General features: G+C 67.3%; 43 protein-coding genes and 2 pseudogenes (1 of these 45 running past the window's edge). 22 read left to right on the top strand and 23 right to left on the bottom strand.

What is annotated here, in order from left to right; all coding sequences use genetic code 11:
* Window positions 1–239 precede the first annotated feature (239 nt).
* The 8 genes from ACFC96_RS13220 to ACFC96_RS13185 all read right to left on the bottom strand — a co-directional run bounded on the left by ACFC96_RS13220 (window position 240) and on the right by ACFC96_RS13185 (window position 9,061).
* A complete protein-coding gene (locus ACFC96_RS13220) occupies window positions 240–1,229 on the bottom strand; it encodes a D-ribose ABC transporter substrate-binding protein (protein ID WP_376612144.1) in 990 nt (329 codons plus the stop codon).
* 87 nt (window positions 1,230–1,316) lie between these two features.
* A complete protein-coding gene (locus ACFC96_RS13215) occupies window positions 1,317–2,465 on the bottom strand; it encodes an ABC transporter permease (RefSeq protein WP_376612142.1) in 1,149 nt (382 codons plus the stop codon).
* Window positions 2,458–4,032, bottom strand: a complete 1,575-nt coding sequence (locus tag ACFC96_RS13210; RefSeq protein WP_376612140.1) for a sugar ABC transporter ATP-binding protein — start codon at window positions 4,030–4,032, stop codon at window positions 2,458–2,460. Before ACFC96_RS13210 ends, ACFC96_RS13215 begins: the two co-directional genes overlap by 8 nt.
* A complete protein-coding gene (locus ACFC96_RS13205) occupies window positions 4,029–4,703 on the bottom strand; it encodes a DUF2291 family protein (protein WP_376612138.1) in 675 nt (224 codons plus the stop codon). Before ACFC96_RS13205 ends, ACFC96_RS13210 begins: the two co-directional genes overlap by 4 nt.
* A complete protein-coding gene (locus tag ACFC96_RS13200) occupies window positions 4,700–6,169 on the bottom strand; it encodes an FGGY family carbohydrate kinase (RefSeq protein WP_376612137.1) in 1,470 nt (489 codons plus the stop codon). Before ACFC96_RS13200 ends, ACFC96_RS13205 begins: the two co-directional genes overlap by 4 nt.
* Window positions 6,169–7,122: a transketolase family protein gene (locus ACFC96_RS13195; RefSeq protein ID WP_376612135.1), complete on the bottom strand. Its 954-nt coding sequence runs from the start codon at window positions 7,120–7,122 to the stop codon at window positions 6,169–6,171. Before ACFC96_RS13195 ends, ACFC96_RS13200 begins: the two co-directional genes overlap by 1 nt.
* Window positions 7,119–8,027 (bottom strand): transketolase, encoded by a 909-nt coding sequence (locus ACFC96_RS13190; RefSeq protein WP_376612133.1) that lies wholly within the window; start codon window positions 8,025–8,027, stop codon window positions 7,119–7,121. The genes ACFC96_RS13195 and ACFC96_RS13190 overlap by 4 nt, the downstream gene beginning before the upstream one ends.
* The gene (locus ACFC96_RS13185; RefSeq protein ID WP_376612131.1) at window positions 8,024–9,061 is read right to left on the bottom strand and encodes a TIM barrel protein; all 1,038 of its coding nucleotides are present in this window, start codon (window positions 9,059–9,061) and stop codon (window positions 8,024–8,026) included. Before ACFC96_RS13185 ends, ACFC96_RS13190 begins: the two co-directional genes overlap by 4 nt.
* Window positions 9,062–9,813: 752 nt before the next feature.
* On the opposite strand from ACFC96_RS13185, the gene ACFC96_RS13180 reads away from it, so the two are divergent.
* The gene (locus ACFC96_RS13180) at window positions 9,814–10,008 is read left to right on the top strand and encodes a hypothetical protein (protein ID WP_376612129.1); all 195 of its coding nucleotides are present in this window, start codon (window positions 9,814–9,816) and stop codon (window positions 10,006–10,008) included.
* Window positions 10,009–10,637: 629 nt separating this feature from the next.
* Window positions 10,638–12,080: a nucleoside hydrolase-like domain-containing protein gene (locus tag ACFC96_RS13175; RefSeq protein WP_376612127.1), complete on the top strand. Its 1,443-nt coding sequence runs from the start codon at window positions 10,638–10,640 to the stop codon at window positions 12,078–12,080.
* A 555-nt stretch (window positions 12,081–12,635) separates the two neighbouring features.
* Here the strand turns inward: ACFC96_RS13175 and ACFC96_RS13170 are convergent.
* Window positions 12,636–13,165, bottom strand: a pseudogene (locus ACFC96_RS13170) (transposase).
* A complete protein-coding gene (locus ACFC96_RS13165) occupies window positions 13,162–13,701 on the bottom strand; it encodes a transposase (protein WP_376612125.1) in 540 nt (179 codons plus the stop codon). Before ACFC96_RS13165 ends, ACFC96_RS13170 begins: the two are co-directional and overlap by 4 nt.
* Window positions 13,702–13,958: 257 nt before the next feature.
* Between ACFC96_RS13165 and ACFC96_RS13160 the strand changes: the two genes are divergently transcribed.
* A complete protein-coding gene (locus ACFC96_RS13160; RefSeq protein WP_376612123.1) occupies window positions 13,959–14,945 on the top strand; it encodes a LacI family DNA-binding transcriptional regulator in 987 nt (328 codons plus the stop codon).
* Between the two features lie 43 nt (window positions 14,946–14,988).
* On the opposite strand, the gene ACFC96_RS13155 is transcribed toward ACFC96_RS13160, so the two are convergent.
* Window positions 14,989–16,251 carry an MFS transporter gene (locus ACFC96_RS13155; RefSeq protein ID WP_376612122.1) on the bottom strand — a complete coding sequence of 421 codons (1,263 nt, stop codon included), beginning with the start codon at window positions 16,249–16,251 and terminating at the stop codon, window positions 14,989–14,991.
* Between the two features lie 140 nt (window positions 16,252–16,391).
* Here ACFC96_RS13155 and ACFC96_RS13150 point away from each other — a divergent pair, with 140 nt between their 5' ends.
* The 8 genes from ACFC96_RS13150 to ACFC96_RS13115 all read left to right on the top strand — a co-directional run bounded on the left by ACFC96_RS13150 (window position 16,392) and on the right by ACFC96_RS13115 (window position 25,414).
* Window positions 16,392–17,426 (top strand): Gfo/Idh/MocA family protein, encoded by a 1,035-nt coding sequence (locus ACFC96_RS13150; protein WP_376612120.1) that lies wholly within the window; start codon window positions 16,392–16,394, stop codon window positions 17,424–17,426.
* A gap of 26 nt (window positions 17,427–17,452) precedes the next feature.
* On the top strand, window positions 17,453–17,923 hold the full coding sequence (locus tag ACFC96_RS13145; protein WP_376612118.1) for a heme-degrading domain-containing protein: 471 nt from the start codon (window positions 17,453–17,455) through the stop codon (window positions 17,921–17,923).
* Window positions 17,920–18,837: a TolB family protein gene (locus ACFC96_RS13140; protein ID WP_376612116.1), complete on the top strand. Its 918-nt coding sequence runs from the start codon at window positions 17,920–17,922 to the stop codon at window positions 18,835–18,837. The genes ACFC96_RS13145 and ACFC96_RS13140 overlap by 4 nt, the downstream gene beginning before the upstream one ends.
* Window positions 18,838–18,854: 17 nt before the next feature.
* On the top strand, window positions 18,855–19,757 hold the full coding sequence (locus ACFC96_RS13135; protein WP_376612114.1) for a sugar phosphate isomerase/epimerase family protein: 903 nt from the start codon (window positions 18,855–18,857) through the stop codon (window positions 19,755–19,757).
* Window positions 19,754–20,920 (top strand): Gfo/Idh/MocA family protein, encoded by a 1,167-nt coding sequence (locus tag ACFC96_RS13130; protein ID WP_376612112.1) that lies wholly within the window; start codon window positions 19,754–19,756, stop codon window positions 20,918–20,920. The genes ACFC96_RS13135 and ACFC96_RS13130 overlap by 4 nt, the downstream gene beginning before the upstream one ends.
* 50 nt (window positions 20,921–20,970) lie before the next feature.
* Window positions 20,971–21,933 carry a sugar phosphate isomerase/epimerase family protein gene (locus tag ACFC96_RS13125; RefSeq protein ID WP_376612301.1) on the top strand — a complete coding sequence of 321 codons (963 nt, stop codon included), beginning with the start codon at window positions 20,971–20,973 and terminating at the stop codon, window positions 21,931–21,933.
* Between the two features lie 1,373 nt (window positions 21,934–23,306).
* Window positions 23,307–24,218, top strand: a complete 912-nt coding sequence (locus tag ACFC96_RS13120) for a dihydrodipicolinate synthase family protein (RefSeq protein ID WP_376612110.1) — start codon at window positions 23,307–23,309, stop codon at window positions 24,216–24,218.
* The gene (locus ACFC96_RS13115) at window positions 24,215–25,414 is read left to right on the top strand and encodes an enolase C-terminal domain-like protein (protein ID WP_376612108.1); all 1,200 of its coding nucleotides are present in this window, start codon (window positions 24,215–24,217) and stop codon (window positions 25,412–25,414) included. The genes ACFC96_RS13120 and ACFC96_RS13115 overlap by 4 nt, the downstream gene beginning before the upstream one ends.
* Before the next feature lie 8 nt (window positions 25,415–25,422).
* Here ACFC96_RS13115 and ACFC96_RS13110 read toward each other — a convergent pair whose 3' ends face one another.
* On the bottom strand, window positions 25,423–26,322 hold the full coding sequence (locus ACFC96_RS13110) for an IclR family transcriptional regulator (RefSeq protein WP_376612106.1): 900 nt from the start codon (window positions 26,320–26,322) through the stop codon (window positions 25,423–25,425).
* Between the two features lie 38 nt (window positions 26,323–26,360).
* Between ACFC96_RS13110 and ACFC96_RS13105 the strand changes: the two genes are divergently transcribed.
* On the top strand, window positions 26,361–27,749 hold the full coding sequence (locus ACFC96_RS13105; RefSeq protein WP_376612104.1) for an MFS transporter: 1,389 nt from the start codon (window positions 26,361–26,363) through the stop codon (window positions 27,747–27,749).
* 690 nt (window positions 27,750–28,439) lie between these two features.
* Window positions 28,440–29,277: pseudogene (locus tag ACFC96_RS13100) on the top strand (IS481 family transposase); the annotation flags it as partial.
* Between the two features lie 347 nt (window positions 29,278–29,624).
* On the opposite strand, the gene ACFC96_RS13095 reads toward ACFC96_RS13100, so the two are convergent.
* From ACFC96_RS13095 to ACFC96_RS13080, 4 genes are read right to left on the bottom strand one after another with little or no spacing between them, the layout of a single operon-like run.
* Window positions 29,625–30,095: a MaoC family dehydratase gene (locus ACFC96_RS13095; protein WP_376612102.1), complete on the bottom strand. Its 471-nt coding sequence runs from the start codon at window positions 30,093–30,095 to the stop codon at window positions 29,625–29,627.
* Entirely contained in the window at window positions 30,092–31,003 is a 912-nt protein-coding gene (locus ACFC96_RS13090) for an amidohydrolase family protein (RefSeq protein WP_376612100.1), read from the bottom strand. Before ACFC96_RS13090 ends, ACFC96_RS13095 begins: the two co-directional genes overlap by 4 nt.
* Window positions 31,000–31,926, bottom strand: a complete 927-nt coding sequence (locus ACFC96_RS13085; protein WP_376612099.1) for an SDR family NAD(P)-dependent oxidoreductase — start codon at window positions 31,924–31,926, stop codon at window positions 31,000–31,002. Before ACFC96_RS13085 ends, ACFC96_RS13090 begins: the two co-directional genes overlap by 4 nt.
* A gap of 38 nt (window positions 31,927–31,964) precedes the next feature.
* Window positions 31,965–33,515 carry an AMP-binding protein gene (locus ACFC96_RS13080; protein ID WP_376612097.1) on the bottom strand — a complete coding sequence of 517 codons (1,551 nt, stop codon included), beginning with the start codon at window positions 33,513–33,515 and terminating at the stop codon, window positions 31,965–31,967.
* Between the two features lie 138 nt (window positions 33,516–33,653).
* On the opposite strand from ACFC96_RS13080, the gene ACFC96_RS13075 reads away from it, so the two are divergent.
* On the top strand, window positions 33,654–34,487 hold the full coding sequence (locus ACFC96_RS13075; protein ID WP_376612095.1) for a PaaX family transcriptional regulator C-terminal domain-containing protein: 834 nt from the start codon (window positions 33,654–33,656) through the stop codon (window positions 34,485–34,487).
* On the opposite strand, the gene ACFC96_RS13070 is transcribed toward ACFC96_RS13075, so the two are convergent.
* From ACFC96_RS13070 to ACFC96_RS13055, 4 genes are all read right to left on the bottom strand, one after another.
* The gene (locus ACFC96_RS13070) at window positions 34,484–35,695 is read right to left on the bottom strand and encodes a cytochrome P450 (protein WP_376612093.1); all 1,212 of its coding nucleotides are present in this window, start codon (window positions 35,693–35,695) and stop codon (window positions 34,484–34,486) included. The two genes, ACFC96_RS13075 and ACFC96_RS13070, sit on opposite strands and share 4 nt — an antisense overlap.
* Before the next feature lie 18 nt (window positions 35,696–35,713).
* On the bottom strand, window positions 35,714–36,676 hold the full coding sequence (locus ACFC96_RS13065) for a PDR/VanB family oxidoreductase (RefSeq protein ID WP_376612091.1): 963 nt from the start codon (window positions 36,674–36,676) through the stop codon (window positions 35,714–35,716).
* 261 nt (window positions 36,677–36,937) lie between these two features.
* Complete coding sequence (locus tag ACFC96_RS13060) at window positions 36,938–38,020, bottom strand: Rieske 2Fe-2S domain-containing protein (RefSeq protein ID WP_376612089.1); 1,083 nt, start codon at window positions 38,018–38,020, stop codon at window positions 36,938–36,940.
* Between the two features lie 224 nt (window positions 38,021–38,244).
* Window positions 38,245–38,865: a TetR/AcrR family transcriptional regulator gene (locus tag ACFC96_RS13055; protein ID WP_376612088.1), complete on the bottom strand. Its 621-nt coding sequence runs from the start codon at window positions 38,863–38,865 to the stop codon at window positions 38,245–38,247.
* A gap of 199 nt (window positions 38,866–39,064) precedes the next feature.
* Between ACFC96_RS13055 and ACFC96_RS13050 the strand changes: the two genes are divergently transcribed.
* The 8 genes from ACFC96_RS13050 (at window position 39,065) to ACFC96_RS13015 (ending at window position 46,609) form a co-directional block, all read left to right on the top strand.
* A complete protein-coding gene (locus tag ACFC96_RS13050; RefSeq protein WP_376612086.1) occupies window positions 39,065–39,874 on the top strand; it encodes an SDR family NAD(P)-dependent oxidoreductase in 810 nt (269 codons plus the stop codon).
* Complete coding sequence (locus tag ACFC96_RS13045; protein WP_376612084.1) at window positions 39,819–41,093, top strand: serine hydrolase domain-containing protein; 1,275 nt, start codon at window positions 39,819–39,821, stop codon at window positions 41,091–41,093. Before ACFC96_RS13050 ends, ACFC96_RS13045 begins: the two co-directional genes overlap by 56 nt.
* 121 nt (window positions 41,094–41,214) lie before the next feature.
* Complete coding sequence (locus ACFC96_RS13040) at window positions 41,215–42,504, top strand: cytochrome P450 (RefSeq protein WP_376612082.1); 1,290 nt, start codon at window positions 41,215–41,217, stop codon at window positions 42,502–42,504.
* Between the two features lie 2 nt (window positions 42,505–42,506).
* Complete coding sequence (locus tag ACFC96_RS13035) at window positions 42,507–43,571, top strand: Rieske 2Fe-2S domain-containing protein (RefSeq protein ID WP_376612081.1); 1,065 nt, start codon at window positions 42,507–42,509, stop codon at window positions 43,569–43,571.
* Window positions 43,568–43,795: a hypothetical protein gene (locus ACFC96_RS13030; protein WP_376612079.1), complete on the top strand. Its 228-nt coding sequence runs from the start codon at window positions 43,568–43,570 to the stop codon at window positions 43,793–43,795. The genes ACFC96_RS13035 and ACFC96_RS13030 overlap by 4 nt, the downstream gene beginning before the upstream one ends.
* 29 nt (window positions 43,796–43,824) lie before the next feature.
* Window positions 43,825–44,796 carry a PDR/VanB family oxidoreductase gene (locus ACFC96_RS13025; protein ID WP_376612077.1) on the top strand — a complete coding sequence of 324 codons (972 nt, stop codon included), beginning with the start codon at window positions 43,825–43,827 and terminating at the stop codon, window positions 44,794–44,796.
* A gap of 104 nt (window positions 44,797–44,900) precedes the next feature.
* Window positions 44,901–45,986, top strand: a complete 1,086-nt coding sequence (locus tag ACFC96_RS13020; protein ID WP_376612075.1) for an S-(hydroxymethyl)mycothiol dehydrogenase — start codon at window positions 44,901–44,903, stop codon at window positions 45,984–45,986.
* Window positions 45,986–46,609, top strand: a complete 624-nt coding sequence (locus ACFC96_RS13015) for an MBL fold metallo-hydrolase (RefSeq protein ID WP_376612073.1) — start codon at window positions 45,986–45,988, stop codon at window positions 46,607–46,609. Before ACFC96_RS13020 ends, ACFC96_RS13015 begins: the two co-directional genes overlap by 1 nt.
* 1,218 nt (window positions 46,610–47,827) lie before the next feature.
* Here the strand turns inward: ACFC96_RS13015 and ACFC96_RS13010 are convergent.
* The 3 genes in view from ACFC96_RS13010 to ACFC96_RS13000 are tightly spaced (each overlapping or abutting the next) and all read right to left on the bottom strand, a layout consistent with a single transcriptional unit that may run on beyond the window.
* Window positions 47,828–48,550, bottom strand: coding sequence for an SDR family NAD(P)-dependent oxidoreductase (locus ACFC96_RS13010; protein WP_376612071.1), 723 nt, complete (start codon window positions 48,548–48,550; stop codon window positions 47,828–47,830).
* On the bottom strand, window positions 48,547–49,587 hold the full coding sequence (locus ACFC96_RS13005) for an isocitrate/isopropylmalate dehydrogenase family protein (protein WP_376612069.1): 1,041 nt from the start codon (window positions 49,585–49,587) through the stop codon (window positions 48,547–48,549). Before ACFC96_RS13005 ends, ACFC96_RS13010 begins: the two co-directional genes overlap by 4 nt.
* Window positions 49,580–49,637, bottom strand: the end of a protein-coding gene (locus ACFC96_RS13000) for a hypothetical protein (protein ID WP_376612067.1). 1,067 nt of this gene lie beyond the right edge of the window; 58 of the gene's 1,125 nt are visible here — the last part of the coding sequence; its start codon lies beyond the right edge, outside the window; it ends in the stop codon at window positions 49,580–49,582. Before ACFC96_RS13000 ends, ACFC96_RS13005 begins: the two co-directional genes overlap by 8 nt.

Here is a 49,637-nt window from a genome sequence, read left to right as displayed (position 1 = left end):
TTTGGGGGTACTGGGGGGCCACTTGCCCCACGCGCCGCAGTGGGTCGGGGGGGGGGGGGGTGGTGGCCGGCCCCCCCCCCCCCCCCGCGGGGCGGGGGGGGGGGGGGCGGGGGGCGCCCCCCACGTCACCGTCGAATGACACGCTATCGCTGCACATGCACCGGCGCTGATCGCGCGTGGTTTCCCAAAAGCGCCCGGTCTCGCACGGGCTTTCCGCCCAGAGGCATCGGCGATGTTGATCAGAGCTTGGCGAAAACGCCGAATTCGTCAGAATTCGCTTTGTTGATCAGTTCGCAGTCGATCGCCTGCTTCTCGGGTTGTCCGGTCTTGCCGGTCTTGATGAACTTGTCCGCCTGCTCGATCGCCAGCTCGGCGCCGAGGGCGGCCGGCTGAAGTGCGGTCGCCCGCATGGTCCCGGCCTTGATCTGAGCGATGGCGTCCGGGCTTCCGTCGAAGCCGACCACCTCGACACCGGTCCGCTTGGCCGACTTCAGAGCGGCGACCGCGCCGAGTGCCATGGTGTCGTTGCCGGCGATGACACCCTTGAGCTTGGGATAGCGCTGCAGGATGGTCTCCATCTTGCTGAAAGCCTCCTGCTGATCCCAGTTCGCCGTCTGCTGGGTCACTCTCTTCATGTCGGGGTACTGGGAGATGACATCTGCGTATCCCTTGGAGCGAACGCCGGCGTTGGTGTCGGACTCCTTGCCGGTGAGTTCGACGTAGTCACCCTTCTCTCCCATCGCCTTGACGAACTCCTGCGCGGCGAGCTGGGCTCCTTGGGAGTTGTTCGACACGATCTGGGCCTTGGCGATACCGGTCTGGTTGATCTCCCGGTCGATCAGGAAGACGGGGATTCCCGCCTTGGTGGCCTTGCGGACGGGGCCGATCGACGCGTCGGCGCCGGCGTTGTCGAGGATGATGGCCGCGGCCTTGCGGGAGATGGCGGCATCGATCAGTTCGCTCTGCTTGTTGGGGTCGTCGTCGTGCGAGGCGACCGAGGTCTGGTAGCCGAGGGTCTTGGCCTTCTTGTCCGCCGCGTCGGCTTCGGCCTTGAAGAACGGGTTGTCGGGGGAGGGCGTGATGACGGCGATCAGGTTGCTCTTCGGCGAGCCCTTCGACGATGCGGAGTCGGACGAATCGTCGGACGACCCGCACGCGGTCAGCACCAGGAGTCCTGCGGTCAGGGCGGCTGCGCTCGTGACCACGCGAGTGGTGTTGCGGTGAGACATGCGGCTCTCCAATGGAGGGGTGATGAGGGGGCTGCGGATCAGCGTGGGTAGGAGTGGACAGGGGCGACAGGGCGGTTCGGCGGGTGTTCAGGCGTCGGATGCGGCCCGCGGCGCAGCATCCGCATTCGCCGGTTCGTTGCCGGGTTCCACCGCGACGGCGGATGCGGCGGCCCTGCGACGTTGGAAGCGCTGCTGGCTCTGGTCGAGGATGACGGCCACGATGATGACCGCGCCCTTGATGAGCATCTGCCAGAACGTCGAGATGCCGAGGATCACCAGGCCATCGGCGAGGAAGCCGATGACGAAGGCGCCGACGAGTGTCCCGCGTACGGTGCCTCGTCCGCCGGAAAGGGCGGCGCCGCCGATGACGACCGCGGCGATGGCGTTGAGCTCGAAGGACTCTCCGGCCTGCGGTGCGGCGGAGGTGAGCTCGGAGGCGATGATGAGTCCGGCCATGGCAGCGCACGCGCCCGAGATCATGTAGACGGTCATCTTGACGCGGTGGACGGGAACGCCGCTAAGTTCCGTGGCGCGCTCGTTGCCCCCGGTGGCGTAGAGCCAGCGGCCGAAGGGAGTCGAACGGAGAAGAACCGTGACGAGGCCGGCCAGCACGATCATGATCCAGACTGCCACCGGGAGGCCCAGGGGACGCCCCTGGCCGAGCCAGCCGAAGCCGGTGTTGTGCATGGCGGGGTCGCCGGCCAGGTCGGGGTAGGTGGTGCCGTCGGAGATGAGGAGGGCAGCGGCCCGTGCCACGTAGAGCATGCCGAGTGTGGCGATGAACGGTGCCACGTTGAGGCGGGTGATGAGAACACCGTTGACGGTGCCGACCAGGGCTCCCACCGCGACGCAGATGACCACCACGGCCCAGACCTGCGGGAAGACGACGGCATCGGCGAAGCTCAGGTTCAGCCCCTGGAGCAGTTCACCGGCGACCACCCCCGACAGTCCGACTGTGGATCCGACCGAGAGGTCAATACCGCCTTTGAGGATGACCAGCAGCATGCCCAGCGCGAGGACAGCGTTGATGGCCACGTGCTTGGTCATGGTGATGACGTTGTCGACCGTGAGGAAGGAGTCGGACAGCAGGCTGAAGACGACGATCAGGACCCCGAGCGCGATGAAGGCGCGCAGTTCGAAGACGGAGTCGAGCGTCTTGAGGCGCCGGGCCCGTGCCGCTGCCGCACGGCGCTGTTGCACCACTACCTCGTGGTCCTTGGTCAGGGTGTCACTCATTGGGGGCTTCCTCGGTGGTGTCGGCGCCGTCGGCCAGGCTCATCAGACGGTCACGGGTGATCTCGCCCGCCCGCAGGTCGGCGACCAGCTTGCCCCGGACCAGGATCAGGAGGCGGTCCGGAATGTGCAGCGCTTCCTCGGCCTCGGAAGTGGTGAAGAGCACGGCCAGACCGCGCTCCGCCTGCTGCGCCATCATCTGGAAGACATCGGCCTTGGCGCCGACGTCCACGCCGCGCGACGGCTCGTCCAGCAACAGGACACGGGGGCCGGTCATCAGGGCCTTGCCGATGACGACCTTCTGCTGGTTGCCGCCACTGAGTGAGCCGATGAGCTGGTCGGGACCGGAGGCCTTGACCGTGACATCGGCGATCATCGAAGTGACGGCCTTGTTCTCCGCCCGACGGTCGACGAACAGTCGGCGTACGAACGTGGTCACCGCTGCCAGCGACATATTTTGTCCCACGCTCATGGACTGCACCAGACCGTCGCGTTGGCGGTCCTCGGGGACGAGCACAAGCCCGGTGCGGATACGCCGACGGATGCTGCCGACGAGCGGATCACCGTGCAGGAGGGATTCCCCCGAGGCGACGGGCAGCCGGCCGGCCAGGCACTCCAGTAGTTCGGTGCGGCCGCTTCCCATCAGCCCGTAGATGCCGACGGTCTCACCGGCTCGTACGATCATGGAGAGATTGTCGACGGCGAGTCGGCCCGGGTTGGCGGGGTCGGCGACGGAGAGTGCCCTGATCTCCAGTGCGGTGGGCCCCAGTCGGGGCTCGCGGGCCGGGAAGAGATCGTCCTGGTCGCGGCCGACCATCATGCGAACGATCCATGCCAGATCGACGTTGTCGGCGCGCGCGGTGGCGACCATGCTGCCGTCGCGCAGGACGGCCACGTAGTCGGCGATGGAGAGCGCTTCTTCCAGGTGGTGCGAGATGTAGACGATCGCGACGCCCTCGGCCCTGAGCTCGCGGATCACGTGGAAGAGGACGTCCACCTCTGGCGCACTGAGTGCCGACGTCGGCTCGTCCATGATGAGCACACGGGCGTCCTGCAGCAGGGCGCGGGCGATCTCGACCAGTTGCTGCTGTCCCAGGCGTAGTTCGCTGACCGGCTGTGCGGGATCGAGTGTCTCGTCGAGCCGGCTCAGTACCTTCCGGGCCAGCGTTCGTTGGGCGGTGCGGTCGAGCAGGGTCCCGCCCTGCCGTGTGTGCTCGCGGCCGAGGAACAGATTGTCCTGGATGCTCAGGTTGGTGCAGAGACTGAGTTCCTGGTGGATGATAGAGATGCCGTGGTCGGCCGCGTCCCGCGCACTGGCGAACCGCACGGCGCGGCCGTCGAGTTCGATGTGTCCGGTGCTGGGGGACTCGACGGCGCTGAGGATTTTCATCAGGGTCGACTTGCCTGCCCCGTTCTCGCCGAACAGTACCGTGGTGTGCCCTGCCGCGATGTCCAGGGAAACACCTTTGAGGGCTTGCGTCCCGCCGTACACCTTGGTGACCTCCGCAGCGCGCAGGACGGGCGGAACCGGGGTTTCAGCCGTGACGGGCTCGTGCGTCACCGCGGTCACGACGCTGCCTCGATCGAGATCGGCGTGATGGTCAGCAGGTCGGCGGTCAGTGGTGTCATGGCTCCTGTCACGGTGACCTCCTTGCCCTTGACCGCTACGGGGTCGAAGGTTTTGAGCAGCTTGGTCTTCATCTCGGTGTTCAGGGCGGTCGCCGCGTCGGCGTAGTCGACCTGGTTGGTGAACTGGCCGAAGGTGATGAATCCCGGGGCGTCACGCAGCGCGGTGCCGTTGACCGCGGGGCCGATCTGCACGGAGACGCGGATCTTGTCCAGACCGGGCACACTCACCTGCATGAGGCCTCCGCGGGCCGCACCGGCGGTTCCGGTCAGGGTGACGGCGTAGCTGTAGGGGCCGGTGCCCGCCCGGTGTCCGTATGTGCGGCCGGCCGCCTCGGAGTCGGCTGCCATCGCCTTGTGAAGTGTGGTGATCTGCACGGCGTTCTTCTTGATCGCCGGAACGACCTTCGCCCCGTAGGTGTCGGCCCCATATTCCGCGGCGACGAACTTGGGCTTCGCACCACTGGCGGCTTCGCTGTCCGAGCGGTAGGTCGTCGTCACCGCCATGGCGACGACGAGGAGCGCGAGGGCGAGGAGGCTGCAGCGGCCAAGCGTCAGCCGGTTGCGGCGACCGATCGCCCCCCTCCTCGTGTGCGCAGGTTCCACTGTTGTCATGTCGTCCTCTGCATTTCTCGTGCCCCGAGGTCGCGGGCGGCCGTGAGACGCCGGTGCCATCGCTCGACGGCGGTGTGGCGCGCTTCTTTGTGCCAGCTGGGTGTGAAGGCCTGCAGCTGGGTGTCGGCACGCCTTTCCAGCTCGGCGGTTGTCCACAGGCCGAGGCCCAGGCCGGCCAACTGCGCGGCCCCGGCAGCGGACAGGTCATGGTGGGCGGTACGGGCCACCGTGATGTCGTTGACGTCGGCCTGCAGTTGCATGAGAGCGTCGCTGCGGCTCAGGCCGCCGTCGGCGACGACCTGGTGCAGGCCGGGCAGTGCCGCAAGGACGTCTCCCACCTGGTAGGCGACCGATTCCAGTGCGGCACGGGCCAGTTGGTCACGCCCGGTGCCCAGGTCGAAGCCGGCCAGAACGGGTACGGCCTGACTGTCCCACCATGGTGCTCCGATGCCGCCGAAGGCCGGGACGAGTGTCACGCCGCCGGCGTCCGAGCCGGCGGCGAGGGCTACGAGTTCGTCCGGCGAGGTCCGCAGCAGCTCGGCCAGCCAGGTGATGGTCCGGCCGGTGGAACGGATATTGGCCTCATGGGCAAAGGTGGTCCGGTCGGTGGACCAGGCGATCGTGCTGCAGACATGGTCAGCCGGTGTGGGAGAGTCCGCCACCGTCATGACGGACGATCCGCTGCCGTAGGTGGCCTTGACGATTCCCGCCCGCCAACCCGCGTGCGAGAACAGCGCGGCGTGCGAGTCGCCCATCACCGCCAGCACCGGGGTGCCGTCGGCCAGGGGGGCAAGTGCCCGCAGGCCGCCGAAGGGTCCGTTCGACGCGACGATCTCGCTCAACGCCGCGCGCGGGATGCCGAAAAGGTTGAGCAGGTCGTCGTCCCAGTCACCCGTCGCCAGATTCAGCAGCTGGGTCCTGGAGGCGTTGCCGATCTCGGTGACCAGGTTCCCGGTGAGCGCGTGGAGGAGAAAGGCGTCCACCGTGCCGAGGCGCAGTGCGCCGGTGCCGCTCCGGGTGCGTGAGGGATCGTGCCGGTCGAGGAGCGCGGCCATCTTCAGCGCGGAGAACATCGGGTCCAGCGGGAGGCCGGTGCGTCGCCGGATCTCCCCGCTCATGCCCGCTCGGCGCAGCCGTTCGGCGTGCTCGGTGCCGCGCTGGTCCTGCCAGCTGACGAGCGGGGCGACGGGTGTGCCGGTCTGTGCGTCCCACAGGACGACGGACTCGCGTTGGGTGCTGAGCGCGACTCCGGCCACGACGCGAGGGTCGATGCCCTTCAGACAGTCGGTGACCGCCTCGCGGACACTTGCGAGGATCGCGAGGGCGTCCTGTTCCACCAGTCCTGGGCCCGGGTGGGTCTGTGACAGGGACACGCTGGCCCGGGCCACGACGTTGCCGAAGGCGTCCAGCAGCAGGGACTTGGTGGAGCTGGTGCCCTGATCGACGGCGAGGACGTACGGCTCCATCAGGGCCGTCCCAGGGCTTCGAGCGCGACACGGGCGATGCCTTCGGCGCTGAGGCCGAAGTGGTCGAGCAGGAAGGACGCGCTGCCGGTCGGAGCGAAAGAGGGCACCCCCACCATGCGCACGGGGACGGGGTGGTGTTCGGCGACGACCCTGGCGACGGCGGCGCCCAGACCGCCGGAGAGGAGTCCCTCCTCCGCGGTGACGACAGCTCCAGTCTCCCGGGCCGCGGCCAGAACGGCCGCTACGTCCAGAGGCTCGACGAACGTCATGTTGAGGACCCGGGCCGAAACGCCCTGCCGGCCGAGGACTTCGCTCGCTTCCACGGCGCGCGAGACCATCGTTCCCACCGCGATCAGAGTGACGTCGGTTCCGTCCACGAGACGAGTGGCCCTGCCGGCTTCGAAGGGGGAGCCCTCGGGTGTGACGGCGGGGACCTTGAACCGCGGGATACGGAGGTAGGTCGGCTTCCCCGACTCCACCGCCCAGCGCACGGCACTGCGGGTCTCCGCCGGATCCGCGGGAACGATGATCTCCAGTCCGGGGACCGCCCGCATCCACGACAGGTCCTCGATGGAGTGGTGGGTAGGGCCCAGTTCCCCGTAGGCCACGCCGGGGCTCTGCCCACAGAGGACGACATGCCGGTAGCTGTAGGCGACGTCGGCCTTGATCTGCTCCAGGGCACGGCCGGTCAGAAAGGGGGCCGCGGCGGACACGAAGGGAATGAACCCGGCGTTGGCAAGGCCGGCGGCGACGCCGACCATGTCCTGTTCGGCGATGCCGACGTTGACCAGACGAGTGGGGAACTCCTCGCGAAACTTGACGAGGTTGCTGGAGCCGACCGAGTCGTTGCACACCGCGACGATCCGTTCATCGGTGCGGGCCAGCCGGGACAGTTCGTCGGCGAAGTCCGCCCGGCAGTCGAACGTGGGGACCTCCGAGGCCACGACGGTCATCGGTTCAGCTCCTCGAGCGCGAGAATGACCTGTTCGTCAGTGGGCACCTTGTGATGCCACTCGACACGGTCCTCTATGAACGAAACACCCTTACCCTTGACGGTGTTGGCGACCACCGCGACGGGGCGGCCCGTTGTCGACGGGGCGTACGCCTCCATGATCGCCCGGTGGTCGTGGCCGTCGATGACGCGCACCTCCCACCCGAAGCTCGCCCACTTCTTGTCCAGGGGGTCCAGGGATGTAGTGTCCTCCGTGCGGGCACCTTGCTGCAGCCGGTTGCGGTCCACCACAGCCGTCAGGTTGGCCAGCCCGTAGTGCGCGGCAGTCATGGCCGCCTCCCAGTTGCTGCCCTCCTGCATTTCCCCGTCGCCGAGCACAACGATGGTCCGCCAGTTCTCATCTCGCAGCCGCGCTCCGAGCGCGATGCCGGTGGCGACAGGGAAGCCGTGGCCGAGGGGACCGGTGTTGGTCTCCACGCCCGGAACCTTGAGCCGGGCGGGATGGCCGTTGAGCGGCGACAGCGGTGCCATGAACTCGCTCAGCCGTGCCCGCGGAAAGAAACCGCACGAAGCGAGCGCCGAGTACAGGGCCGCGGCGCAGTGCCCCTTGCTGAGCACAAAGCGGTCCCGCTGAGCGTGGCCGGGCGCGGTCGGTTCCATCCTCAGAGTGCCCCACAGGGCAGTGACCAACAGATCGGTCACCGACAGGTCGCCACCGACGTGCCCCATGCCGGCCGCCTGGATCGTGGTCAGGATGTCACGCCGGACGGCGGTGGAGATCGCGGCAAGTTCCGCTGCGGCCTCGGCCGGTGGCGCCTCGCGCAGCAGTGCGCTGCGCCGGTGGTATGCGTCGGCGGCGGCATCGTCGGCCCGCAACGGAGCTGTGGTCTCCACAGTGGCGGTCACACGGACTCACTTTCCGCGAGCGCACGGAACAGCGCCCGCTTCGCGATGCGCTGGGCGCCGAGGGCGTCCTGTGCCGACTGGGCGGCGGCGAGTTCCTCGCGGTCGAGGTAACCCAGTGCGTGGTGGAAGGCACGCATCGTGCGGATCCCGTTGCGCGCGGCCTCGACCGGGTCCTCGCGGAAGGGGAACTGGTCCAGCTGCCAGACCCCCTGCCAGCCCGCGTCGCGCAGCGCGAAGAAGAACTCAAAGGTCTCTATCAGGTGCACGGAGCCGACGACCATGTCGTCGTCCCAGCCGCGGAAGTTGTCGTTGACGTCGATCGCGAAGAGTCTGTCGCGGGCGATCGCCAGCCGTGCCGCCTCGGCGGGTGTCTCGCCCCCGTAGAGGGAGTGGCCGAAGTCGAGAAGGACACCGACGTTGTCCACACCCATGTCCTGGATCGCGAGGAGCGTGCGGGCGACGGACGAGAAGACCATCCGGTTGCGCGGCTCACGCGGCTTGTACTCGATGGCGAACTTCAGGTCGGGGAAAGCCTCGGCGAGCTCGCGCACCGCCCCCACCGACTTGCCCCACAGGTCGGTGTAGTCGGCCTGGAACGGGTAGTCGTAGCCGTCCTGCCCCGGCCAGAGTTTGACGTAGTCCACGCCGAGCTCGCGGCCGACCTCGGCCGCTCCGGCGACCAGGTCGATGGCCTGGCGGCGAATGGCGGGGTCGGGGTTAGTGAAGCCGCCCTTGGCGAACTTCCCCGTGTAGAACTCGGGTGTCACGGCGATGGCGCGGAGGTTCTGCTCGGCCAGCGCCTGCTGGACCTCGGCTGTGCTGATGTCCCCGGGCGGGAAGGGCCAGTTCAGGTCGACGACGGAGAGGTCCTCGACAGCCCCCGCGAGCTTGATGGCATCAAGAATGGTGCGCGGATCACCGTATCCGTCCGTGGCGTAGCGATCGACGTAGGTGGCGAAGTGCCAGATACCGGCCCCGTACACGGGTTCATCGGCGACACGGTCATGAATGTCTATGCGTTGCTGACTCGACATGCAGACCAAGTTAAGAACGAGTGTCCGGTGTGTCAATGCCTTCGACATGGCGAGGTGGCGACTCACGGGACGCCGGCGCCGCCGACGAGGATGGCGCCCAGTGGACGCTTTCCCTCCACCTGGTTGACGGGATCACCGCCTCACCCGCACACTCCATGCATTCCTACTCGGAAATGAATAGACATACGCCTTTGCTGCGGCGAGCGGGTGCCCCACCGCTCGAAGATCCGAGGTCGGTCACCGAGATCGGACCCCTGGCCCAAGGTCGGGACTCGCGTTGGTGATGTTGACGGGATGGGCGCGTCGGGGCAGAAGGTTCGTCCCGAACCGTTGACGACCATATGTCGGCGGAGTAAATCTTGCGGCAGTCGTCGATGCACATCTAGGCGCCAGTGAATTTTTATTCGGAGAGGTGTCGCTTGGACTGCCAGTCTCAAAGCAAAGCCCTGACCTCGTCCGCAGGACTGCGCCCGCAACGTACGCGGTTGAGTGCCCACAGGCTCCTGACCGCCACAGACGTCTTCGCCGCAACGACCGCGCTCGCCGTCGCCGGAACCGGACCTGCCTCGGCCGGCCGGTCACCTGCACCGACGGCATACAGAAGGCCAGGTACGACTGAAGCCTGTGGTCAGTCACCCAGCAGCTCGACTTCGCCAACCGTCTGCGGTGTGGGGTCACCCCGAGCATGAACCGTTCGTCCGGGGCACCGGCCTGGCCACCATCCACCAGCCCCGAGCGCCATCAAGACCAAGGTGACCGTGCCGGCTGACACGCGCCCCGCCAAGACCATTCACATCATCTTTCAGGTGACGCAGAACGGACCGCACGCCCTGTCCCCGAACCAAAGAGTCGTCATCACCGTCAAGCGACAGAGGTGGTCGCACAGCCCTTACTGCTCGTCGGCTGTGAGGGGTGAGGACATCCCCATCAAAAGCGACGCGGTGTGACTGGTGTCCCCGCAGGCGTGTAGCGGGGGAAGTATTCGGCGGGAGCACCCACCTCCTCAGCCGGCTCCACTCCATCCTGTGCGACCTCCTGCCCGGCGGCGTATCCACCGGCCCGTCCACCAACGAGGCCGCTGCCACCGTGAAGAGCATCCGCTCCACGACGGCCACCGGTGCCTGCCGGCAGGGACATGGTCCGTGACCCGCCGGCCGGCCTGCACCCCCTGGACCGGCAGATCAAGGGCGACGAAGTCGAGAGGCGCGGGGTCGTCACCGCAACTCGCAACCCGCTGACCGTCCTGCCGAGCTCGGCATGCCCCGACTTCACGCCATGGGACCGCGCACCGCCACGCAGTCCCGTCCCGCGCCATCCGTGTGAGGCACCGAAGGGGTGCCACATCGCAACCCGCAGTGCCGCAGAGGTAGCGGCACACCAGAAAGGAATGATCATGAGTAGAAAGTCTCGCCTCCGGCGCCCGACCGGTCACGCCCGATGGGTCCCGGCCAGTGTCGCGGCAAGTATGGGGCTGGCGCTGCTGGCTCCGTGGTCGGGTAGCCAGCCGGCTTCCGCTGCACCGATGTCCCTCGCGCCGACGAAGACGCCGCAGTCCTCGGCAACTCCGTACCGAATCATGATCACGAGTGACGCCGAGATCGACGACATCGCGTCGTTCCACCGGCTCCTGCTTGACTCGAACGAGCTTGCTGGCAGCCTCGAAGCGGTCATCTACTCGAGTTCGACGTTCCACTGGGCAGGCGACCCCACCGCGAACCCGCCCGTCCCCGCGTCCAACTGGGCCGGCAACGACGTCTTCCAGAACATCATCAACGGCACGGGTCCGCAGGGTGCCGGGGGCGGTTACGCTGCCGTCGTCGACAACCTGCGCAAGAACGACCGGCGCTACCCGTCCGTCAAGCATCTCGACAGCCTCATCAAGGTCGGCAATATTGCCTACCGCGGGGAGATGCAGAAGGACACAGAAGGCTCGAACCTCATCAAGGCGGCCTTGCTCGACAACGACCCCCGGCCGCTCTACCTTCCGGTGTGGGGCGGAACGAACACCATCGCGGCTGCTCTGCGCTCGATCGAGAACGAGTACAAGGGTACGAAGCAGTGGAAGGCGGTGCAGAATCGCGTCATCGCCAAGGCCCGTCTGAACATCATCCTGGACCAGGATGAGACGTACAAGGACTACATCGCTCCTCATTGGCCCAAGCTCAACGTCGTCGTGAACCGCGACCAGTTCTGGACCATCGCCTACCGGAACTACCGGTACACCGGAGGCCGGGGCGACGCCCGGGTGCCGCAGCCGATCGAGGACGCCTACTTCGGCCCCGCGTTCGTGGACCGTCTGCGTGTCGGTCCGCTGATGAAGACCTATCCTGTGTCCTCGGACGCCGCCGCGCTCGGAGCTGCAGGCTACCCGGACACCTCCGAGTTCCTCTCGGAAGGAGACTCGCCGAGCTACCTGGGCCTTGTGCCCAACGGCCTCCGGAGTTGGGAGGACCCAACGTGGGGCGGGTGGGGCGGACGCTTCACGAAGCACTCTGCGAACACGTGGACGGACTTCCCGTCATACCTCCGCAACACCTCGCAGAAGTACGACGCGCGCAACTACAACCAGGAGCCGGACCGGGTGCGCGACACCAGCCCGTACTCCGACAGCTACGACGTGGCCTACCCGCAAGCCCGGTGGATCCCTGCGTTGCAGGAGGAGCTCGCGGCGAAGTCGGAGTGGCAGAGCAAGTCCTACGCCGACGCTAACCACCCTCCGACGGTTGACGCGGCCGGTGGGCGTACAGACATCACGGTCCGGCCAGGCCAGCAGGTCAAGCTGCAGGGTCACGTCTCCGACCCCGACGGCGACAAGGTGACGACCACCTGGTGGCAGTACCGCGAGGCGGGCACGTACCCCGGCGTCATCGACATCGCTCGCCCCAGCAGTGCCAAGACCACCTTCACCGTCCCGCGCAACGCCAAGCGCGGCCAGACCATCCATATGATCCTGGAGGTCAAGGACCGCGCCGACAAGCCCTTCACGAGGTACCTGAGGATCGTCGCCACCGTGCGCTGACGCCTCGGTTCGTCCTTCCTCAGGGCAAGCCGCAGCAGCCCTCGGCTGCTGCGGCTTGCCCTTTGTCGGCGCAGGGCGCGGGAGGACCATCTACCCGATTGAGTTGTATGCATCTTGAATGTGCAGGTCAAGGGGGTGGCATGAGTGGGTGAGGTCGTGCTGGGCCTTGACCCCGGATCTTGAACACGCCTATGCGGCTCGGGCTAGGGTAGTTGATCTCGATTGGAAGGTATTCTCGAAGGCGATCAGAGATGGGTGTAGTCGCCGCCCGGAGCACACGAGGTGCCGAGCCCGTCATCCTGGAGGCCCATCTGGTTACGGCGGTTGGAAGTCGAGGCCGGTCTTGGCGATGGGGCCGTCGATGAGGCTGGGCCGGTACTGCATCCGTTTGAGGCGGGTCTTCACCAGCGCGGTGAGCTGGTCGAGGCTGTGTTTGGTGAGGTTGGCCAGCGATCGCTTCAGGTGTGACCAGGTGCCATCGACCGGATTGAAGTCGGGTGCGTATGCCGGAAGTTGGTAGATACTGAAGTTGAACTCGTGATGTCGTTGGGTTGTTCAGGTGGGTCTGATGGTCAGGCCGGTCTCGGCGAGGCAGCCGTCTATGAGGTCGCTGTGGTACTGGATCTGCCGTAGGCCGCGTCGGATGCGCTGGACGAGGTGTTCGGGGGTGCTGAAGGCGACGTTGGATAGCCATCCGCGTCGCAGCAGTGACCAGATCCCTTCGACGGGATTGAGGTCGGGTGCGTAGGGCGGCAGATAGTAGATGGTGAGCCAGTGCCGGCAGGCGGCGAACTCCCGTAGGTCGGCAGCCTTGTGGACGTTGAGGTTGTCCCAGATGAGCACGATCGGCCCGCCGAGCTGCTGGTGGGCTGCGATCAGCAGGTCCGGCAGCCGCGCCAGGAGAAGCTCTTGCGGCCATCTCGTCGACCGTCGTCTCGGCGCGGCCGGTAGATCAGCCTCGACCGGTGGCCGGGCTTGTAGCAGGTCAGCGCGGCGATGGATATCCGTCTGCGGGAACGGCCACGGACCCGAACCACCGGGGTCCGGCCGCGCTGCGACCAGGTCTTCGCCTGCGGCGGCGTCATGGAGAATCCGGCTTCGTCCTCAAAGACGAGCCAGGCTCCACGGGCCGCCGCGAGCCTTCCGCGCAGGGCCACACCTCCTTGACCCACCCGGCCACTGCCTCGTCGTCCCGCTCGATGGCACGTCGAGCCGGGACCTGGCAGGACCAGCCGTTTCGCACCAGGAGCTTGCGCACGCCCTGGATGGTGTAGGTCAGGTGGAAGCGCCGGCCGATCACCGTCTTCACGCGGCTCAGGACCCAGCGCTGATCCTCCCAGCCGTGTGCGGCCGGGCCCTTGGCCAGCTCTGCCTCCAGCTGGGCGAACTGCTTCTCGCTCAGCCTCGGCAGTGACGCCGGCCCCTGTGATCGCAGAGCCCGCGGACCGCCCTCGTCCCACATCTGCCGCCACCGCTGCACCGAGCGGACGCTGACCCGCAGGTCCTTGGCAATCACCGAGCTCGCCTCGCCCCGGGCGAACCCCTCGGCCGCCTTGAGCCGAAACTCCTCGCGGAACTGCTGCCGTTCGGCGGTCAGCCCGCCCCCTTGTGGATACCGCATGTCCCGGTGATACCGCACAGGCGACGAGTCGTCAGCCCCTACGACTCCACGAGTTCAACATCAGTAGCCGCATCACAGCGATCGTCCAGGCCGTTCTCGTCTCCTCATTGCGCGGCGGCGTGAGGTTGGAAATGGCTCAATGGATCAGGACCGCTCTTTCTGTGGCCGACGTGGCCCGTGTAAGACTGTTGCGCATGATGACCGGCGAGGGGGGTTCTCGGACGAGGGGAAGCAGGGGCTCTGGCCGGCTGCCTACGATGCGGGACATCGCCGACCATGTCGGTGTGTCCCGTCAGCTTGTCTCGCTGGTGTTGAGAGGCGTACCGGGGCCCAGTGCGGAGTCGAGGGATCGCATCCTTGCCGCCGCGAGCGAGCTGGGGTATCGGCCGAACGCGTCCGCGCGTCTGCTGCGGCAGAACCGCACCCGTCTGATCGGGGTGGTGTTCGAGATGCGCCACCCCTTCCAGGTGCGCTTTGTGGAGAGACTGTTCGTCCGGGCGGCCGAGAAGGGATTCGGTTTGGCGCTCGGTCCCAGGACGGTCGAGAGGCCCACTGATGTCGTTGTCGCCGAGCTGATGGAGGAGCGTGTGGAAGCACTTGTCGCGTTCAACCCGGACCCGGCGTCGGCCGCGCTCGCCGAGGCGCGCGATCTCGTTCCCGTCGTCTGGTTGGGCGAATGGGTGCGGAGGCCCGGAGTCGACAACGTGCATGTGGATGAGGTCGAGGGGCTTCGTCTCGCGATCGAGCACCTCGTTGGGCTGGGGCACCGCGACATCGTCTACGTCGGCGGGTTGGGCGGGAACGTGGGACGGGATCGTGCCGACGCGTATCGCGCTGCGATGACGACGTTCGGGCTGTCCGACGGGATCGAGGTGTTGCCCGGCGGGTTCTCGGAAGAGGACGGCGCCGCGGCGGCGAGGGAGATCGCCGCGCGCGTTCAGCGCCCGACCGCCGTGGTGTGCTGCGGGGATCAGTGCGCGGCGGGAGTGCTGGCGGTCTTCGCGCGGTCGGGTGTTCAGGTGCCCGAGGACGTCTCCGTCGTCGGGTTCGACGACAGCTATCTCTCGTCGTTGTCGTATCACCGGCTGACGTCGGTGCGGCAGGACGTCGAGGCCACGGTCGAGGCGACGTTGGACTCCGTGCTTGATCGGATCGAAGGTGACGACGGTCCTCGCCGCGTCGTGCCCACGGTGACCACGCTTGTGGTTCGCGAGTCGACAGGTCCAGCGCGGACCGGGTCGTGACGAGCGCCTGCTGCCACGTCCCGGTCGGGTCGGCTGCCGGGGCTCAGCGCACCCCACGGATGGGGATAATGACGGCGGCGCCGATGGCGGCGGCGATACCCGCCCCCCAGAGCAGCGCCGGGTAGTTGTCTCCGCCGCCGATGCCGAGAAGGAGAGCGCCGAGCGCCGGCGCGAAGGACTGCGGCAGCGAGTTGGCGATGTTCAGGACGCCCAGATCCTTGCCCGGCTTTTCCGGGTCGGGCAGCACATCGACCACGAGTGCGTTGTCGACCGCGGTGTACACGCCGTAGGCGAAGCCCATGATGATCTCGGCGACGTAGAAGAGGGGCACGCTGTTGGCGTAGGCGAGGGCGACGAGCCCGATGCCCACGAACAGCGTTGAGCCGCCGACGAAGATCTTGCGGCGGGCGAGCCTGTCGGACAGCCAGCCGGAGGCGGCGGCGCTCGCCATCAGGGCGATCGTGTAGAGGAGCACGCCGGTCGCGACAGCTGAGACGGCCCGCTTCTCGCTGAGGCCGAGGTGGTCCTCCATGTAGAAGAGCCGGAAGGCCGTGAACAGGAACGTCGCGAGGATGATCATGAATCGTGATGCCCAGGCCAGCCCGAAGTCGGGATGCTTCACGGGGTTGGTCCAGAACGTGCGGACGATGGTCATCAAGGAGAAGCGCTCGACAGGGGTGTCAGGGATGCGGTCGGGCGTGACGATCACGTAGACGATCACGCAGGCGACACCGACGGCACCGGGCAGGATGAACAGCAGCGGCAGGTTCGAAACGAGGAGCGCGGCCGCGTATATGCCTGCCATGATCGCGATGTTCTGCGCGAGGCCGAGGACGCTGGAGGCCCGGCCGCGCTGCAGTTCGGGCACGTTGTCGGCGAAGCTGGCCACGAGTGCGGCGAACGCAGCGTTGGACGCGAGCTGACAGAGCAGCCATGACAGCGTCAGCATCAGTACGTTCGTTGACAGGGCCACGGCGGTGAGGCCGAGTAGTAGGCACACGATGCCGCCGAGCAGCCAGGGCCGCCGCCGTCCCCACCGCGTCCGGGTCCGGTCGCTGAGCGCCCCGAACACCGGATTGCCAAGGATCGCGCCGATCGAGCCGATCGGCAGTACCACGGCCACCACGGCTGCCGGATTGCTGGGGTTCAGCTCCTGAGCCTTCAGCTGCATGCTCACGAACACGGGTGAAAGGATCGCGACAAAGATTCCGAACTGGGCGATTCCGATCGCGGCGATGTACCAGTTGCTGAGGGGCCGCGTGGGGATCTGGGTCGTGACCGGATGTGCGGGAGATTTCGTCGCCATCGACGCCTCCAAGAGTGATGTCCGAAGCGCCCGGCAGAGCAGGTCATCGATGACCGCAATTTGGCACGTGCTAACCTGGCGCCTGGCCGACTTTAGCTCGTGCCAACTGGTTTGCCTATAGCGACGTCGAGGAGCGTGACATGCTGCCGTCCCGCCTGCCGGAACCCGACCTGTATCTGCCTGGCACCGGAGAGCCATCGCTTCGATGGGGCGTCGTCGGCCCCGGCTGGATCGCGGGCGAGTTCGTGAAATCCGTCCGCGCGCACACCGCTCAACAGGTCGTGGCGGTTGCCTCCCGTTCCCTCGACCGCGCCTCGGCGTTCGCGGCCACCCACGGCATCGACCTCGCGCTGGGCTCCACGGAGCAACTCCTCACCCACCCGGACGTCGACGTGGTCTACGTCGCGACCCCGCAGAGCGAGCACCTCTCCATCGGGCTGGCGGCGATCGCCGCCGGAAAGCATGTGCTCATCGAGAAGCCGATCACTGTGAGCGCGGAGGAGGCGCAGACCCTGGCCGATGCGGCTCGCGCCGCCGGAGTGCTGGTGATGGAGGCGATGTGGAGCCGCTACCTGCCGCAGACCTCGGTCATCCGCAGCCTCCTCGCCGACGGCGTGCTCGGCGAGATCCGTACCGTCCTCGCCGATCACGGACAGGCGATTACGGCGGATCCTCAGCACCGCCTCTACCGTCCCGAACTCGGTGGCGGAGCCCTGCTGGACCTCGGCATCTATCCCGTGCAGTTCGCATCCATGGTGCTCGGTGCCCCCACCCGGCTGACCGCCGTCGGAGGCCTGACCAAGACAGGCGTCGACGCCTATTCGACCCTCGTGCTCACCCACGAACGCGAAGCGCAGGCGACGCTCTACACCTCGATCCTGGCCCGCACGCCGATGACCGCCGTGATTGCCGGCTCCGAGGCGACGCTCAGCATCGACGGCAGCTTCTACACACCGACCTCGTTCACGCTCTCCTCGGCCGACCGCGGCGGCCCGGTCCTCACCTGGAGCGATCCGACCAACTTGAAGCTCTTCGACGGGCTCTCGTGGGAGGCCACCGCCCTGGCGCGCTTTGTCGGCGAAGGCCGCACCGAATCTCCCGTACACACGCTCGACGAGAGCATCGCGATCCTCTCCACCATCGACGAGGCACGCGCCCAGATTGCCGCGTCCTGACCCGCGCGACTCGAAGGAGAGACCCCATGTCGGATCTCGTCACCACCCTAGAACACCAGGAAAAGGAGCTGGTCTTCGACTCATTCGACCACGCGGACGCCTGGCGGCTGGGCTCGTGCATCACCGCGCTCGCCCAGCAAGCCGGCCACGCGGTCGGCATCGACATACGACGCCCCGGGCTGATCCTTTTCCGTGCCGCCCTGCCAGGCATCACTCCCGATCAGGACACGTGGATCGCCCGCAAGGCCGCCGTCGTGCTGCGCATGGAAGCCAGCAGCGCGCTCGTGGACGCGCGGCTGTCCGCGATGGGGGTCGACCCCGCCGCGGTCGGATGGCTGGGCTCCGACTACGCGGTCACGGGCGGCTCGTTCCCCGTCCGGGTCCGGGATGTCGGCGTCGTCGCGGCCGTGACCGCCTCCGGCCTGTCCTCGCAGGAGGACCACGACCTCATCGTCGAAGGCATCCGCGCCCACCTGGCGCACGGAGGCATCCGATGAGCGAGAAGACTCCCCTGCGGCAGCTGCAGGCCGGTCAGCGCACCCGCATCCGCGTCTGGGACCGTGCCGCCAGAACCATTCGCACCGTGTACGAGTCGCGCGAACGACTCTACGAGGCCCCCAACTGGGCACCCGACGGACGCCTGCTCGTCAACGGCGACGGACTTCTCTGGACCCTCCCCACCGACGCATCGGCAACGCCCCAGGCAGTGCCGGTCGCGGGGCTGCCCGACGTCAACAATGACCACGTCTTGTCTCCCGACGGAACCACGGTGTACGCGTCGGCCAACGACTGGCACATCTGGGAGGTCTCCCTCGCCGGAGGCACCGCCCGCAGGGTCACGGCCGACGACGGCACGCTGCACTTCCTGCACGGCGTCAGCCCCGACGGACGCCGCCTCGGATACGTGCGGCTGAAACCCGAGGGCGATAACTGGTGGGCCTCGGCCACCATCCACACCATCGATGTCGACGGACGCGACGACGTCGCCGTCACCACCGACCCCGGCCCGGCGGACGGATGCGAGTGGACACCCGACGGAGCCTGGATCCTCTTCAACACCGAGCAGTTCTCCGACAAGCCCGGCCACGCCCAGCTCGCCCGAGTCAGGCCTGACGGCAGCGAGTTGGAGCAACTCACCTTCGACGAGCGCGTCAACTGGTTCCCGCACATCGCCCCGACCGGCGACGTCGCCGTCTACCTCAGCTACCCGCCCGGCACGACCGGCCACCCGGCCGACCTGCCCGTCGAGCTGCGCCTCGTGTCGGTCGATGCCTGGCAGAAGCCCATGACGCTCGTCGCTCTCGACGGCGGACAGGGAACGATCAACGTCCCCAGTTGGTCCCCGGACGGCTCGGGGTTCGCGTTCGTCGACTATCCCGTCGACCAGCACACCGACACCGACGGCCAGTGACCAGGAAAGGGACACCCATGACCCTCACACGCCGCACGGCGATCAACCCGCTGCCCTGGATCCTGGGCGACGGCGGATACCGGCTCGACCGGGCCGTCCTGGACGACGCCATGTCATCCCTGTCCACCATCGGCTACACACACTGCACCATCGAGCTGCCCCCGGGGACCGGCCCGACGGAGTACGGCTCGCTCCTGGCCGGGCATGCGCTCGCGGCGGCGCCTGGATACTTCTCCGCCCCGTTCCACGAGCGCGACCGTCACCACGAGGCCGTCGAGGCGATCAAACGTCACGCAAACGCCCACCTTCAACTCGGTGTCGACAGCGCCTTCATCGCCGCCGACCTGCTGCCCGAACGCATGGCACGACCAGCCGTCGGCGCGGGACACGACGCGGACCGGACGTGGGTGGTAGCCGAAGGACTCGCCGCCGCGGCCGAAGCGGCGGCCGCAGAGGGCGTGCGGTACGGACTGCACCCCCACGTCGGCTCCGCAGTCGAAATCGAGCAAGAGGTCCGTACGGTGCTGGATTCCACCGCGGGCAGTGCGCTCTGGTTCGGTCCGGACACGGGCCATCTGCGCTGGGCCGGTGCCGTATCCGAGAAGCTCGTCGCGGACTACGCCGACCGCGTACTGAACGTCCACCTCAAGGACGTCGACGCCCAGGCGGCGGACGGCGCACGGCAGCGCCGCGAGGACTACCGGACGGCGACCGGCGACTCGAAGGTGTGGACGGAACCCGGACGCGGCGCGATCGACTTCGATGCCGTCCTCGCCGCGCTCCCCGCTGCCTTCGACGGCTGGTTCGTCATTGAGGTGGACGTGCCGAACATCGGCACCCCCGCGGAGAGCAGCGCCGCATCGCTGGCGTTCCTGCGACAGCACCCCTACTTCACGACCACGGCAGGAGGGGCCGAGTGAGCGCGCGACCGGGGTCGCTCCGAGTGGCGATCATCGGGACCGGCATGATCGCGGCGGCGCATCTCCGCGCGGCCCGAGATGCCGGTGCTGCGGTCGTTGGGGTGCTGGGCTCCCGCCCCGAACGGTCCCTCGAGGCCGCCGAGCAGTGGGGCGTCACGACCGGTTACCCGAGTCTGCGCGAACTGCTGGAGGCACGACCGGAGGTCGTGCACATCTGCACTCCCAACGACACCCACATCGACTTCGCGCACGCCGTGGTCGAGGCCGGGCTCCACATGGTCGTCGAGAAACCGATCGCGACAGGCCTGACCGAAGCGCGCGAGCTGGCGGCCGCAGTCCATGCCGCCGGCACGGTGGCTACCGTGCCGTACGTATACCGCTACCATCCGCTGGTGCGGGAGATCCGCAGCCGTCGACAGTCGGGCGACCTGGGCGAACCGCTGCTCGTGCACGGTTCCTACCTGCAGGACTGGCTCGTATCCCCCGACGCCTCGACCTGGAGGATCGACCCCAGAACCGGCGGCGCGTCGCGCGCCTTCGCGGACATCGGATCGCACTGGGCGGATCTGGCCGAATTCGTCTCCGGCGAGCGGTTCACCGCCGTGACCGCCAGTACCTCCATCGTCCATCCCACGAGACCCGTCGCCTCCGGTCCCTCCTTCAGCGGCGACGTGTACGGCGAGCGCGTGCTCGTCGAGACCGAGGACATCGCGGTCGCAACGTTCCGCACCGAACGGGGCGTGCTTGCGAACACCGTCATCTCACAGGTCTCTGCCGGCCGCAAGAACCGGCTGTGGCTAGAGCTCGACGGCTCACTCGGGTCGGCCGTGTTCGACCAGGAGCAACCCGAATCCGTCTGGTTCGGAAGCGAGCAGGGTGCCACGGTCGTCCGCCGCGGCGAAGGTGGGGTAGCGGACGACCAGAAACGACTGAACCGTGTACCCCCCGGCCACCCACAGGGATGGCCCGACGCCTTCGCAGCGTTCTGCGCCGACACCTACGCCGCCGTCCGGGGCGAACAGCGCACCGGGCTTCCCACGGTCGACGACGGTCTGCGATCCGTCGAGATAATCGACGCACTCCTGCACAGCGCCGCCACCGGCGACTGGACCGGGATCGGAGCCACTGACGCAGCGCTCACCACGGAAACGGAGAAGTCGTGACAGAGCAGGCTCGCCATCCGGTGACACTCTTCACCGGCCAGTGGGCCGACATGCCCTTCGAGGAGCTGGCGCGCCGCGCCGCCGAGTGGGGCTACGACGGCCTGGAGATCGCCGCCAACGGCGATCACCTCGATCTCGCCCGCGCCGACGTGGACGACGCGTACGTGCGCTCCCGGCTCGACATCCTCGACCGCTACGGGCTGAAGGTGTGGGCGATCTCGAATCACTTGGCCGGCCAGGCCGTGTGCGACGATCCGATCGACTTCCGCCACCAGGCGATCCTGCGTGACTACGTGTGGGGCGACGGTGACGCCGAGGGCGTGCGGCAGCGCGCCGCCGTGGACATGAAGCGGGCCGCTCGCGTGGCCCGCAAGCTCGGTGTAGACGTGGTCGTCGGCTTCACGGGATCGTCGATCTGGCCGTACGTCGCCATGTTCCCGCCCGTGCCCGGCGAGGTCATCGACCGCGGTTACGAGGACTTTGCGAACCGGTGGAACCCCATCCTCGACGTCTTCGATGCCGAGGGCGTGCGCTTTGCTCACGAAGTGCACCCCAGCGAGATCGCGTACGACTACTGGACGAGCGTGCGCACCCTTGAAGCGATCGACCGCCGCGAGGCCTTCGGGTTCAACTGGGACCCCTCGCACATGGCGTGGCAGGGCATCGACGTGGTGTCGTTCATCACCGACTTCTCAGACCGCATCTATCACGTGGACTGCAAGGACACCCGCATCCGCAGGGCCAACGGCCGCCAAGGCATCCTCAGCTCGCATCTGCCGTGGGGCGACCCACGTCGCGGTTGGGACTTCGTCTCGACCGGGCACGGCGACATCCCATGGGAGGACGCCTTCCGGGCGCTCGCGTCCATCGACTACGACGGCCCCATCTCGATCGAGTGGGAAGACGCCGGCATGGATCGCCTGCACGGCGCGGCCGAGGCTGTGCGGTACATCCGATCCTTGCTGTGGAAACTACCCGAGGCATCCTTCGACGCCGCCTTCAACAACCAGTAGAAGGCGGGGCCACCCGCTACGAGTTGTTGCGGATTGCGGATCTCTGAGCCTTGGAGGAGGAGCGCGACAGCCGATGTGGTCGCACCAGCTGGCGAGGTCTGGAACCCGGAAGACAACGGCAGGCCGAGGGTGTCGCGGCGCACGTGGCGTCTGCGGCCGACGATCGTCCACCAACACGACCCAGCCTGACGACCACGCCTAGCGTCAAGGCGCTGGCAGACAAATCTGTTCAGCTGGATGCTCCGGTCCGGGGGCGTCGGGCCGCGGGAGGTGGGTCTTCGGCGTTCGTGTCGTTCATCCTGGGGGAGGCGTACCGCTCATGGTTCTTTGGGTCGTGGTCGATGTCTACCGTTCCACGCCCGGTGGGCTCAGCGGCCTTGTCGCACAATGCGCATCGCACTTGCCAGCCTTCTGATCGGGTCATTTGCTCCCAACTCCATGGTCTAGGAAGCTGTTCGTGCCTCTATGCGTAAGGCACATCCTGCCTTTCGGCTCGGGATGAAGTTACCCCCTGACATGAGCACCGAGACCGGACGAAGAAGGACCGTGGTGACGGTGACGCCATAGTTGCGGCCCAGCTCCGAGGCCGAACAGCAAGCAGTGTGCCTGGCCGTCGTCGATGACCGGCACTGATGTGTGGACTGGTCGGTCATCTGACACGTCAGAATCGCCACCAGCCGGCGGGACTGCCGCTCTTGGCGCGATCGCCGACCTCGGATTCCCCGGCCAGCCTCGACGGCGCAAAGATTCGCACGCGTTCACCAAACTCCGCCTCACCGCCTGCCACGCCGCCCCCGACTGTAAGCCCTCCTCGTTTCTCACCCGCTCCGTCGTCTCTCGGTGACGGACAATCACCTCGAAGCGATCGAGGCCGTGACCGGTGACCAACCCTCAACTGCCGTCCACGCAAGCCGTCCTGAACGGCGATGTTCAGGCTGGCACGGCCTCCATTCGTGGACGCGTCACCAAGTCGAGGGCTCTCATCACGAAGCTGTACCGGACAGGGCTGGCGCCGAGTTCCGACGTCGTCTGATCGAGCGCGGGAGCCGCGCTCGGCCGCACGACGTGTCCTGCACCTATTGGACGAAGCCGACGTTGTCTGGGGCGCCGCGAACGGGAGGCGAGCGGATCCCGGCCACTGACGGTTCAGGCCTATCCAGCGAGCACCGACCGTAGGTCGCGGCTCAACTGTCCTGTGCCGACGTCTTCCTGATGAGCCGACAACCCGGCTTGCTTGTGCCTGCGTGCCGCCGGCAGTGGCGCGTGCCAGGTTTCCATATCGCTGTCGTTCCACGTCTTGGCACGAGCCGCCATCGACCTACGCTTCACGACATCACAATGAAGAAGTGACTTCATATACATGAAGGAGCTCTATGAAGATCTCTGGACTCTGGCCCGCCTTACTGACTCCGCTCACCCAGGACGGCGCCGTTGATCACCTCGCATTGACGACCTTGGTCGAGGATCTGGTCCTGCGTGGGATCGACGGTCTCGTTCCGCTGGGATCGACCGGCGAGTTCACCGAGTTCAACGTTCAGGAACGCCGAGCCATCCTGGAAACCGTGGTGACTGCCGCAGACCACCGCGTGCCGATCCTGGCCGGGGTGAGCGGCTTGTCCACGGCCGAGACGTGCGACCACGGCAGGATCGCCGCGGAGGCAGGTGTTGACGCCGTGCTCGTCCTTCCGCCGGTGTACTGGAAGGTTTCCGACGACCGGATTTTCGATCATTTCGTGTCCGTGGCAGACGCCGCCGACCTACCCGTCGTCGTCTACGACTTTCCCGGACTGACCGCACAGCCTCTTACGACGGCACTGCTGGCGAGGCTTGCCGCCGAGGAGCCCCGAGTCATCGGCGCCAAACTCACCGTGCGCGACGTCATGACCGTAACCGCCGCACTCGATGCGACCCGGCCACACCGGTCTGACTTCTCGATCGTCACGGGTTTCGAGGATCTCATCCCGGCGGCGATGTGGGCCGGCGCGGACGGCGCCATCAGCGGCATGGCCAACGTGATCCCCGACGAACTCGTCATGCTGGTCGCCTCGGTCAAGGAGCGCCGGCCCGACTCGACCGAGCTCCATCGCTCGGTGATGGCCGATTTCGACATGTACGGCCTCAGCACTCCGGCGATTCCTGGACTCAAGGCGGCGGCCGCGGCGCTCGGCCGGATCCCGCGCGCGAACTGGCGGCTCGACGCCGGCCCAGAAGAGTCCGTGCTCGACGCGGCGGCCGCATGGGCCGCACTCCGGCAACCATCAACTGAGCGAAAGGACGTCGCATGATCGACGCCCGGATCTCATCGGTTCGCGTGCTTGAACTGATAACCACACTGCCCGAAGACCCCTTTCCGCGCGGCTTCCCACGGCAATCGCGCCCCGCAAGCGTCTACGAGTCCTGCCACCTCGGACCGGAAGGCAGGCCCACACCAGGTGGGTCCCGCAGGAAGACATCGCTGTACCTGGAGATCGGGACGACAGCGGGCGTGACCGGTCGCTACGGGCCGATAGACCGAGAGGCCGTCGCGCCACTGGCCGATGGAATGGCGGCGTCCCTGCTGGGGCTGGACACCTTGGCCCACAGCTACATCTGGGACCTGCTGCAGCGCGGGAACCGTCACTCCCGGCATGGTCAGCACAAGATCGCCATCAGCGCGGTGGACAACGCGCTGTGGGACGTCCGCGGCCGGATGTTCGGCGCGCCGGTCTGGCAACTGCTTGGCGGCTCGGGGCGCGCGCGCATTCCGGCATACGCAAGCACCCTCGGCACCTTCCACGACGACGGCGAAGTCGAACGCACCGCTGCGGAACTGATGGACGAGGGCTACACGGCGCAGAAGTGGTTCTTCGCGGACGGGCCTGGGCAGGGGGCCGATGGCATGGATCGCAATGTCGCGTTGGCGGAACAAGCGCGGTCAGCAGTCGGTGACCACTGTGCACTCATGTTTGACGCATTCATGAGCTGGGATCTCGCGTATGCCCGCCAATGGTGTCGCCGCGTGGAGCGACTGCGGCCGGACTGGCTCGAAGAGCCCTTCCCGCCCGGCGCTGTGCCCGCGTACGCGCAGCTTCGCAGCTCCACCGCCATCCCTCTCGCCACGGGGGAGCATCTCTACGACCGTCACGACGTCCTGCCGTATCTCCAGCAAGGGCTGATCAGCGTGCTGCAAGCTGATCCTGAATGGTGCGGCGGGGTAACGGACTTGCTCCGCATGTGCGCCATGGCGGAACCCTTCGGCGTGGCGGTGATCCCCCACGGCCACGGCATTCACGCCGCCCTGCACGTGGTCGCCAGCCAGTCGCCCGAGGTGTGTCCCCGCGTGGAGTATCTGGTCCACCACATGCCCGAACGCCACCACTTCGAGGCTGACCCGCCAGCCCCGAAGGGGGGCACGATCGCCCTGCCAACCAGCCCAGGCTTCGGCATCGAATTCGCCGAGGAGCGCATCGAAGCCAGGGTTGACCTGGTGACGGCAGGATGACCGCCGGCCTATGGCCCCTCCAAGCGGTTGAGGTTGCCGAGGAACTCCGCAGACCGGCCGGGTGGTGCCGGCGCACGTCCGCCGATCAGCATCGCGCGAGCCTCAAGCAACAAGTTCGCGAGCTCAGCCAGACGATCGCCCTCGAGTCGACCGACCGGTACCGCCAGCGAGATCGCGTCGCGGACGGACCCCGGACCGGGAATGCTCACCGCGACACAGCTGAGGCCGATATCGGATTCCTGGCATTCGGAGGCGTAGCCGCGGTCGCGGACCGCCGCCAGGTCCTGCAGCAGTGCCTCGCTGTCGGTGATCGTATTAGGGGCCAATGCGACAAGTGGCCAACGCAGGCGGTCGACCACCCAGTCGTCGTTCTCCATGGCGAGAATCGCTTTACCGAGCGATGCTGCGTGCGCAGGGATCCGCTGGCCGACGGACGAATGGACCCGCACGAGGAAGCGTGACTCCCGCTTCGCGAGATAGATGATTTCGGAACCGAGCAGCCGACCATAATGGACCGTCTCGCCGGTCTCCTCACTGAGCCAGTCGAGGACCGGACGGGTGGCGAGCACGGCCTCGTCCGCCCGCGCATAGCTTGAGCCGATCATCAGGGCGCGGACCCCGATGCGATAGAGCGACCCCGTGGCATCGGTCTCGACCCAACCCCGCTGCTCCATGGTGCGCAACAGCCCGTGCAAACTGCTCAGGGGAATCCCCAGTTCGGCGCTGAGCTGAGTCAATGTGGGCCGTTCCTGGCGACTTCCCAGAGCCTCCATGACAGCCATGACCCGGTCAGCAGACTTCACCGGGGAGAACTCTTTCGCCGCCCGTTTCTGCTGCGCGGCCCCCCGGGCCTCCGTCACTCCCGCCGACTGATCGTCCTGTGGGACACCCACCCGCCCAATCTTCATGCAAACGAAGCTACATCACATATGAGAAGAGGCGCATCGTGGCGTTCACTTCGCACATGTCATCCCCGCCGTCCGATGGACCGGCCGACGAGCTGATACGTAAGACCATCCGGCGCAAGGTCGCATGGCGCGTGATTCCGGTCCTTGCGTTCGCCTACCTGATGGCCAACCTGGAACGGACCAACCTGGGTATCGCGTCCCTGAGCATGAACTCATCGCTGAGTCTCACCACGGCGACCTACGGCCTTGCTGCCGGCCTCTACTTCGTCGGCTACTTCATATGCGAAGTGCCCAGCAACCTCGCGATGGCACGCTTCGGTGCCCGCAAGTGGCTGGCACGTATCGCGATCACCTGGGGGATCGTCGCCACGGCGACCGCGGCAGTGCAAGGGCCTACGAGCCTGTACGTAATGCGGATCCTGCTCGGTGTTGCCGAAGCGGGGCTGTTCCCCGGAGTCGTCTTCTACTTCACTCTCTGGTTCGTTCCCCGTGATCGCGCGAAGATGCTCGCGCTGTTCGGCATGGGCGCAACGGTGTCGGGTCTGGCCGGCCCGCCGCTGGCCGGCACAATCCTCGCTCTGTGGCCGCATGGCTTGTTCGGACTCGAGGGCTGGCGGGCCCTGTTCGTACTCGAAGGCATTCCGTCGATCGTCGTAGGCCTGCTCATCTGGATGGTGCTCGTTGACAGCCCCGACAAGGCACGATGGCTCACCCGCACGGAGAAGGCCTGGCTGACGAAGCACATCCGCCCTGAAGCGGAGTCTGCCGGTGGTCGCAACCCGCTGCGTGCCCTGGCGGACCTCCGAGTCCTGCTCCTCTCGCTGTCATATTTCGCTAAGAACGCCGGTGGATATGTCCTCGTCTTCTTCATGCCGCAGATCATCCAGACCCTCACCGTGCAACGCGGGGCGCACTACTCGACGTTGACGATCTCGTTGCTGTCGGCCATCCCTGCGGTATTCGCTGGGATCACCGCCGTCACCTGGGCTGCGAGCTCAGACCGCCATCAAGAGCGCCGCTGGCACTCCGCGATCCCCCTGTGCGTCGCGGCAGTCGGCATCGTCTGGGCGACTGCCGTCACCAACCCGATTGTCCTCCTCGTCGCCCTCATGCTCGCGACCGCAGGCATCGGCTCCATGTCCGGTGCCTTCTTCCAGATCCCCCCAACCTTCCTGGCTGGCCCCGCAGTCGCCGTGGGTATTGCCACAATCAACGCGACCGGTAACCTCGGTGGATTCGCTGGCCCGTACTTGTTCGGGATACTCAAGGACACGACCGGCTCCTACTTCTCCGGCAACCTCAGCCTGGCTGTTCTCCTACTTCTCGGTGCAGCGATCATCTTTCTCCCGATGTTCAGGCCGAAGCACGGGAATGCCGAACTCACCACGTCGTCCCAGGTCGATCCGTCCGCAACACAGGCCACCTGACATCGAACTAGCCAGTCCAGCCGCGGCATGTGGGCGTCTTCGGGAATGGATTCCGGGGATGCCTGCGGCTCTGTTCAACCCCTCACCAAACGCGGCCTCGACCAGCGCATCGCTGGTGAAGAGGCGGCTGAAACGGATGCGGTAGCAACCCCGTCACGTCGAGAACCTCAAGGCTGAAGCTCCCCTTTGACCTGGATAGCCTGATCCTGGGACGGAAGGTTCCTGAGAAAGCAGTCACAGGTAGTGAGCAAGAGCAATACAAGCCAGCGGTCCACGGCGGGTACTCCACTCCGGGTCGCGCGCAGCCCTACGGGGTCTCGCGGATCCACGCTGCCCTGTGGTGAGCCGGGCGGGTCATGAACCTGAAGAAGGTCGAGTGGCTGATGCGCAAGCACTGGATCGCCCGGATCACCCCGCCGATGTCGGGGGCTGACTCGGCAGGCGGAGCGGGCGGTCTTCGCCGCCGACCTGATGGTTCGGGTCTTAACCGCACCCCGCTCCGGGATGCGACTCGTCGACGACGTGACCGAACTCGTTACGCTGGAAGGGTTGTATCTGGCGACACCTGCATCGATCTCGCGACGCGGTGTCGGTGTGAGGTCTCAGGACATACTTGACCATTCGTGCTCGGGACATGGTTGACACGTTCGGCTGAACGTCCGTCATTTTGTAGCCACCGGCGAGGCAGGGGTGGTTCCGTCGGTGGTTGTGGATGTGAAGCAGTTGGCCGAGTACCGCTACCGGGCCGTCCGTGAGGTGCTTGGCGGGTCTCCGATTGGTGAGGTCGCGGCCCGGTGCGGCACCTCGCGTCAGACTCTCCACAGATGGCGGCGGCGGTTCGAGCAGGAGGGCATGCCCGGCCTGTTGGACCGCTCTCGGCGGCCGAGGAACAGCCCCACGCGTCTGTCCGCCGAGGTGGAAGCTGAGATCTGCCAGCTGCGACGCCAGCTTCCTCGGTGGGGCGCCGCCGAATTTCCCACGAACTCGTCGGCCGTGGGCGGGAGTCGGCGCCGTCGCGGGCCACGGTCCACCGGGTGCTGTCCCGCAACGGCCTGGTCCGAGCCCAGGAACAGCAGCATCCGTGCAAGTACCGCCGGTGGCAGCGCGCGGCGCCCATGCACCTGTGGCAGATGGACCTGGTCGGCGGGGTTCCGTTGGTCGACGGGCGGGAGTGCAAGATGGTCACAGGTATCGACGGCCATTCCCGGTTCGTCGTGATCGCCTCTGCTGTCGCGGTGCCAGCGCCCGCGCGGTGTGCTCGGCCTTCACCGCCGCGATGCGTCGCTACGGGGTGCCCTTCGAGGTGCTGACGGACAACGGCAAGCAGTTCACCGGCCGCCACACCCGACCGCAGCCGGTGGAGGTGCTGTTCGAGCGGATCTGTCGGGAGAACGGCATCACGCAGCGGCTGACCAAGCCGCGCTCACTCACCACCACAGGCAAGTTCGACGCTTTCACGGCACCCTGCGCGAGGAATTCCTCGCGCAGGGTGCCGTTCGAATCGCGGGCCACGGCCCAGGACGCGGTCTAGGGCTGGGTGCATGCCTACAACCACCAGCACCCGCACCAGGCACCGGAGATCGGCAGCCACATTACGCAGCCCTGCCTGTCGGCGTAGACGCTTTCATCAGCGACCATCTGGTGCGGCCAGGAACGGCGACAGCCCCCGGATCATCAAGGACGGGGCAGCGAGTCATACCGGCCCCGGAGGCCGCGAGCCTGAACCGGGCTCTGCGAGGAAGGTAATGGGCAGTCTTGCTGGTGAACTTTCCGTTGGTCACGATCAGGGTGTAGCAGTCGCCACGCCCCCGCGCGCCCCGGACCACGAGCTCGGTTCGGGGCGGTGCTGGCCACCGCGTGGGGACTGTGGACCAGTCAGGTGTAGTAGCGCAGGACCAGCTGAGCGGCGCAGACGGGACGCTCGCCGCCATCGCGCTCAATCGTCACGTCCACGATGATCTGCACGCCGCCTCGGATCTCTTCCGCCTCGGCGAGCGACGCCGAGAGCCGGATTCGGGCTCCGACGGGCACGGGTGAGGGGAAACGGACGCGGTTGAGCCCGTAATTGACGCCCATGCTGACCTGCTCGACGGTGAGGACGTTCTCGAAGAGCGGGGCGATCAGGCTCAGGGTCAGGTAGCCGTGGGCGATCGTGCCGCCGAAGGGGCCGTCCTTCGCCCGATCGACGTCGACGTGGATCCACTGCTCGTCGCCCGTCGCCTTGGCGAACAGATCGACGTCGGACTGGGGCACTATACGCCAGCCGCTGGTGCCGAGCGGCTTGCCGACGAGCTGCAGGAGATCGGCGGGCGCGGCGACTGTGGTGCGATCGGTGCTGGTAGTCATGTCTGCGCTCCGGAGGTGTCGTTCTTGCCGTCGCCGAGGCCGAACAGCCGTACGGCGTTGTCCTTCAGAATGAGAGGGCGTACCTCATCCTTGAGCGGCAGCTCGGCGAAGTCCTGTAGCCACCGGTCGGGGGTGATCAAGGGGTAGTCGGAGCCGAAGAGGACCTTGTCACGCAGCAGCGTGTTGGCGTACTGGATGAGCTGCGGCGGGAAGTACTTCGGTGACCAGCCGGACAGGTCGATCCATACCTTCGGTTTGTGCGCGGCAACTGCGAGGGCTTCGTCCTGCCAGGGAAAGGACGGGTGGGCGATGATGATGTCGAGGTCCGGGAAGTCGGCGGCGACATCGTCGAGGTTCAGCGGGTTGGAGTACTTCAGACGTAGACCGCCGCCGCCGGGCAGCCCGGCGCCGATGCCGCTCTGGCCGCTGTGGAACAGCGCCGGCACGCCCAGTTCTTCCAGGACCTCGTAGAGCGGGTAGACCGCCCGGTCGTTCGGGAAGAACGCCTGCATGGTGGGGTGGAATTTGAAGCCGCGGACCTGGTGCTGCTCGACCAGGCGCCGCGCCTCGCGCACGGCCATCCGCCCCTTGGCCGGGTCGATGCTGGCGAAGGGGATGAGCACATCGGGATGTTCGGCTGCGGCCGCGGCGACCTCTTCGTTGGGTATGGCCGGATAGCCGGTGGTGGACTCGGCGTCCACGGTGAACACGACACAGGCCATCCGGCGTTCGCGGTAGTAGTCGGCGACCTGGGCCAGCTGCGGCAGGCGCTGGCCGCCCGGGCCGAAGTGCTTCTCGGAGGCGGCGAGGAACTCCGGGGGCAGCGAGGGCCGTCCGTCCTCGGAGACTTCGCAGTGCACGTGGACGTCGATCGCGGTGAGCGCGTCGACATCGAGCGTGGCGGTCATCGCGCGGCCCCCTGGGACGCGTCGGGCAGGGCCGGCACGGGGATGCCGTAGGTCTCCATGCGCTCACCGACGCCGGAGGCCCAGGACTCGGCGATCGCATCGGCGTCCCAGCCCCCGTCCAGGAAGGAGGTGCGGATCTCGGCGGGGTGCGACCACAGCGAGAGGCGGGCGCCGCCGATGCCGATGCACTGGCCGGTGACCTCGGACGCGGCGTCGGAGGCGAGGAAGACGACCAGTCCCGCGCAGTCCTCCGGCCCGCCGAAGGACAACGCTCGCCGGATCTCGGACGGGATTGGCTCACCGCGGTCGAGCTTGTCCACGTACGGTGCGAGGAAGGGAATTGACCGGGTCATGGCGGTGGCCGCGTTGGGAATCAGGGCGTTGACCGTGACCCGGGCCTTGGCGCACTCCATGGCCCATGTCCGGGCCATCGCCGCGATGCCGGCCTTGGCTGCCGAGTAGTTCGTCTGGCCGAAGTTGCCCCGCTGTCCGGCGGGCGATCCGGCCAGGATGAGCCGCCCGCCCTCACCCACCGTACGGAAGTGCCGCACGGCCGCGCGGGCGCAAGTGAAGGTGCCGCGCAGATGGACGTCAACGACGGCGTCGAAGTCCTTGTCCGTCATGTTCCACAGCACCCGGTCGCGCAGCAGTCCGGCGTTGGTCACCATGACATCGAGCCGGCCGAACGCGTCCAGAGCGCGGGCGACCAGCGCGTCCGCCGTCTCGCTGCTGCCGACCGCCGCCACCTCGGCCACGGCCTGACCGCCGGCGTCGCGGATGGTCTTGACCGCCTGTTCGGCCGCGTCGGCGTTGATGTCGTTGACGACCACACGGGCGCCTGCGCGGGAGAGGGCGGACGCGTACGCCAGCCCGAGCCCCTGCCCGCTTCCGGTCACGACGGCGACCTTGCCTGTCAGGTCCATGTTCGCTTCCTTCTTCTCTCGTTTCGCGTGCGGTGGCGTCAGGAGTCCTTGAGCTTGCGGCGCAGGATCTTCCCTGCCGGTGACTTGGGGATCTCATCGATGAACTCGACGGACCTGATCCGCTTGTACGGCGCGACCCGGGCGGCCACCCAGTCGAGGAGTTCCTGGGGAGCGACCGCCCGCTGCGTCACGACGAAGGCCTTCGGCGCCTCACCGCCCGTTGCATGCGGCACCGCGACGACCGCTGTGTCGGCGACGTCGGGATGGGACAGCAGCACGGCCTCGAGTTCCGCGGGTGCGACCTGGTAGCCCTTGTACTTGATCAGTTCTTTCAGCCGGTCGACGATGAAGAAGTTGCCCTCGTCGTCGACCCTGGCTATGTCGCCCGTGCGCAGCCACCCGTCGGTGAGAGTCGCCGCGGTGGCCTCCGGATCGGCCAGGTAGCCGGCCATCACCTGTGGACCGCGAACCCACAGCTCTCCTGCCTCTCCCGGCTCCACATCCATGCCGCCGGCCGGGTCGACCAGCCTGGCCTCGGTGTCCGGCAGCAGCCGCCCGACCGAGCCCGCCGGCGTCACTGGGAAGTCCTCGTCGCTGACGCAGTGTGTGCCGGGACTGGCCTCGGTCATTCCGTACCCCTGGCGGATCACGCATCCGATGCGTTCCTCGGCGCGGACAGCCAACTCCTCGTCCAGCGGGGCGGCGCCGGAAACCGCGGTGCGCATCGACGACACGTCGTACTCGTTGACCTCCGCGGCCAGGGCCAGGTCCAGGACCACAGGAGGGGCGAGGTGACCGCGGGTGACTCCGTAGCGCTGGACGGCGTCGAGGAAGGGGCGCAGCCCGAAGCGTGGCAGGGTGACGATGGTCGCGCCAGCGAGCAGTCCCGCACTCAGGATGATCGTCAGGCCGTAGATGTGGAAGAAGGGCAGTGCGGCACACAGCACGTCCTTCTCGGACAACTGCCAGGCGAGGCGCAGCTGTTCGAGATTGGCGACCAGGTTGCGATGCGTCAGCATGACGCCCTTCGATGTACCCGTGGTGCCGCTGGAATACGGCAGTGCCGCGAGGGCATGGTCCGGGTGCATGTCGAGCATGGGAGGGGTCGGGAGGGCGCTGGCCACCGCTTCGTCCCAGGAGCCGCCATCGGGGTGCGTCCCGATCACGAACACCTCCCGGACCCCGGCGCGTTGAGCGGCCTCCAAGCCTTTGTTGGCGACGGGCTGTGCCACGAGGAGCACGCGCGCTCGCGAGTCCGTGAGCTGTTTGACGATCTCTCCCGGGGTCAGCACCGGATTGACCGGGGAAACCGCCGCACCGGCACGGAGCGTGGCGTGCACCGCTACGGCGAAGCGGGGCTGGTTGTGGCTCATGATCGCGACGACGTCACCCGGCAGGACGCCCGCCGCTGCAAGCGCGGCTGCACCGCGGTCCGCAGCTCGTACGAGGTCCCCGTAGGTGAGGACTTCACCGGTTTCCGCGTCGATGAGGGCCTCCTTCTGCCCGTGGAGCCCGGCATCGGCGAGGACGTGTTCCGAGAGGTGAGCGTGTGGGATGCGGAGTCCGGAGACGCGGCTGCGATAGATCACGTGGGCTCCTGGAGGGGGTGCAGGGGAAGTTAGGTATTTTCCTTACGGGCGTCAATGGAGTGTTTAATCTCGGCAAGGGGTCTTCGATGCGGCAGCGTGTCGGAGGGGGACACTGCTGTGGGACGACAAGGAGGCACCATGAAAGGCACCGGGACAAGCGGCGGGACGGGGCCACGGCGGCGCCCGCAGCAGCTGCTGCTGGCGCTGCTTGGTACGTTCGTCCTGGACCGTCGGGAGGGGCCGACGCCCTCCCGCGTCTTCATCGAGTTGCTCGGTGATCTCGGAGTCAGTGAGATGGCGACGCGTGCCACGCTGAGCCGTATGGTCGGCAAAGGGCTGCTGGACAAGCGGAAGGAGGGGCGGGTCGCCGTTTACGGACTCACCGCCGACGCCGAGAAGATGATCCGCGGCGCGGGCAAGCGAGTACGTTCGCCGTCGCCGTTCACACACGCCGACGACACGTGGACACTGTTCACCTTCTCCTTGCCCGAGAGCCGACGGGAGGTACGTGACCAGCTCCGGGCACGCCTTGTGTGGGCAGGCTTCGGCTGCCTGCGCGACGGACTGTGGATCGCGCCGGGGTGCCCCGATCTCAGCGACATCGTGTCCATCAGCGCTCTGGCCGATGCCATGGCGGAGGCGGGCGGCTTCATCGCGCAGCCTCTTCCCGGCACTCCGATGACTGCCTTCGTGGACCGGGCCTGGGATCTGGTGGCTTTGCGCGCCGAGCACGACCGCTTTCTGGGGCGGTGGGGCCATGGATCTGTGACAGTTGGAAATCCGGCCACGGTACTGACCTCCTTGGTTGCCGATTGGCTGCATCTGCTTCGTGCCGATCCCGGCTTGCCGGCGCGGTATCTGCCTGCGGACTGGCCGTCGTCGAGGTCCGCAGACATGTACGGGAATCTGTGGAAGCAGCTGGAGAAGCCCGCCTGCGACGCGTTCGACGAGCTGGCCGATTCGGGACGCTAGGCGGGCGTCACACGGACGGGGATGCTCGCCCAGCCCTTGAGGGTGTTGTTGAGTTTCGGCACTGGCTCCCCGGCGAGTTCGATCCCGCGGACCCGGGTGGCGAGTGCGGTGAGCACAAGGTCCGCTTCGAGTCGGGCGATGGGCTGGCCGACGCACTGGTGCACCCCCATGCCGAAAGCCACGTGACCACCTGCCCGGTGGGTGATGTCGAAGGTGTTCGCGCCCACTCCCCAATGCCGCGGGTCCCGGTTGGCCGACCCGAGGAAGAGCAGCACCTTGGTGCCCTCCGGAATCCGTACCCCGGCGACCTCGGTGTCGTGCGAGGTGGTGCGGAAGAACGTCTGCACCGGTGATTCGAAGCGCAGTGCCTCGTCGAAGGCGAACTTGGCCAGCGATGGTTCGGCGTGCAGGCGCTGCCACTGTTCGGGGTGAGTGGCCAGTGCGTACAGGGAGTTGGCGATGCCGTACACGGTGGTGTCGACACCGGCGCTCAGCAGGGACCGCACGAGTAGCGGCGCCTGCTCGTGGGTGATCTCGCCGCGGTCGGCGGCCTGCCAGATCCGGGCACCGAATCCACCGGGGGCCAGCGCCTCCCGGCGGCAGCTGTTCATGATCCATTCCTGGACCGGAGCCGCCGTGGCCAGTGCGGATTCGAGCAGGTCGTTGTGCGGGCCGAAGGCGTTGAACGCCAGCGCGCCATAGGGCAGCAGGTTCTCTCGACCGCGCTCGGGCAGGCCGACAGCGTCGGGGAACACCTTCAGTGGGTAGACCTCGGCGAGGTCGGTGACCGCGTCGAACGTGCCGCGCGCTACCAGCTCATCGGTCAGCTCCTCGGCGAAGAGTCGGAAGGCAGCGCGCAGTTCGCGCACGGCACGGGGCGAGATGACCCCAGCCATCGCTCGGCGTGGCATTGTGTGCTCCGGCGGGTCAGCCTCCAGCAACAGGCTTGGCGCCCGCCAGGGCTTCGCCTTCTTGAAGTCGGACAGCCCCGCCCCTCGGCTGGAGACAAAGGTCGCCCAGTTCTGCAACGAAGCGTAGACCTCGGTGTACCGGCCCATGGCGAGCACGCCGTAGCGCGGCAGCCGGACCACGGGCCCGGCGTCCCGCAACCGCGCGTGGAAGTCGTACGGGTCGGTGAGGATGCCGTGCCCGAAGGGGTCGTCGTCCAGGGCGGGCACCTTGGCGTCGGCCACGGTGTCGCTGTTCATATCGTGGTCTCCCCGGGGTCAGAGGTCGAGGACGAGGCGCGGGCAGGCGGCGCGCGAGACGCAGATCATCATGGTGTCCATGGCGGCCTGCTCGGCCGTGGTCAGGAGAGAGTCCCGATGGTCGACCTCCCCGGCCAGGACGGGGGTTTCGCAGGTGCCGCACGTGCCTTCCTGACAGGAGGACAGCACGTGCACACCAGCCTTCTCGACAGCTTGCAGGATCGTCTGCTGCGGAGGCACCGTCACCGTGACACCGGTTTGGACGAGTTCCACCTCGAAGGCTTTGTCCAGCACCGGGACCTTCTGTTCTTTGGGCGCGAAGCGCTCGACATGCAGCGCCCCGGTCGGCCACGCCGCACAGTGCTGGTCGATGGCCTTCAGCAACGGTTCGGGCCCACAGCAGTAGACCAAGGTGTCCTTGTCGGGGGTACCGAGCAGAGTTCCGAGATCAAGGAGCCCGTACTCGTCCTGAGGGCGGAGCGCCACGCGCTCTCCGTAGGTCGCCATCAGGTGGCCGCTGAAGGCCATGGTGGCTCGGCTGCGGCCGCCATAGGTGAGGGCCCACTCCGCTCCGGCCGCCTCGGCTGCGGCGACCATGGTCATGATCGGTGTGATGCCGATGCCTCCGGCGATGAAGAGGTAGCGCTCGGCCTTGGCCAGCGTGAAGTGGTTGCGCGGTCCGCGGACCCGTACGGTGCTCTCTTCTCGCAGCTCGTCGTGGATCCGCCGGGAACCGCCGCGGCTGTCCGGCTCGCGCAGGACGGCGACCCGCCACACGGAGCGGTCCGCGGGATCGGAGCACAGAGAGTACTGCCGCACCAGATCCGGGGCGAGAATCAGGTCGAGGTGGGCACCGGGGGTCCAAGCGGGGAGGACTGCGCCTTTCGCATCACGTAGTTCCAGCGATATGACGTCGTCCGCCTCAGCCACTCTGCGGGTGACCACGAGGTCGAGTTCGGCGTCTTCATGGTTGCCGTTCATGGCTCGTCTCCTCTCAGATCTCAGAGCCGGTGTGGGCGAGCGGCCATCAGGTCGCAGAGGGAGGCCGCTCCCTGTGCTGGCTGAGCCTTCGACATGGTTGTCAGGGGGGTGAGCAGTCATTCCCACAACTCAATCGGGCCCTCGCCTCGTAGGACGTGCCGCACCAGCACCAATCGCGCAGGCGGTTCGTACCGAGGACCCGGACGACGCGGTAGACAGCGTCACCGGTCAGCATGGCGAAGGGGGCAGAACGGGACACGCTCATGGCGCAGCCAGGGCTTGCCGCTCGGTCGTACCCCTCGTTTCCGAACTGGCCTCGGACAGGCGCTTGAGGATGCGACGGGCAGCCAGTCCGCCGGTGTCGATGTTGATGCTGAGCTCCTGGGCTCCAGCCGACTCGGAGGCAGTCACCTGCTCGAGCTTGTCCAGGGCTGCTACGTCCTGGAGAACCACGGTGCGGTTGTTCTCCCGAAGGAAGTCGGAGACTTCCTGGTCCTCCAGGGCGAAGTCGCGGGCCACGGCCCAGAAGTCGTGCGTGCTGTGCTCGGTCTCGGGGGTGATGGCGTAGACGACCTCGACGTGAAAGGCATGCGGGTCGGTGCCGTCCGGGTTCGGGCCGGGCGTACCGACGGGGGCGATGCGGGAGTGCAGCAGATACAGGCACGGGGCGTGGTACTCGATGTCCTGCCAGCGGGTGATGCGCCCGGTGATCCCAGTGGACTTGGCATAAAAGGGCGGGCACGCCGCGTCGTCCATGTGCCGGCTGACGTAGACGACACCGGCTGCCTCGTCGACCTCGGTGGTGATGGGCGTCTCTGCCACCTCAGGGGTGCCGATGTAGCCGCCGTGTAGATACGTCTCGTGGGACAGATCCAGCAGATTGTCGACGAGGAGCCCGTACCGGGCTGCCAAAGGCTCCATGCCGCAGACAGTCGTGTACCCCGGCGAGTCCAGCCACGGGCTGCGGGGGATCAGGGTCTCGTCGGCCTTGTCGCGCTCACCGATCCACACCCACACGAAGGAGTCCTGCTCCTTGACGGGGTAGGTGTTCAACCGGGCCGTGCGCGGCACGCGGGCCTGGCCTGGAACTGCTGTGCACACGCCGTCCGCACCGTAGGTGAAGCCGTGGTAGCCGCAGACGACGCTGTCACCTACCAGACGGCTCGGCGCCTCCGACAACGGGAAGCGCCGGTGAACACAGCGGTCGGCCATCGCGGCGACCTTGCCGGCTTCCGTACGCCACAGGAGAACCGACTCTCCGCACACTGTGCGGGTGAACAGCTCGCGGCCCACCTCATGGGCGTACGCGGCGACGTACCACTGATTGCGCGGGAATGGTGACACGGCTCCTCCAACAAGGCGAGGCGAACAGCTTGCGGCGCGCTCGGAGTTCAGAATGCCGTCCGCCACCACACCTAGGCAGCGCCGCTTCCGGATAACGGAAGGTGGAGGGGATGCTGCCGCCGCCCGAAAAAAGTGAACGGCCCCGGGGGACCGTTCACTTCGGATCCGTCACCTGGCCCGTGGAACCTCACGTCACATCCGTGTCGGCCCTCGGGAACCTCCGGTCATGCCGGCTTCAGCACGTCCCACCACTGCTCGGCGAGCACATCCACCAACTGCTCACGCTCGTGCGGAGCCTGACGCACAGCCGTGAAGTACATGATCCTCTCCATCTGAGTGATCAGCGTGACGAGACGCAGACGCTCCCGATCGCGCTCCGGCCCTTCCGTGAAGGCGGCCAAATGCCTTGGCATGGCATCCGCCGCACGGCGGACACTCTCGAACCAGCGGGCTGCCACCTTGGGCTCAATGGCCAAGGCCTGCTCGAAGGCTTCGAATCGGAGCCTGTCGCGCTCCCACCAGGCCACAGCGCCGTCAAGCCACTCGCGGACCGACTCCAGGGAAAGCTCCTCGTTCTCATCGAGACGGCGGTAGGCCGTCACCACTGTGGGCTCGATGCGCTCCAGCAGGGCGATAACCACTTCGGCCTTGCTCGGGAAGTGCAGGTAGAACGTGGCCCGGCTGGCTCCCGCTGCCGAGGCGATGTGTGCCGCGGTCACCGCCGCGTAGCCCCTGTCGCGGAAGGCCTCGAAGGCCGCATCGACGAGCCGCTCTCGCGTGAGTCGCTTCTGGGCTTCCCGCAAGGACTCACCAGCCGACTGACCCGCATCGCTTGCTTCCGTCACTCGTGTCACGCCCCTGCGTTCGCCGGCTGCCCGCTCCGGCGAGGGCACGGCGGAGCCCCACCTACCGAAGTCGCGATCATGACAGCAAATTTACCACTGGACTTCTGTCTTGTTACTAGACGCGAGTCTAGTCAAGTGGCATGGTGGCCCGCACCACACCAGTTCTGCCGCTCACCGGCAGGGCTCAAGGAGGAGTCGGATGAAGCTGCAAGGAAAGATCGCTTTTGTCACCGGGGCCGCTTCGGGGATCGGGGCCGCGACGGCTCGGTTGTTCGCCGCCGAGGGGGCCACGGTCATCGGAGCGGACCTGTTCGCCGACAAGGTCAAGGACGGGCTCAAGGGTGTCGACGGAGCTCACGGCATCGCTCTGGACGTCAGCGACAGTGCCGCCGTGAACGCCGCTTTCGCCGCGGTGGAACGTGAGCATGGGCGGCTCGACGTCCTGGTCAACGCCGCGGGCATCAACGCGCCGACGAAGAAGGCCAACGACCGTCTGGTCGAGATCAACGTGGAGGCGTTCGAGGCCGCAGGTCGAGGGGAGGCCTACCACCCCGACTTCCTGAGCGAGACCACGGACGAGGACTTCGCCAAGGTCCTGTCGGTCAACCTGGTCGGGCCGTTCTACTGTCTGCGCGCGGCTGCTCCGCTGATGCGCAGGAGCGGTGGCGGATCGATCGTCAACATCGCCAGCGTTGCCGCCCTGGTGGGCGCGCCCATGCCGCTCTACTACCCGGCGTCCAAGGCGGGCGTCTTGGGGCTCACCCGGGCTGCGGCCGGTGAGCTGGCCCCGCACAACATCCGGGTCAACGCGGTCGCCCCCGGCGCGGTGGACACCCCGCTGCTGAACGCACAGCCGCCGGAGATTGTGGCAGGCATCGTTTCGATGCAGCCGATCAAGAGGCCGGCCACGCCTGACGAGCTGGCCCGCACCCTGCTCTTCCTCGCGTCCGACGATGGCGCCTACTACACGGGCCAGACTATTTCGCCGTCCGGTGGCCTGTACATGTGACCAAGCCGGTCCTGCCGTCCTGAACTTCCCACACATACGAGGCACAACTGTGATCAACGAAGACCACAACGGACTGGATGCCACAGCCCTGCGCAGGCTCCAGGCCGCCATCGAGACCGACGTCGAGGACGGGCGGTACGACGGCGCGAACATCATCGTCTCGCGTCGCGGCGAGATCGGCCTTCAGGCATCGATCGGCTGGTCCGACCGCAAGGCCGGACGCACCGCCGCTGCCGACGACATCTACCGGATCTTCTCGATGACCAAGGCGTTCACCAACGTCCTCGCCCTGCAGGCGATCGACCGTGGACAACTGGCACTCACTACCCGGGTCGTCGATGTCATTCCCGAGTTCTATGGCCGTGACCGGTTCCGTACGGCGCGCAAGGACAGGGTCAACCTTGCCCACCTGCTCACTCACCGTGCGGGCCTCGTGACCACGCCGACTCCGCTGCCATACGATGAACTGGGCGAACTGGACAAAGTCATCGACGCCATCTGTCAGCTCGATGTCGTGGGCGAACCCGGAACGACCCTCAACTACTCCCCGGCGCTGAACCATGCGCTGATCGCCGAGATGGTTCGCCGCGCCACCGGCGCCGAGTCCGTGCGCGACCTGATGAAGCGGGAGATCTTCGAGCCCCTGGGCATGGACAGCACGGCACTCGGCGCCCCCCGGAAGTGGGCTGAACGCTACGTGCCCATCCGAGCCAGCTTCCCGGACGGCGGATGGCTGTCCACCGCGGATGTCGAGGTGATGGAGGAGATCATCACCGGGGAAGCCGAGATGCCCTGGGTCGGCGCCGTGTCCACGGTCGATGACATCCACTCCTTCGCCGAAATGCTGCGCCGTCGCGGCGAGTTCGAAGGCAAGCGCGTTCTCTCCCCAGCGGTCCTGAATCTGGCCACCACCAACCAGACCGGCGACCTGCCCAACGACCTCTACCGGGCGCTGGCCCAGGCGCGAGGTTGGGATGTGCCGCCGGGCAACTTCGGTCTCGGCTTCGCCCTGTCCGGAACCGGCACGCACGCGTCCTTCTTCGGCTCAACCACCAGCCCGCGTACGCATGGCAACTACGGCGCTGGCTCCACGCTGTTCTGGGTGGACCCCGAACGGGAACTGACCTTCGCCTGCCTGACCGCGGGCGTCATGGAGGAGAGCGAGAACGTGCTCCGCTTCCAGCGACTGTCGACCTTGGCCGCGGCCGCCGCGCTCTGACTCAGCCGCTCCCAGCTGACCTCTCCCGGCGGGTCGGCTGGAGGCACCCTCCCTCTGCCGGGGATTTCGGCGCCCATGCCGATGAGCCCCTCGTTCCCCTCATACTCGGAGTGATCAACAGATGACTCAGATCGCCGACCGCCCGGCCCCACCGCCAGAGTTCGACCTGTTCAGCGACGCGTATCTGCGCGATCCGGCCTCGGTCTTCGCCCGGGCCCGTGAAGAAGCCCCGGTCTTCTGGCTCGAAGCCCTCGGCACATGGGTGGTCACCCGCCGGGCCGACATCGACGCCGTCCTCATGGACTGGGAGACCTGGTCCTGCCAGGCCAACGGCGGACGGCTTCCCGTGCCCGATGAGTACGCCGATGTCGTGCCGCCGGAGCTGATGGCCGAGATCATGATCGGCATGGATCCGCCGAAGCACACGGCGGCCCGCAAGGTCGCCCAGCGCGGATTCCTCAAGCCGGTCATCGAGGCCCTCGCCCCGGAGATCGAGGCTCGCGCGCACCGGATCCTCGACGGCTTCGCCCACCTCGGCGGTACCGAGCTGATGGAAACGTACTGCCTGGAGCTGACGACCCAGACGCTGATGGCTCTGCTCGGCCTGTCCGCCGCTGACGAGCCGATGATGCGCCAGCTGCGCGACGACCACTTCCGGGTCCTGGCCAGCGGCCGCGAGCCGATGGCGGAACCCGAGCGCAGCGAGGTCTGGGCCCGCTACGCAGCTGCCCAGCTGCGTCTGCGGCACCTCGCACAGGAACGCCGAGACAGTGACGGTGGCGACATCATCACCCTGATGGCCAGGGCGAAGGACCGGGAAGGTAACCCCGCTCTGTCCGTGGAGCGCATTGCCATGCACCTCACGGAGTTCGCCGCGGCTGGCACCGACACCACGGCGCAGGCCATGGCCAACGCGATCCTCTTCCTGTCGGAGACTCCCGAGCAACTTGCCGAAGCGCAGGCCGATCCGGCCCTGTGGGCCCGGGTGTTCGAGGAGACCGTACGGCGTCGTCCCTCCGCGCCCTTCGCGTCCCGCGTGGCCACGCGCGACGTGGAGATAACCGGAGTGACCATCCCCGAAGGGGACGTTGTGTGGCTGGCGCTGGCCAGTGCCAACACCGACCCGGCCTCGGTCGTGGACCCCATGCGCTTCGACATCCACCGCGACGGGCTCGACGAACACGACCACTACGCCTTCACCAAGGGCCGCCACACCTGCCTGGGCGCGCCCCTCGGCCGTACTCAGGGAGCCATTGGACTGCGCGTGGCCTACGAGCGGCTGCCCGGTCTGCGATCCGTGCCCGACCAGAAGCAGGACTTCCTCCCCCTGGCCATGCTGCCCATCCGCCGCAGTCTCCAGGTCACTTGGACCCAGAGCGACACCGAGGCCCCCGAAAGCAAGGAGCACTGAAGATGACCGCCTTCGTCCGCAACCAGTGGTACGTCGCCGCTTACGGCCGTGAAGTGGGCCGCGAGCTGCTGGGCCGTACCATCCTGGGCGAGCCGATCCTCCTGTACCGCACCGAGGACGGTCGAGTCGTGGCCATGTCCGATCGCTGCGTGCACCGCCGCTTCCCGCTCTCGCAGGCGCCCAGCCGCCTGGACGGCGACCGGGTGGTCTGCGGCTACCACGGCTTCACCTACGGCGACGACGGCGGGTGCGTGTACGTTCCCGGGCAGCAGCGCATCCCCCGTACGGCCCGGCTGAACACCTACCCGGTGATCGAGCAGGACTCCTTCGTCTGGGTGTGGGTCGGCGACCGTGATCCGGGCGACACAGTGCCCCCGCGCGCCCCGTGGATGGACTCGCCCGACTACACCGTCGTCTCCGGTATGGAGCCCATCGACGGCGACTACGGACTGCTGGTCGACAACCTCATGGACCTCTCCCACGAGACGTACCTGCACGGTGGTTACATCGGCACCCCTGAGGTCGCGGAGACCCCCATCACCACGGAGGTCGACGACGCCGCCGGAATTGTCTACGTCAGCCGGCACATGGACGACGCGGAATGCCCGCCCTTTTACGCCAAGTCCACCGGCATCGAGGGCCGCATCACACGCTGGCAGGACATTGAGTACCACGCGCCGGGCCTCTACCTGCTGCACTCACGCATCGCCCCGGTCGGCGCACCTGACCCGAACCCTGGCGGCAGCGATCCGCACGCTTTCCACACAGAGGTCGTCTACGGCATTACACCGTCGACGGAGACGACCACCTACGACTTCTGGGCCGTGGCTCGCGACTTCGCCCTCGGCGACCAGGAGGTCACCGACTTCCTGCGGGAGAACAACCACACCGTGGTCATGCAGGACGTTGTCGCCCTCAACGTGCTCCAGCAGTCCCTGAACACCGAGAAGGCCGGCTACCAGGAGCTGAGCATCAACATCGACACCGGTGGCCTGGCCGCCCGCCGAATCCTCGCCCGTATGGCGCAGGCCAACATCGAGCAGCCCTCCGCGGCAACGGCCCGATGAACCCGTTGCACCCCGCTGTTCTCACCGGAGACAGCGTCTTCCGCATCCACTGGATCCTCGGAACCGACAGGCTGCTGGCCGTCTGCCACTGCGGCGCTGAACGCGAATTCGAAGATCCGGTGCTGCTGTGGGATTGGCTCCTGGGTCATCCCGACGATCACCAGACCGGGCTGGAGCCCGATCCTGCTGTCACCCCCCAGCCCCTCCACGAGGTCTTCGCCTAAAAGCAGCCCAGCTCAGCAAGGAAAGCACCATGACCACCACGACGCCTGCGCGCACCGAGTTCGAACTCGACCTGCTCCTGCAGCGCAAGGAGACCCTCGCCGACGGGGTCGTCCGTCTCACCCTGAACCATCCCGCAGGCGAGCCACTTCCCGCTTGGGAACCCGGCGCCCATATCGATCTGGCCCTCGGCCCGGACCTCGTCCGCCAATACTCCCTGTGCGGCGACCCCGCCGACCGCTCCGTCCTCCAAGTGGCCGTTCTGCGCGAGTCGGCGGGCCGCGGAGGCTCCCTCCACGTGCACGACGCACTCGCCGAGGGAGAAACCGTCCGGGTACGAGGCCCCCGCAACCACTTCGCCTTGGTCGACTCCCCGCGCTACCTGTTCATCGCGGGAGGCATTGGCATCACCCCAATACTCCCGATGATCAGCGAAGCCGAACAGCGCGGGGTGCACTGGCGGCTGATCTACGGCGGACGCACACGCACAACCATGGCCTTCGCCGGTCAACTGACCCAGACCTACCCCGACCGAGTGGAACTCTGCCCCCAGGACGAGACCGGCCACATCGACCTCCAGACCTTGCTCGGGACGCCGCAGCAGGACACGGCGGTGTACTGCTGCGGCCCCGAGCCGCTGCTCAACGCGGTCGAGGAAGCGTGCGCCAGCTGGCCCGAAGGCGCCCTGCGCATCGAGCGGTTCGTGCCCAAGGCACGCGAAGACGACCTCCCCGCCACCGCCTTCGAAGTCGAACTCGCGCAGTCCGGCCTGACCCTGATGGTGCCGGCGGATCGCTCCATCCTGGAGGTGGCCGAAGAGGCAGGGGTCGACGTCCTGTCCTCCTGCCAGGAGGGCACCTGCGGCAGCTGCGAGACCACAGTGCTGGCAGGCAAGCCCGACCACCGCGACTCGCTGCTCAGCGAGAAGGAGAGAGCCGCCGGAGATGTGATGTTCGTGTGCGTCTCACGGTCCCACTCTCGCCGTCTCGTCCTCGACCTGTGATTCCACCGTCACCGCGCGGCCCGAGCCGGGCAGAGCCAAAAGCCTGCCGCCGCGCGGTGACGCCCCCCACTACGACCACTGACAGCGAAGAAAGGCAGTCGGACATGGCACAGCAGGTACGTGGCGTGGTCGCCCTCGCGAAGGGCGAGCCGGTCAGGATCGAGACCATCGTGGTGCCCGACCCCGGGCCGGGCGAAGCCGTGGTGCGCATCCAGGCCTGCGGCGTCTGTCACACCGATCTCCACTACCGCGAAGGCGAGATCAACGACGACTTCCCCTTCCTCCTTGGCCACGAGGCCGCCGGAGTGGTCGAGTCGGTCGGCGACGGCGTCACCGAGATCTCGCCCGGCGACTTCGTGATCCTCAACTGGCGTGCGGTGTGCGGAGAGTGCCGGGCCTGCCGCCGCGGGCAACCGTGGTACTGCTTTGCCACGGACAACGCCACTCAGCCCATGACGCTCGCCGACGGAACACCGCTGACCGCTGCCCTGGGCATCGGGGCATTCGCCGAGAAGACGCTCGTCGCGGCCGGCCAGTGCACGAAGGTCGACCAGGCGGCGTCACCGACTGTCGCAGGGCTGCTGGGCTGCGGCGTGATGGCCGGGCTCGGAGCCGCGATCAACACTGGCGAAGTAGGCCGGGGCGACTCGGTCGCCGTCATCGGCTGCGGTGGCGTGGGAAGTGCCGCTGTCGTTGGCGCCCGCCTCGCCGGGGCATCGAAAATCATCGCCATCGACCTCGACGACCGCAAGCTCGCCTCCGCACGGACCTTCGGCGCCACCCACGTCATCAACTCCGGCACCACCGACCCGGTCGAGGCCGTGCGGGAACTCACTGGCGGCTTCGGGGCCGACGTGGTCATCGATGCCGTCGGCCGGCCGGAGACCTACCGCCAGGCCTTCTACGCACGCGACCTCGCCGGCACCGTGGTCCTGGTCGGCGTGCCCACCCCGGGCATGAAGCTGGAGCTTCCGCTGCCCGACGTATTCGGCCGCGGCGGCGCGCTGAAGTCCTCCTGGTACGGCGACTGTCTACCCTCGCGGGACTTTCCGATGCTGATCGACCTCTACCTTCAAGGACGCCTGGACCTGGATGGCTTCGTCACCGAGACCATCCCGCTGGGAGGAGTCGAAAATGCCTTCGCCCGTATGCACAAGGGAGATGTGCTGCGTTCGGTGATGGTCCTCTGATGGCGGCCGCGAGTATCCAGCGCGTCGTCACGGCCGGCACGTTCTCGCTGGACGGCTGCACCTGGGAGGTCGAAAACAACGTCTGGATCGTCGGTGACGACCGAGAGGTAATAGTCATCGACGCCGCCCATGACGCGAAGGCCATCGCGACCGCCGTCGGTGACCGCCGTGTGACCGCCATCGTCTGCACTCACGCCCACAACGACCACATCAACGCGGCTCCCGCGCTGGCCGACCGTACGGGCGCACCGATCCTCCTGCACCCGGAGGAACACATCCTGTGGAGACAGACACACTCGGGTCGCCTACCGGGCGGTCGGCTCACCGACGGCCGACGCCTTACCGTCGCAGACACCGAACTCGTCGTGCTCCACACTCCAGGACACACCCCCGGCGGTGTCTGCCTCTACGCCAAGGATCTGGGAACGGTCTTTACCGGCGACACCCTCTTCTCGGGCGGTCCCGGAGCGACCGGCCGGTCCTATTCCGACTACCCCACGATTATTCGTTCGATCCGCGACCGGCTGCTGGTCCTGCCTCCGGAAACCGTGGTGCGTACCGGGCACGGCGCGACGACCAAGATCGGTACAGAGGCACCCCATCTGCAGGTCGCATCGGGCTGACAACTTGATCGCCAGCCCGGTCACGCCCGCCCGATAGACAGACCGGAGGAATATGGAGATCGGAGCAGTCCGATCTTTCAACTCGACTCCGAAGAAGCATTTTTACGGCGGCGGCCCCTCCCACGACCGATCAGCTCTGGATGACCCACACGCCGCAACTGTCGCCAGACAGCGGTTCGGCAGGTCTGCAGGGCCGCGGCGGTGGCCTTGGCATAGAAGGTGGTGCGGTCGCGGCATACAAATCGATCTGAGGCCGCTTCGTCGGCCGACTCAGCGGCGTGTCGGCCTCCCGCTCGGGAGCAGGGCCGCCGGCCGATGTGTCTCGACATCGACGAGCACGGCTTTCGTAGAGCTGCTTCTGCGCTGAGCCATCGTCCGCGCCCTGACCTTCTCTGCCGAGGCGCTGTACACCGGCGTGCCCTCGCCTTCGGAAACCCGGGGACGCGGTCGGGCCGGGTGCTGTCCTCGCCTCCGACTCCGCGGCCGGCATCACCGGCCAGGCCCTTGGGACAGGCGGGAGGGACTGAGTCTGTGCACGCATCCGCCCCTGCCCGCTGCCGCATATACCGGCGACGGGCTGGGGCGCGGGCGCGATCGCCCAAGCCTGGCCAACTGCGTTCGCCGAGCCACAGCAGAGAGTCGGTGACGATCTCGCCAAGCTGCCACGGAGTGCGAAACGAACGACTGAACCCGGCATGCCTGGTGGCCATCGAGGCTTGTGCTCTCATAGAAGTGGACGGCATGCCCACCTGCCCCTGCCCGACGACTCGGTCATGGACACCCTAGAAGGGCTTGGCACCAGCTGACGGGCGCCCCAAGTCTGGCCGTATGGCGGGCTATACCGGGAACGCTGTCCGGCATCGTCCGCTGCGGACCACGCCGCGCTGCCGCACGAAGCGACCGCCGAGGCCACGGCCGAACACGTGGGCATCCTGATCCCCTTCGCTGGCGTCAATTCCGCCAAGGGCTGGTCGGAGGTCCTCCACTTCCGCGACTATCGTCCGGGCGCACCTGTGACGTTCGCGCGGCGGATCGGCACTCCTCAACGAAGCACTGCTCAGGTGACGCTCACGTCCCGGACGCCGCAATCTCGCCACCCTGATAGTGACCGACGTGCTCCATCGGCCACCACGGGTCGTCGACATCCGAACAACTCCTCTCAGGCGCAGCTGTGTGCCTCGGCAGGAGCCCGGCTGTGCGCCAGGCCCTGGGGGAGTGTCAGATGAGGTGGAGGCCACCGTCCACAGTGATGACCTCTCCGGTCACGTAGCCGGCCTTCGCCAGCGAGAGCACCACCTCCGCCACGTCCTCGGGCGCACCCGTGCGGCCCAGCGGCGCGGTACGGCGGACGTCGTCCTGGATCTGGGTCCAGCCACCGGTACGGGGAGTCTTCACGAGTCCCGGAGCGACACCGTTGACCCGGATGTCCGGGCCGAGGGTACGGGCCAGGAGAAGCGTCATGTGGTGCAGCGCGGCTTTGCTCACTGCGTACGGGATAGATGTGCCCATGGGGCGGATTCCGGCCAGCGAGGTGATGTTGATGATCGCCCCTTGCGCGCGGCGCAGGGCGGGCGCCGCTGCAGTGACCATGTTCCAGGTGCCGATGACATTGACTTCGAGGATGCGCCGCCATTGGTCTGACGTCACCGCTTCGAGGTCATCGTGGGCGATGGTCGCATTCACGCCGGCGTTGTTGACCAGCAGGTCGATGCCGCCGAGCTCCTCTGTCACGGTAGCCACGATCTGGTCCACCGCGAGCCGGTCGGAGATGTCGGCGCGCATGTACCGAGTCCTCGGTAGCTGTGCTGCGAGGGCCTTGCCTTCGGAGACCGAGTTCTGCGAGGTGATCGCCACCACCCATCCCTCGTCCACGAGGCGGCGGGCGACAGCCGCGCCGATTCCGGCAGTCCCGCCGGTGACCAACGCGACTCCGGGCGTCACAACGCCTCCAGAACCGCGTTGCTGAACTCGGCGGTCGAGGCAGCTCCCCCCTGGTCACGGGTGAGCGCTCGACCGATGCGGTAGACGTGTCCGACCGCCGCCTTGATCTTGGAAGCGGCGGCATGTTGACCGAGATAGTCCAGCATCATGGCAGCCGACAGCATCTGAGCCGTCGGGTTGATCACGCCCTGTCCGGCGATGTCGGGTGCCGTGCCGTGGGCGGGCTCGAAGTAGGCGTAGTCGTCGCCATAACAACCGCTGGGCGCCATCCCAAGGCCGCCGACCAGCGCGGCCGCGGAGTCGGACAAGATGTCGCCATACATGTTCGGCAGGAGCACCACGTCCAACTCTGCGGGACTCGCGACGAGCCGCCGAGCCAGGTCATCGGTCAGGTAGCTGGTCACCTTGACGTCGGGATATCCCGCGGCTACCTCAAGGGCGACCTCGCGGAAGAGACCGTCCGTACGTGGTAGGACGTTGTGCTTGGTCCCGATGGCGACCTGGCCAGTGCGCCCGGACTCCGCCGCCCGCCGTCGGGCCAGGTCGAAGGCGGTCCGGGCTACCGCCTCCGTCCAGCGGCGGGTCACCACCTGCACCGCGAAGGTCCCGGGGCCATCGGCGGCGATCGGGCGGCCTGTCCGGTCCGTCAGGCGCCACCCCTCAGTGTCGGCGAGGTCGCCTTCTGCACCTGCGTAAAGCCCTTCGAGGTTCTCCCGCACGATCACCAGATCTAGCCGGGTGCCATCCCCCAACGGGCTGAGGGTGTTCGGCAGAGTGCGCACTGGGCGTACGTTGGCGTAGGTGCGCCTTCCCCACCGCAGGTACTGCAGGGCGGGGATCGAGCGCCGGCTCGCCGCACCGAACAGGGTCGCGTCTGCGGCATCGACGACGGCCCGGACTGCGGTGAGGTCCTCGACGAGGTCTGGGGGGACACGGATCCAGTCGATGTGGGCTCCCGCCGCCTCGACGAGTCGCACCGTAGGCTCGACGACCTCCGGGCTGGCGTCGTCCCCGGGAAAGACTGCGATCTTACTCATCGTGTTCTCCTCGGTCCCGGACGCGGGCGATACGGTCGGCCCCGAGTGTC

The organism is Streptomyces sp. NPDC055955, from assembly GCF_042270245.1.
GTDB lineage: Bacteria > Actinomycetota > Actinomycetes > Streptomycetales > Streptomycetaceae > Streptomyces.
This window is presented reverse-complemented; position numbering and strand designations above follow the sequence as displayed.

Coding starts and splice junctions, on each gene's coding strand:
- ACFC96_RS13040 (WP_376612082.1), top strand. CDS start 41,215: ATGACTCAGATCGCCGACCGCCCGGCCCCACCGCCAGAGTTCGACCTG.
- ACFC96_RS13145 (WP_376612118.1), top strand. CDS start 17,453: ATGTCGGATCTCGTCACCACCCTAGAACACCAGGAAAAGGAGCTGGTC.
- ACFC96_RS13160 (WP_376612123.1), top strand. CDS start 13,959: ATGCGGGACATCGCCGACCATGTCGGTGTGTCCCGTCAGCTTGTCTCG.
- ACFC96_RS13020 (WP_376612075.1), top strand. CDS start 44,901: ATGGCACAGCAGGTACGTGGCGTGGTCGCCCTCGCGAAGGGCGAGCCG.
- ACFC96_RS13035 (WP_376612081.1), top strand. CDS start 42,507: ATGACCGCCTTCGTCCGCAACCAGTGGTACGTCGCCGCTTACGGCCGT.
- ACFC96_RS13155 (WP_376612122.1), bottom strand. CDS start 16,251: ATGGCGACGAAATCTCCCGCACATCCGGTCACGACCCAGATCCCCACG.
- ACFC96_RS13135 (WP_376612114.1), top strand. CDS start 18,855: ATGACCCTCACACGCCGCACGGCGATCAACCCGCTGCCCTGGATCCTG.
- ACFC96_RS13120 (WP_376612110.1), top strand. CDS start 23,307: ATGAAGATCTCTGGACTCTGGCCCGCCTTACTGACTCCGCTCACCCAG.
- ACFC96_RS13115 (WP_376612108.1), top strand. CDS start 24,215: ATGATCGACGCCCGGATCTCATCGGTTCGCGTGCTTGAACTGATAACC.
- ACFC96_RS13085 (WP_376612099.1), bottom strand. CDS start 31,926: ATGGACCTGACAGGCAAGGTCGCCGTCGTGACCGGAAGCGGGCAGGGG.
- ACFC96_RS13125 (WP_376612301.1), top strand. CDS start 20,971: ATGCCCTTCGAGGAGCTGGCGCGCCGCGCCGCCGAGTGGGGCTACGAC.
- ACFC96_RS13215 (WP_376612142.1), bottom strand. CDS start 2,465: ATGAGTGACACCCTGACCAAGGACCACGAGGTAGTGGTGCAACAGCGC.
- ACFC96_RS13025 (WP_376612077.1), top strand. CDS start 43,825: ATGACCACCACGACGCCTGCGCGCACCGAGTTCGAACTCGACCTGCTC.
- ACFC96_RS13090 (WP_376612100.1), bottom strand. CDS start 31,003: ATGACCGCCACGCTCGATGTCGACGCGCTCACCGCGATCGACGTCCAC.
- ACFC96_RS13220 (WP_376612144.1), bottom strand. CDS start 1,229: ATGTCTCACCGCAACACCACTCGCGTGGTCACGAGCGCAGCCGCCCTG.
- ACFC96_RS13110 (WP_376612106.1), bottom strand. CDS start 26,322: ATGAAGATTGGGCGGGTGGGTGTCCCACAGGACGATCAGTCGGCGGGA.
- ACFC96_RS13045 (WP_376612084.1), top strand. CDS start 39,819: ATGGCGCCTACTACACGGGCCAGACTATTTCGCCGTCCGGTGGCCTGT.
- ACFC96_RS13075 (WP_376612095.1), top strand. CDS start 33,654: ATGAAAGGCACCGGGACAAGCGGCGGGACGGGGCCACGGCGGCGCCCG.
- ACFC96_RS13185 (WP_376612131.1), bottom strand. CDS start 9,061: ATGTCGAGTCAGCAACGCATAGACATTCATGACCGTGTCGCCGATGAA.
- ACFC96_RS13140 (WP_376612116.1), top strand. CDS start 17,920: ATGAGCGAGAAGACTCCCCTGCGGCAGCTGCAGGCCGGTCAGCGCACC.
- ACFC96_RS13050 (WP_376612086.1), top strand. CDS start 39,065: ATGAAGCTGCAAGGAAAGATCGCTTTTGTCACCGGGGCCGCTTCGGGG.
- ACFC96_RS13065 (WP_376612091.1), bottom strand. CDS start 36,676: ATGAACGGCAACCATGAAGACGCCGAACTCGACCTCGTGGTCACCCGC.
- ACFC96_RS13205 (WP_376612138.1), bottom strand. CDS start 4,703: ATGACAACAGTGGAACCTGCGCACACGAGGAGGGGGGCGATCGGTCGC.
- ACFC96_RS13095 (WP_376612102.1), bottom strand. CDS start 30,095: ATGACTACCAGCACCGATCGCACCACAGTCGCCGCGCCCGCCGATCTC.
- ACFC96_RS13150 (WP_376612120.1), top strand. CDS start 16,392: ATGCTGCCGTCCCGCCTGCCGGAACCCGACCTGTATCTGCCTGGCACC.
- ACFC96_RS13005 (WP_376612069.1), bottom strand. CDS start 49,587: ATGAGTAAGATCGCAGTCTTTCCCGGGGACGACGCCAGCCCGGAGGTC.
- ACFC96_RS13015 (WP_376612073.1), top strand. CDS start 45,986: ATGGCGGCCGCGAGTATCCAGCGCGTCGTCACGGCCGGCACGTTCTCG.
- ACFC96_RS13195 (WP_376612135.1), bottom strand. CDS start 7,122: ATGACCGTCGTGGCCTCGGAGGTCCCCACGTTCGACTGCCGGGCGGAC.
- ACFC96_RS13200 (WP_376612137.1), bottom strand. CDS start 6,169: ATGGAGCCGTACGTCCTCGCCGTCGATCAGGGCACCAGCTCCACCAAG.
- ACFC96_RS13070 (WP_376612093.1), bottom strand. CDS start 35,695: ATGAACAGCGACACCGTGGCCGACGCCAAGGTGCCCGCCCTGGACGAC.
- ACFC96_RS13175 (WP_376612127.1), top strand. CDS start 10,638: ATGATCACGAGTGACGCCGAGATCGACGACATCGCGTCGTTCCACCGG.
- ACFC96_RS13165 (WP_376612125.1), bottom strand. CDS start 13,701: ATGCGGTATCCACAAGGGGGCGGGCTGACCGCCGAACGGCAGCAGTTC.
- ACFC96_RS13030 (WP_376612079.1), top strand. CDS start 43,568: ATGAACCCGTTGCACCCCGCTGTTCTCACCGGAGACAGCGTCTTCCGC.